The 55,158-nt window shown below is 70.9% G+C and carries 57 protein-coding genes and 3 tRNA genes (1 of these 60 cut by a window edge); 30 read left to right on the forward strand and 30 right to left on the reverse strand.

Translation table 11 applies throughout. The annotated features are described in order from the left end of the window. The 7 genes from ACFYZ4_RS15630 to ACFYZ4_RS15660 form a co-directional block, all read right to left on the reverse strand. Positions 1–840, reverse strand: partial view of a M28 family metallopeptidase gene (locus tag ACFYZ4_RS15630; protein WP_351290634.1) — the 5' portion only. Its footprint begins 477 nt before the window's first position; 840 of the gene's 1,317 nt are visible here — the first part of the coding sequence; its start codon is at positions 838–840; its stop codon lies off the left edge, out of view. 224 nt (positions 841–1,064) lie between these two features. Further along, positions 1,065–2,009, reverse strand: coding sequence for an EamA family transporter RarD (gene rarD / locus ACFYZ4_RS15635; protein WP_351290632.1), 945 nt, complete (start codon positions 2,007–2,009; stop codon positions 1,065–1,067). Positions 2,010–2,210: 201 nt separating this feature from the next. Then, a complete protein-coding gene (locus tag ACFYZ4_RS15640; RefSeq protein WP_384345928.1) occupies positions 2,211–3,287 on the reverse strand; it encodes a 2-oxoacid:ferredoxin oxidoreductase subunit beta in 1,077 nt (358 codons plus the stop codon). Next, positions 3,280–5,223, reverse strand: coding sequence for a 2-oxoacid:acceptor oxidoreductase subunit alpha (locus ACFYZ4_RS15645; protein WP_351290628.1), 1,944 nt, complete (start codon positions 5,221–5,223; stop codon positions 3,280–3,282). The genes ACFYZ4_RS15640 and ACFYZ4_RS15645 overlap by 8 nt, the downstream gene beginning before the upstream one ends. Positions 5,224–5,375: 152 nt before the next feature. After that, a complete protein-coding gene (locus ACFYZ4_RS15650; protein WP_351290710.1) occupies positions 5,376–6,035 on the reverse strand; it encodes a response regulator transcription factor in 660 nt (219 codons plus the stop codon). A gap of 325 nt (positions 6,036–6,360) precedes the next feature. Then, positions 6,361–7,671 carry a sensor domain-containing protein gene (locus tag ACFYZ4_RS15655; RefSeq protein WP_351290626.1) on the reverse strand — a complete coding sequence of 437 codons (1,311 nt, stop codon included), beginning with the start codon at positions 7,669–7,671 and terminating at the stop codon, positions 6,361–6,363. A 264-nt stretch (positions 7,672–7,935) separates the two neighbouring features. After that, the gene (locus ACFYZ4_RS15660) at positions 7,936–9,117 is read right to left on the reverse strand and encodes a sensor domain-containing protein (protein WP_351290624.1); all 1,182 of its coding nucleotides are present in this window, start codon (positions 9,115–9,117) and stop codon (positions 7,936–7,938) included. A 147-nt stretch (positions 9,118–9,264) separates the two neighbouring features. On the opposite strand from ACFYZ4_RS15660, the gene ACFYZ4_RS15665 reads away from it, so the two are divergent. From ACFYZ4_RS15665 to ACFYZ4_RS15725, 13 genes are all read left to right on the forward strand, one after another. Further along, positions 9,265–9,672 (forward strand): NADH-quinone oxidoreductase subunit A, encoded by a 408-nt coding sequence (locus tag ACFYZ4_RS15665; RefSeq protein WP_215011233.1) that lies wholly within the window; start codon positions 9,265–9,267, stop codon positions 9,670–9,672. After that, positions 9,663–10,250 carry an NADH-quinone oxidoreductase subunit B gene (locus ACFYZ4_RS15670; RefSeq protein WP_390784135.1) on the forward strand — a complete coding sequence of 196 codons (588 nt, stop codon included), beginning with the start codon at positions 9,663–9,665 and terminating at the stop codon, positions 10,248–10,250. The genes ACFYZ4_RS15665 and ACFYZ4_RS15670 overlap by 10 nt, the downstream gene beginning before the upstream one ends. Further along, positions 10,247–11,668 carry an NADH-quinone oxidoreductase subunit C gene (locus tag ACFYZ4_RS15675; RefSeq protein WP_390784136.1) on the forward strand — a complete coding sequence of 474 codons (1,422 nt, stop codon included), beginning with the start codon at positions 10,247–10,249 and terminating at the stop codon, positions 11,666–11,668. The genes ACFYZ4_RS15670 and ACFYZ4_RS15675 overlap by 4 nt, the downstream gene beginning before the upstream one ends. Then, a complete protein-coding gene (locus ACFYZ4_RS15680; protein ID WP_351290618.1) occupies positions 11,665–12,633 on the forward strand; it encodes a complex I subunit 1 family protein in 969 nt (322 codons plus the stop codon). Before ACFYZ4_RS15675 ends, ACFYZ4_RS15680 begins: the two co-directional genes overlap by 4 nt. Beyond that, complete coding sequence (locus ACFYZ4_RS15685; RefSeq protein ID WP_351589661.1) at positions 12,630–13,265, forward strand: NADH-quinone oxidoreductase subunit I; 636 nt, start codon at positions 12,630–12,632, stop codon at positions 13,263–13,265. The genes ACFYZ4_RS15680 and ACFYZ4_RS15685 overlap by 4 nt, the downstream gene beginning before the upstream one ends. Then, positions 13,262–13,864: an NADH-quinone oxidoreductase subunit J gene (locus tag ACFYZ4_RS15690; RefSeq protein WP_351589646.1), complete on the forward strand. Its 603-nt coding sequence runs from the start codon at positions 13,262–13,264 to the stop codon at positions 13,862–13,864. Before ACFYZ4_RS15685 ends, ACFYZ4_RS15690 begins: the two co-directional genes overlap by 4 nt. Further along, positions 13,864–14,229, forward strand: coding sequence for an NADH-quinone oxidoreductase subunit NuoK (nuoK, locus tag ACFYZ4_RS15695; protein ID WP_351290614.1), 366 nt, complete (start codon positions 13,864–13,866; stop codon positions 14,227–14,229). Before ACFYZ4_RS15690 ends, nuoK begins: the two co-directional genes overlap by 1 nt. Further along, positions 14,226–16,292 (forward strand): NADH-quinone oxidoreductase subunit L, encoded by a 2,067-nt coding sequence (locus ACFYZ4_RS15700; protein WP_390784137.1) that lies wholly within the window; start codon positions 14,226–14,228, stop codon positions 16,290–16,292. The genes nuoK and ACFYZ4_RS15700 overlap by 4 nt, the downstream gene beginning before the upstream one ends. Before the next feature lie 38 nt (positions 16,293–16,330). After that, complete coding sequence (locus tag ACFYZ4_RS15705) at positions 16,331–17,884, forward strand: NADH-quinone oxidoreductase subunit M (RefSeq protein WP_351290706.1); 1,554 nt, start codon at positions 16,331–16,333, stop codon at positions 17,882–17,884. Beyond that, a complete protein-coding gene (locus tag ACFYZ4_RS15710; protein ID WP_390784138.1) occupies positions 17,881–19,422 on the forward strand; it encodes an NADH-quinone oxidoreductase subunit N in 1,542 nt (513 codons plus the stop codon). Before ACFYZ4_RS15705 ends, ACFYZ4_RS15710 begins: the two co-directional genes overlap by 4 nt. A gap of 216 nt (positions 19,423–19,638) precedes the next feature. Further along, positions 19,639–20,502, forward strand: a complete 864-nt coding sequence (htpX, locus tag ACFYZ4_RS15715) for a zinc metalloprotease HtpX (protein WP_351290608.1) — start codon at positions 19,639–19,641, stop codon at positions 20,500–20,502. After that, the gene (locus tag ACFYZ4_RS15720; RefSeq protein ID WP_351290606.1) at positions 20,499–20,891 is read left to right on the forward strand and encodes a YccF domain-containing protein; all 393 of its coding nucleotides are present in this window, start codon (positions 20,499–20,501) and stop codon (positions 20,889–20,891) included. Before htpX ends, ACFYZ4_RS15720 begins: the two co-directional genes overlap by 4 nt. Positions 20,892–20,944: 53 nt before the next feature. Next, positions 20,945–21,469, forward strand: a complete 525-nt coding sequence (locus ACFYZ4_RS15725) for an SMI1/KNR4 family protein (RefSeq protein WP_351290604.1) — start codon at positions 20,945–20,947, stop codon at positions 21,467–21,469. Here the strand turns inward: ACFYZ4_RS15725 and ACFYZ4_RS15730 are convergent. The 3 genes from ACFYZ4_RS15730 to ACFYZ4_RS15740 all read right to left on the reverse strand — a co-directional run bounded on the left by ACFYZ4_RS15730 (position 21,453) and on the right by ACFYZ4_RS15740 (position 24,819). Beyond that, on the reverse strand, positions 21,453–22,685 hold the full coding sequence (locus tag ACFYZ4_RS15730; protein ID WP_390784139.1) for an APC family permease: 1,233 nt from the start codon (positions 22,683–22,685) through the stop codon (positions 21,453–21,455). The two genes, ACFYZ4_RS15725 and ACFYZ4_RS15730, sit on opposite strands and share 17 nt — an antisense overlap. A gap of 18 nt (positions 22,686–22,703) precedes the next feature. Then, positions 22,704–24,131: a SulP family inorganic anion transporter gene (locus ACFYZ4_RS15735; protein ID WP_390784140.1), complete on the reverse strand. Its 1,428-nt coding sequence runs from the start codon at positions 24,129–24,131 to the stop codon at positions 22,704–22,706. A gap of 199 nt (positions 24,132–24,330) precedes the next feature. Continuing rightward, a complete protein-coding gene (locus tag ACFYZ4_RS15740) occupies positions 24,331–24,819 on the reverse strand; it encodes a YajQ family cyclic di-GMP-binding protein (RefSeq protein WP_030009008.1) in 489 nt (162 codons plus the stop codon). A 199-nt stretch (positions 24,820–25,018) separates the two neighbouring features. Between ACFYZ4_RS15740 and ACFYZ4_RS15745 the strand changes: the two genes are divergently transcribed. Beyond that, positions 25,019–25,100 (forward strand) — tRNA-Tyr (locus ACFYZ4_RS15745). A gap of 174 nt (positions 25,101–25,274) precedes the next feature. On the opposite strand, the gene ACFYZ4_RS15750 is transcribed toward ACFYZ4_RS15745, so the two are convergent. The 14 genes from ACFYZ4_RS15750 to ACFYZ4_RS15815 all read right to left on the reverse strand — a co-directional run bounded on the left by ACFYZ4_RS15750 (position 25,275) and on the right by ACFYZ4_RS15815 (position 36,644). Further along, positions 25,275–26,609: a tyrosine-type recombinase/integrase gene (locus ACFYZ4_RS15750; protein ID WP_390784141.1), complete on the reverse strand. Its 1,335-nt coding sequence runs from the start codon at positions 26,607–26,609 to the stop codon at positions 25,275–25,277. A gap of 23 nt (positions 26,610–26,632) precedes the next feature. Continuing rightward, positions 26,633–27,010: a helix-turn-helix transcriptional regulator gene (locus tag ACFYZ4_RS15755; RefSeq protein WP_390784142.1), complete on the reverse strand. Its 378-nt coding sequence runs from the start codon at positions 27,008–27,010 to the stop codon at positions 26,633–26,635. Positions 27,011–27,026: 16 nt separating this feature from the next. After that, positions 27,027–28,262 carry a DUF3631 domain-containing protein gene (locus ACFYZ4_RS15760; protein ID WP_390784143.1) on the reverse strand — a complete coding sequence of 412 codons (1,236 nt, stop codon included), beginning with the start codon at positions 28,260–28,262 and terminating at the stop codon, positions 27,027–27,029. Positions 28,263–28,450: 188 nt separating this feature from the next. Further along, positions 28,451–29,410, reverse strand: coding sequence for a bifunctional DNA primase/polymerase (locus ACFYZ4_RS15765; protein ID WP_390784144.1), 960 nt, complete (start codon positions 29,408–29,410; stop codon positions 28,451–28,453). 71 nt (positions 29,411–29,481) lie between these two features. Further along, complete coding sequence (locus tag ACFYZ4_RS15770; protein ID WP_390784145.1) at positions 29,482–29,655, reverse strand: hypothetical protein; 174 nt, start codon at positions 29,653–29,655, stop codon at positions 29,482–29,484. 11 nt (positions 29,656–29,666) lie between these two features. After that, positions 29,667–30,164 carry a hypothetical protein gene (locus tag ACFYZ4_RS15775; RefSeq protein WP_390784146.1) on the reverse strand — a complete coding sequence of 166 codons (498 nt, stop codon included), beginning with the start codon at positions 30,162–30,164 and terminating at the stop codon, positions 29,667–29,669. 24 nt (positions 30,165–30,188) lie between these two features. Then, positions 30,189–30,377: a hypothetical protein gene (locus ACFYZ4_RS15780; RefSeq protein ID WP_390784147.1), complete on the reverse strand. Its 189-nt coding sequence runs from the start codon at positions 30,375–30,377 to the stop codon at positions 30,189–30,191. A 236-nt stretch (positions 30,378–30,613) separates the two neighbouring features. Then, on the reverse strand, positions 30,614–32,695 hold the full coding sequence (locus ACFYZ4_RS15785) for a hypothetical protein (RefSeq protein WP_390784148.1): 2,082 nt from the start codon (positions 32,693–32,695) through the stop codon (positions 30,614–30,616). Then, the gene (locus tag ACFYZ4_RS15790; RefSeq protein WP_390784149.1) at positions 32,695–34,314 is read right to left on the reverse strand and encodes a hypothetical protein; all 1,620 of its coding nucleotides are present in this window, start codon (positions 34,312–34,314) and stop codon (positions 32,695–32,697) included. The genes ACFYZ4_RS15785 and ACFYZ4_RS15790 overlap by 1 nt, the downstream gene beginning before the upstream one ends. Before the next feature lie 85 nt (positions 34,315–34,399). After that, a complete protein-coding gene (locus ACFYZ4_RS15795) occupies positions 34,400–34,642 on the reverse strand; it encodes a hypothetical protein (RefSeq protein WP_390784150.1) in 243 nt (80 codons plus the stop codon). Positions 34,643–34,667: 25 nt separating this feature from the next. Further along, positions 34,668–35,006 (reverse strand): RRQRL motif-containing zinc-binding protein, encoded by a 339-nt coding sequence (locus ACFYZ4_RS15800; protein ID WP_390784151.1) that lies wholly within the window; start codon positions 35,004–35,006, stop codon positions 34,668–34,670. Beyond that, entirely contained in the window at positions 35,006–36,031 is a 1,026-nt protein-coding gene (locus ACFYZ4_RS15805) for a DUF2637 domain-containing protein (protein ID WP_390784152.1), read from the reverse strand. The genes ACFYZ4_RS15800 and ACFYZ4_RS15805 overlap by 1 nt, the downstream gene beginning before the upstream one ends. Beyond that, positions 36,028–36,369: a hypothetical protein gene (locus tag ACFYZ4_RS15810; protein WP_390784153.1), complete on the reverse strand. Its 342-nt coding sequence runs from the start codon at positions 36,367–36,369 to the stop codon at positions 36,028–36,030. Before ACFYZ4_RS15810 ends, ACFYZ4_RS15805 begins: the two co-directional genes overlap by 4 nt. Further along, complete coding sequence (locus ACFYZ4_RS15815; RefSeq protein WP_390784154.1) at positions 36,366–36,644, reverse strand: DUF6284 family protein; 279 nt, start codon at positions 36,642–36,644, stop codon at positions 36,366–36,368. Before ACFYZ4_RS15815 ends, ACFYZ4_RS15810 begins: the two co-directional genes overlap by 4 nt. A 604-nt stretch (positions 36,645–37,248) precedes the next feature. Here ACFYZ4_RS15815 and ACFYZ4_RS15820 point away from each other — a divergent pair. Then, entirely contained in the window at positions 37,249–37,989 is a 741-nt protein-coding gene (locus tag ACFYZ4_RS15820) for an XRE family transcriptional regulator (protein WP_390784155.1), read from the forward strand. Between the two features lie 2 nt (positions 37,990–37,991). Further along, entirely contained in the window at positions 37,992–38,465 is a 474-nt protein-coding gene (locus ACFYZ4_RS15825) for an NUDIX domain-containing protein (RefSeq protein WP_390784156.1), read from the forward strand. Here the strand turns inward: ACFYZ4_RS15825 and ACFYZ4_RS15830 are convergent. Next, complete coding sequence (locus tag ACFYZ4_RS15830; RefSeq protein ID WP_390784157.1) at positions 38,458–39,021, reverse strand: HD domain-containing protein; 564 nt, start codon at positions 39,019–39,021, stop codon at positions 38,458–38,460. The two genes, ACFYZ4_RS15825 and ACFYZ4_RS15830, sit on opposite strands and share 8 nt — an antisense overlap. A gap of 25 nt (positions 39,022–39,046) precedes the next feature. Beyond that, on the reverse strand, positions 39,047–39,484 hold the full coding sequence (locus ACFYZ4_RS15835; RefSeq protein WP_390784158.1) for a GntR family transcriptional regulator: 438 nt from the start codon (positions 39,482–39,484) through the stop codon (positions 39,047–39,049). A gap of 319 nt (positions 39,485–39,803) precedes the next feature. On the opposite strand from ACFYZ4_RS15835, the gene ACFYZ4_RS15840 reads away from it, so the two are divergent. Further along, positions 39,804–40,535, forward strand: coding sequence for a hypothetical protein (locus ACFYZ4_RS15840; RefSeq protein WP_390784159.1), 732 nt, complete (start codon positions 39,804–39,806; stop codon positions 40,533–40,535). A 786-nt stretch (positions 40,536–41,321) separates the two neighbouring features. On the opposite strand, the gene ACFYZ4_RS15845 is transcribed toward ACFYZ4_RS15840, so the two are convergent. Beyond that, positions 41,322–42,482, reverse strand: a complete 1,161-nt coding sequence (locus tag ACFYZ4_RS15845) for a hypothetical protein (RefSeq protein ID WP_390784160.1) — start codon at positions 42,480–42,482, stop codon at positions 41,322–41,324. 512 nt (positions 42,483–42,994) lie between these two features. Here ACFYZ4_RS15845 and ACFYZ4_RS15850 point away from each other — a divergent pair. Continuing rightward, complete coding sequence (locus ACFYZ4_RS15850; RefSeq protein ID WP_390784161.1) at positions 42,995–43,972, forward strand: hypothetical protein; 978 nt, start codon at positions 42,995–42,997, stop codon at positions 43,970–43,972. Positions 43,973–44,149: 177 nt separating this feature from the next. Continuing rightward, complete coding sequence (locus tag ACFYZ4_RS15855) at positions 44,150–44,590, forward strand: DUF3574 domain-containing protein (protein ID WP_351303796.1); 441 nt, start codon at positions 44,150–44,152, stop codon at positions 44,588–44,590. 90 nt (positions 44,591–44,680) lie between these two features. Here the strand turns inward: ACFYZ4_RS15855 and ACFYZ4_RS15860 are convergent, their stop codons facing one another. After that, positions 44,681–45,337: an SDR family oxidoreductase gene (locus ACFYZ4_RS15860; RefSeq protein ID WP_351303793.1), complete on the reverse strand. Its 657-nt coding sequence runs from the start codon at positions 45,335–45,337 to the stop codon at positions 44,681–44,683. A 53-nt stretch (positions 45,338–45,390) separates the two neighbouring features. Next, a complete protein-coding gene (locus ACFYZ4_RS15865) occupies positions 45,391–46,671 on the reverse strand; it encodes an amidohydrolase family protein (RefSeq protein WP_384345888.1) in 1,281 nt (426 codons plus the stop codon). A gap of 428 nt (positions 46,672–47,099) precedes the next feature. On the opposite strand from ACFYZ4_RS15865, the gene ACFYZ4_RS15870 reads away from it, so the two are divergent. From ACFYZ4_RS15870 to ACFYZ4_RS15920, 11 genes are all read left to right on the forward strand, one after another. Continuing rightward, positions 47,100–47,172 (forward strand) — tRNA-Thr (locus tag ACFYZ4_RS15870). 48 nt (positions 47,173–47,220) lie between these two features. Further along, a tRNA-Met gene (locus tag ACFYZ4_RS15875) sits at positions 47,221–47,293 on the forward strand. An 88-nt stretch (positions 47,294–47,381) separates the two neighbouring features. After that, positions 47,382–47,546, forward strand: coding sequence for a 50S ribosomal protein L33 (rpmG, locus tag ACFYZ4_RS15880; RefSeq protein WP_003956487.1), 165 nt, complete (start codon positions 47,382–47,384; stop codon positions 47,544–47,546). 175 nt (positions 47,547–47,721) lie between these two features. After that, entirely contained in the window at positions 47,722–48,174 is a 453-nt protein-coding gene (locus tag ACFYZ4_RS15885) for a MaoC family dehydratase N-terminal domain-containing protein (RefSeq protein ID WP_351303787.1), read from the forward strand. Between the two features lies 1 nt (position 48,175). Next, positions 48,176–48,604 carry a MaoC family dehydratase gene (locus tag ACFYZ4_RS15890; RefSeq protein ID WP_351303785.1) on the forward strand — a complete coding sequence of 143 codons (429 nt, stop codon included), beginning with the start codon at positions 48,176–48,178 and terminating at the stop codon, positions 48,602–48,604. Positions 48,605–49,102: 498 nt separating this feature from the next. After that, positions 49,103–49,651, forward strand: a complete 549-nt coding sequence (locus tag ACFYZ4_RS15895; RefSeq protein ID WP_351295350.1) for a hypothetical protein — start codon at positions 49,103–49,105, stop codon at positions 49,649–49,651. A gap of 80 nt (positions 49,652–49,731) precedes the next feature. Beyond that, a complete protein-coding gene (locus tag ACFYZ4_RS15900; RefSeq protein ID WP_351295347.1) occupies positions 49,732–50,301 on the forward strand; it encodes a helix-turn-helix domain-containing protein in 570 nt (189 codons plus the stop codon). Between the two features lie 80 nt (positions 50,302–50,381). Continuing rightward, positions 50,382–51,818, forward strand: a complete 1,437-nt coding sequence (locus ACFYZ4_RS15905) for a DHA2 family efflux MFS transporter permease subunit (RefSeq protein WP_351295344.1) — start codon at positions 50,382–50,384, stop codon at positions 51,816–51,818. A 112-nt stretch (positions 51,819–51,930) separates the two neighbouring features. After that, positions 51,931–52,329 (forward strand): DUF3291 domain-containing protein, encoded by a 399-nt coding sequence (locus ACFYZ4_RS15910; RefSeq protein ID WP_351295341.1) that lies wholly within the window; start codon positions 51,931–51,933, stop codon positions 52,327–52,329. Continuing rightward, positions 52,326–53,468 (forward strand): UDP-N-acetylmuramate dehydrogenase, encoded by a 1,143-nt coding sequence (locus ACFYZ4_RS15915; protein WP_351295338.1) that lies wholly within the window; start codon positions 52,326–52,328, stop codon positions 53,466–53,468. Before ACFYZ4_RS15910 ends, ACFYZ4_RS15915 begins: the two co-directional genes overlap by 4 nt. A 16-nt stretch (positions 53,469–53,484) precedes the next feature. After that, positions 53,485–53,901, forward strand: a complete 417-nt coding sequence (locus tag ACFYZ4_RS15920) for a hypothetical protein (protein WP_351295335.1) — start codon at positions 53,485–53,487, stop codon at positions 53,899–53,901. Here the strand turns inward: ACFYZ4_RS15920 and ACFYZ4_RS15925 are convergent. Next, positions 53,891–54,910: an adenosine deaminase gene (locus ACFYZ4_RS15925; protein ID WP_351295332.1), complete on the reverse strand. Its 1,020-nt coding sequence runs from the start codon at positions 54,908–54,910 to the stop codon at positions 53,891–53,893. The two genes, ACFYZ4_RS15920 and ACFYZ4_RS15925, sit on opposite strands and share 11 nt — an antisense overlap. Positions 54,911–55,158: the final 248 nt, after the last annotated feature.

A 55,158-nucleotide genomic window follows, 5' to 3' on the forward strand; every position in this document is an offset into this window, starting at 1 on the left:
CTGACCGGAGGTGCCGCCCCACTTCTGCGCCTGGGCCGCCGTCTTGGTGTAGTCGGCGCCGGAGAACAGGCCGCCGACCGGGATGCCCGCGTTCTTGAACGGCGCGTGGTCGGAGCGGCCGTCGCCCTCGGTCTCGATCTCGGTCGGGATGCCGAGGCCCGCGTAGTAGTTCTTGAAGGTCTGCTCGATGGTCGGGTCGTCGTCGTAGACGAAGTAGCCCGGGTTCGGCGAGCCGATCATGTCGAAGTTCAGGTAGCCGGAGAGCTTCGCCTTCTCGGCGGCCGGCAGGTTGTTGACGTAGTACTTCGAGCCGATCAGGCCCAGCTCCTCCGCGCCCCACCAGCCGAAGCGCAGGTGCTTCGTCGGCTGCAGGCCCGCACGGGAGACGGCGAGCGCGGCCTCCAGGACGGCGGCGCTGCCGGAGCCGTTGTCGTTGATGCCGGCGCCCGAGGTCACCGAGTCCAGGTGCGAGCCGGACATCAGCACCGAGTTGGGGTCGCCGCCCGGCCAGTCGGCGATCAGGTTGTAGCCGGTGGCGCCGCTGGAGGTGAAGGTCTGCAGGGTGGTCGTGAAGCCGGCCGCGTCGAGCTTGCCCTTCACGTAGTCGATCGAGGCCTTGTAGCCGGCCCTGCCGTGGGCGCGGTTGCCGCCGTTGTTCGCGGCGATCGTGGAGAGCTGCGACAGGTGGGCCTTGACGTTGGCCAGCGGTATGTCGGGCGGGGTCGGCGCCGCGGTGACCGCCGTGGGGGCGGCGAGGGCGGCGGGTGCGGTGGAGGCGATCAGGCCCGCGACCGCGAAAGCGGTCACGGCAGCAAGGCGCCGGGAGACGGACAGGCTCATGTGGGGGCTCCGGGATTCCGCGGGGATTTGACGGAACGAGCGGGATAGAGCAGGTGAGCGTTAGTGCGTCAGTGCGAGCCTGATGTTCAGCGAGAGTGTGACTGTCCGTCAAGACCACAATTCGGTCAGGGCAGTTCGGAAAACGGACGATCCCCGGTACGGGTGGTCCGTGCCGGGGATCGTGAGGGTGGAGCGTTTGCCGGTGCGTACCCGCCGGCGGCCTGTTACGCGGGCTCGCGGGCCGGCGCTGCCACGACGGCGGGGGCTGCCGCGAGGGCCGCCCGGGAGCGCCGTGCCGTGCGCAGCGCGTCCCAGGTCAGGAGCGCGAGCGCGGCCCACACCAGGGAGAAGCCGGCCCAGCGCTCGGGCGGCATGGCCTCGTGGAAGTACAGGACGCCCAGCCCGAACTGGAAGACGGGGGCCATGTACTGGAGCAGCCCGAGGGTGGACAGCGGGACGCGGATGGCGGCCGCCCCGAAGAGCACCAGCGGGATCGCGGTGACCAGTCCGGTCGCGGCCAGCAGGAGCCCGTGGCCGACGCCCTGCGCGGCGAAGGTGGACCGGCCCTGCGCGGTCAGCCACAGCAGGTAGCCCAGGGCCGGCAGGAACAGCAGGGCCGTCTCGGCGGCCAGCGACTCCAGCCCGCCCATGTTGAGCTTCTTCTTGATCAGCCCGTACGTCGCGAAGGAGCAGGCCAGGACCAGCGAGATCCACGGCGGACGCCCGTAGCCGATGGCGAGCACGAGGACGGCGACGAAGCTGAGGCCGACCGCCACCCACTGCACGCGGCGCAGCCGCTCGCCCAGGACGAGCACGCCCATCGCGATGCTGACCAGCGGGTTGATGAAGTAGCCGAGGCTCGATTCGACGACGTGGCCGTTGTTGACCGACCAGATGTACAGGCCCCAGTTCACGCTGATCACCGATGCGGCCAGCGCGGTCAGGGCGAGCTTGCGCGGCTGGCGCAGCAGCTCCCGTATCCAGCCCCAGCGGCGCACCGCGAGCAGTGCCAGCCCGACCACGGCCAGGGACCACGTCATGCGGTGGGCGAGGATCTCGACGGCTCCCGCGGGCATCAGGAGTGGCCAGAAGAGGGGGACCAGCCCCCACATCCCGTATGCGCCGAATCCGTAGAGCAAACCCGTGCGCTGCTCGTTCTCCGCCTTCACGGGGGCCTCCTGTACGACTTCCAGCCAACTTCACGACCGTAGCGCCGCACGGCCCGGATGTCATGCCCGTAATCGCGAGATACTCATGACATCTCCAGGGGCTTGCGCGCCCGGGCGAGAGGGCGAACGTGCTGAAGCCCGGATCTCCTGCGAGATCCGGGCTTCGTGCGGCTCCGTACGGCCGTGTCCGTGGCGGGCGGGTCAGCCGACGACGGTCCAGGTGTCGTTGCCGGTCAGCAGCGCACCGAGGTCGCCCTTGCCGCTGCGGTCGATGGCCGTGTCGAGCTGGTCGGCCATGAGGGTGTCGTAGACGGGCCGTTCGACGCTGCGGAAGACCCCGATGGGGGTGTGGTGCAGGGTGTCGGGGTCGGCCAGGCGGGAGAGCGCGAACGCCGTCGTCGGGCTGGCGGTCTTCGCGTCGTGGACCAGGATCCGCGACTCGTTGGCCGGGGTGACGTCGACGACCTCCAGGTCGCCGGTGGCCTGGTTGCGTACGACGCCCTTCGCGCCGTCCGCGCCGAAACGGATCGGCCGGCCGTCCTCCAGCCGGATCACGGCCTCCAGCGCCTGGTCGTTGTCCTTGAGGACCTCGAAGGCGCCGTCGTTGAAGATGTTGCAGTTCTGGTAGATCTCGACGAGCGCCGTGCCCTGGTGGTCGGCCGCCGCACGGAGCACCTCGGTGAGGTGCTTGCGGTCGGAGTCGACGGTACGGGCGACGAAGGAGGCCTCGGCGCCGATCGCCAGCGACACCGGGTTGAACGGCGAGTCCAGCGAGCCCATCGGCGTGGACTTGGTGATCTTGCCGACCTCGGACGTGGGGGAGTACTGCCCCTTGGTCAGCCCGTAGATCCGGTTGTTGAACAGCAGGATCTTGAGGTTGACGTTGCGGCGCAGGGCGTGGATCAGGTGGTTGCCGCCGATGGAGAGCGCGTCGCCGTCACCCGTGACCACCCAGACGGACAGGTCGCGCCGGGAGGTGGCGAGGCCGGTGGCGATGGCGGGCGCGCGGCCGTGGATGGAGTGCATCCCGTACGTGTTCATGTAGTACGGGAAGCGGGAGGAGCAGCCGATGCCGGAGACGAAGACGATGTTCTCCTTCGCCAGCCCCAGTTCGGGCATGAAGCCCTGAACGGCGGCGAGCACGGCGTAGTCGCCGCAGCCGGGGCACCAGCGGACCTCCTGGTCCGACTTGAAGTCCTTCATCGACTGCTTGGACTCGGCCTTGGGCACCAGCGAAAGCAGTGTGCGGGACCCGTCGGTCACGGTCACCTCAGTCATTGATGGCCTCCTCGAGGACCTTTGCGAGCTGCTCGGCCTTGAACGGCATTCCATTGACCTGCGTGTACGACTGCGCGTCGACCAGGTATTTCGCCCGGACCAGGATGGCGAGCTGCCCGAGGTTCATCTCCGGCACCACTACCTTCTCGTAACGCTCCAGGACCTCGCCGAGATTCCTGGGGAAGGGGTTCAGGTGGCGCAGGTGGGCCTGCGCGACCGGGAGTCCGGCGTTCCGCAGCCGGCGCACGGCCGCGGTGATGGGGCCGTAGGTGGAACCCCAGCCCAGGACCAGGGTGGTTGCGCCGTCCGGGTCGTCGACGTCCAGGTCCGGCACCCGGATGCCGTCGATCTTCGCCTGACGGGTGCGGACCATGAGGTCGTGGTTGGCGGGGTCGTAGGAGATGTTGCCGGTGCCGTCCTGCTTCTCGATGCCGCCGATGCGGTGTTCGAGGCCGGGCGTGCCGGGAACGGCCCACGGCCGGGCGAGTGTCTCCGGGTCCCGCTTGTACGGCCAGAACACCTCGGTGCCGTCGGCGAGGGTGTGGTTCGCGCCGGTGGCGAACTTGACCTTCAGGTCGGGCAGGTCCGCGACCTCCGGGATCCGCCAGGGCTCGGACCCGTTGGCGAGGTAGCCGTCGGAGAGCAGGAAGACCGGAGTCCGGTAGGTCAGCGCGATCCGGGCCGCGTCCAGGGCGGCGTCGAAGCAGTCCGCGGGGGTCCGCGGGGCCACGATCGGGACGGGCGCCTCGCCGTTGCGGCCGAACATGGCCTGGAGGAGGTCCGCCTGCTCCGTCTTCGTCGGCAGACCGGTGGAGGGGCCGCCGCGCTGGATGTCCACGATGAGCAGCGGAAGCTCCAGCGACACCGCGAGACCGATGGTCTCCGACTTGAGCGCCACGCCGGGCCCGGAGGTGGTGGTCACCCCGAGGGCCCCGCCGAAGGCCGCGCCGAGCGCCGCGCCGATGCCGGCGATCTCGTCCTCGGCCTGGAAGGTCCGCACGCCGAAGTTCTTGTGCTTCGACAGCTCGTGCAGGATGTCCGAGGCCGGGGTGATCGGGTAGGAGCCCAGGTAGAGGGGCAGGTCGGCCTGCTGGCTCGCGGCGATGAGGCCGTAGGACAGGGCCAGGTTCCCGGAGATGTTCCGGTAGGTGCCGGTCGGGAAGGCGCGGGTGGCGGGCGCGACCTCGTAGGAGACCGCGAAGTCCTCCGTCGTCTCCCCGAAGTTCCAGCCGGCCCGGAAGGCGACGATGTTCGCCTCGGCGATCTCCGGCTTCTTCGCGAACTTCTGCCGCAGGAACTTCTCGGTGCCCTCGGTGGGCCGGTGGTACATCCACGACAGCAGGCCCAGCGCGAACATGTTCTTGCTGCGCTCGGCCTCCTTGCGGGAGAGCCCGAAGTCCTTCAGCGCCTCGACCGTCAGGGTGGTCAGCGGTACCGGGTGGAGGTTGTACGCGTCCAGGGAGCCGTCTTCCAGCGGCGAGACCTCGTAGCCGACCTTGGCCATCGGGCGCTTGGTGAACTCATCCGTGTTGATGATGATCTCCGCGCCGCGCGGCACGTCCGCGATGTTCGCCTTCAGCGCCGCCGGATTCATCGCCACCAGCACGTTCGGGGCGTCGCCCGGCGTGAGGATGTCGTGGTCGGCGAAGTGGAGCTGGAAGGAGGAGACGCCCGGGAGGGTTCCGGCAGGGGCGCGGATCTCGGCGGGGAAGTTCGGCAGCGTCGACAGGTCGTTTCCGAACGACGCCGTCTCCGAGGTGAACCGGTCACCGGTGAGCTGCATACCGTCACCGGAGTCACCCGCGAACCGGATGATCACACGATCGAGACGGCGTACTTCCTTGCTGCCCGGGCTCGCCGGGGTGCGTTGTCCACCGACAACCGCACCCCCAGCCCCGTCGGCCTGCTCGGCTGGGCTGCTGACCTGGCTGGTCACTGAACTGGACCTCCTTCGAGGCGTGAGCACCCCCAGAACCCACCCTACGTCCGTAGGGATCAGGCTCCCCGGAGGCGACCACATTCTGGACCGTAGGACCGCCCCTTGAGACGGCCCGACCGGTATGCCGTATCTGACAGAGTGTCAGTCGATCAAGATTTCAGATAGGTGAGAACGGCCAGTACACGCCGGTGATCCCCGTCACTCGGCGAGAGGCCCAGTTTCATGAAGATGTTGCTGACGTGCTTCTCCACCGCCCCGTCGCTCACGACCAGCTGCTTGGCCACGGCGGAATTCGTCCGTCCCTCGGCCATCAGCCCGAGCACCTCGCGCTCGCGCGGGGTCAGACCCGCCAGGACGTCCTGCTTGCGGCTGCGGCCGAGCAGCTGGGCGACGACCTCGGGGTCCAGGGCCGTACCGCCCCGGGCCACCCGGACCACCGCGTCCAGGAACTCCCGTACCTCGGCCACCCGGTCCTTGAGGAGGTACCCCACCCCGGTGCTCGAACCGGCCAGGAGTTCGGTGGCGTACTGCTCCTCCACGTACTGCGACAACACGAGCACGCCTATCCCGGGATGGTCCCGGCGCAGCCGTACGGCCGCCCGTACGCCCTCGTCGGTGTGTGTCGGCGGCATCCGTACGTCGGCCACCACCACATCCGGCAGCGCGTCCTCGGCCGCCAGCTCCGCGATCGTCTTGAGCAGGGCCTCAGCGTCCCCGACGCCCGCCACGACGTCATGCCCCCGGTCGGTCAGCAACCGGGTCAGGCCCTCACGCAGCAGCACTGAATCCTCGGCGATGACCACCCGCACCCTGTCTTCCACGACGTTGCAGCTCCCGCGTCCACTCGTTCCCGCACTACACGACTCAGCCAAGCATCCCAGCCTTAAGTCCTGGTGAAGGCAGAGCCGAGACAACACGTGGGCGCCCGGCGGCAGTTTTCCCCAACCGGAAGCCCACCTGCCGCCCCCAAGGGCGTGGCCGCGCCAAATCCAGCCCCGCCGGCGTTTGAGGCGCGGGGTCTGGGGCGGCGCCCCAGGAAACGCACCCGCACCCGCACCCGACACACGAACGGGACCCCCGCCCACCCCGCACGGGAGTCCCGCTCACCAGCAACAAAAAAGGGGGCCCGGGGGCTCAGCCCCGGTCACGCCACGGCAGCTCCGCCGTAACCGTCGTCCCGACCCCGTCGGGCGAGTCCACCACCAGCACCCCGTCCACCGCATCCAACCGCCCCGTCAACCCCGCCAACCCGCTCCCCCCGCCGGAGGCCCCCGCCCCACCCCGCCCGTCATCCGCCACCTGGATCAGCAGCCGCTCCCCGGACTTCCACACGTCCACCGAGGCCGACCGTGCCATCGCGTGCTTGCTCACGTTCTGCAGCAGCTCCGAGACCGTGAAGTACGCGATCCCCTCGATCGCCGCCACCGGCCGGGCCGGAAGATCCACGGCCACCCGCACCGGCACCGCACACCGCGCCGCCACCGACGACAGCGCCGCGTCCAGCCCCCGGTCCGTCAGCACGGCCGGATGGATCCCCCGCGCGAGGTCCCGCAGCTCCTGCAGGGCGATCTTCACCTCGCCGTGCGCCTCGTCCACCATGCGCGCCGCGGCCCGCGGATCCTCGGCGAGCTTCTCCTTCGCCAGCCCCAGATCCATCGCGAGCGACACCAGCCGCGCCTGCGCCCCGTCGTGCAGGTCCCGCTCGATGCGCCGCAGGTCGGCCGCCGCGGTGTCCACCACCACGCCCCGGTCCGACTCCAGCTCGGTGACGCGGCTCGCCAGCCGGGAGCCTCCGAGCAGCCCGCCGACCATGACCCGGTCGACGGTGGTCAGGGCCCGGATCAGCCAGGGGGTGGCGAGGGTGATCGCCAGTCCGACGAGGCAGGCGAAGGCGATCTCCAGGGGCGAATCGACGAAGAAGGAGTAGTCGCCGTTCTGGAAGAGCATCATCCCGGGCTGGTCGGTGTAGGTCGGGATGACCCAGAACCAGAACGGGTACAGCAGGAGCGTCCAACCCGTCGCCCAGAACGTCAGTGCCATGCAGAACCCGAACACCGCCCACGGGAAGTGGATCACTGAGTACAGCACGTGCCGCCAGGCGCTCCCGCTCTTGAGCAGCGCACCCATCGCGGCGAGCGGCCCGGCCTTCTTGGCCCGGATCGGCGCGGGGGCGGCGATGTCGGCCCCGAGCAGCACGCGCACCCGGGCCCGCTCCACCGCACCGAACCCGCGGCACATGGCCAGCACGCCGGCGAGGACCGGCACACCGAGGAAGGTGACGAGCAGTCCCGCGCCGAGGCTCACCCCGGTGATGGCGAGCGAGAAGTACAGCGTGCTCAGCGGCAGCCCGATCAGCAGGTACCCGAACTCCCGCCAGGTCCGCCCCTCAACAGGAGCCCGCAGCACCGCACCGACACCACCGCCCGTGCCCTTGCCGTCGTCCATGATCCCGACCCACCCTTCCGCTCCTCAGCTACACCCCCACCCTGCCGCCCCACCCCACCCCCGAACCATGCAGCGAGTGGGCCTCTAGACCCGGGGGTTAACCCCACCGCCGAAGCGGCCGCGCCCATTCCAGCCCCGCCGGCGTTTGAGGCGCGGGGTCTGGGGCGGCGCCCCAGGAAACGCACCCGCACCCGACACACGAACGGGACCCCCGCCCACCCGGGCAGGAGTCCCGCTCAACAAAAACAAAGGGGGCCCGGCGGCTCAGCCCCGGTCACGCCACGGCAGCTCCGCCGTAACCGTCGTCCCGACACCCGCGGGCGAGTCCACCACCAGCACCCCGTCCACCGCCCCCAACCGCTCCGCCAGCCCCGCCAACCCGCTCCCCCCGCCGGAGGCCCCCGCTCCGCCCCGCCCGTCATCCGCCACCCGTATCAGCAGCCGCGCCCCCGCCCGCCACACCTCCACGCTCGCGCCCCGCGCCCCCGGCCCCGCGTGCTTGCTCACGTTCTGCAGCAGCTCGGACACCACGAAGTACGCGATCCCCTCGATCGCCTCCGCCGGCCGCGCCTCCGGCAGGTCCACCGCCACCTTCACCGGCACCACGCACCGCGCGGCCACCGACGACAGCGCCGCGTCCAGCCCCCGGTCCGTCAGCACGGCCGGATGGATCCCGCGCGCGAGGTCCCGCAGCTCCTGGAGCGCCAGCTTCACCTCCCCGTGGGCCTCGTCGACCATCGCGGCCGCGCCCTCCGGGTCCTCCAGCAGCTTCTCCTTCGCCAGGCCCAGCCCCATCGCCAGCGCCACCAGCCGCGCCTGCGCCCCGTCGTGCAGGTCCCGCTCGATGCGCCGCAGGTCGGCCGCCGCGGTGTCGACGACCACGCCGCGGTCGGACTCCAGCTCCGCGATCCGCCGCTCCAGGTCGTCGGAGGGCGACAGCAGCCCCCGTACCATCGCCCGGTCCGCGTTCGCCAGCAGCCGCGCCACGTACGGCAGCACCGGCCACAGCACGAACAGGCCGGTCAGGGCTACCGTGAAGGTGAGCACCCCCCACGGCAGCCGGATCAGCTGGTACAGCACGGTCCGCCAGCCGACCGGGTCCTTGATGCTCGTCCACAACCAGGGGAAAAATCCGCCGGACCGTTTCGGGCCGGGGATCGGGGTCGGCTCGTCCACCCGTACGCCGAGCAGCACGCGGGCGCGTGCCCGGTCCAGCCGTCCCATTTGCCGAGACAGATAGAGACCGCATGCGAGCAGGGGAATTCCGATCGCGGTCACGGAAAGACCGCCCGTGACGGAAACCATGACAACCGCGTAAACGAATCCGACGATCGCCAACGGCAGATTGGTCAGCAGATAGGCGAGTTCCTTCCACGTCACGGCGCTGAAAGCGGCGCGCACGGGAGGAGGCCGATCGTTGTCGGGGATGGCATGGCTCGTGGTCATGGGCCACAGCCTGTCAAGAGCGGCCCGCCGATGCCATGGGGTGTCCGGGGTGCTGTGAACGGGGGATAACCCCACCCCGTGTGAGGCAGGCCCTAGACTCCCGTCCGTACCAGATCGTCGACAGTGACCGAGGAGCGAGGAACGGACGTGCCCGAACCAACGGTATCGACCGTAACCGTGCTCGCGGCGGACTACTTCCGGAGTTATTCGGTCGTCGGTCTGCTGGCCGCTCTCGGTGTGCTCTTCGTAGCCGTGGCCTTCGGCGCCGGCCGCCTGCTGCGGCCCGTGGTCCCGACCCGCGAGAAGCTGCTGACCTACGAATGCGGTGTGGACCCGGTCGGCGAGGGCTGGGCGCACACCCAGGTCCGCTACTACGTCTACGCGTTCCTCTACGTCATCTTCGCCGTCGACTCGATCTTCCTGTTCCCGTGGGCGACGGTGTTCGCCGCCGCCGGTTACGGCGCCACGACGCTGGTGGAGATGTTCATCTTCCTGGGCTTCCTGGCCGTCGGCCTGCTCTATGCGTACAAGAAGGGCGTCCTCGAATGGACGTGACACCTCAGCCGGAGCTGCTCCCGGAGCCCAAGCGCCTGGGAGTCCTCTCCCGCCTCGCCCCGGAACCCATGAAGGTGGTCCTGAACTGGGGCCGCCGGTACAGCCTGTGGGTCTTCAACTTCGGTCTGGCCTGCTGTGCGATCGAGTTCATCGCCGCCTCCATGGCCCGGCACGACTTCATCCGCCTCGGTGTGATCCCCTTCGCGCCCGGACCGCGCCAGGCCGACCTCATGATCGTCTCGGGCACCGTCACGGACAAGATGGCCCCGGCCGTGAAGCGGCTCTACGAGCAGATGCCGGAGCCGAAGTACGTCATCTCCTTCGGCGCCTGCTCCAACTGCGGCGGCCCGTACTGGGACTCGTACTCGGTGACGAAGGGCGTCGACCAGATCATCCCCGTCGACGTCTATGTCCCGGGCTGCCCGCCGCGCCCCGAGGCGCTCCTGCAGGGCATCCTCAAGCTCCAGGAGAAGATCGCCCGCGAGTCGCTGGCGGAGCGGTACGCGCCCGGGCCGTCCGTCTCCCAGCTCACCAGCGGCCTGGTCACGGCCCCGCCGGCCCCAGGGAGCGGTACGTGAACCTCTACGACTCCCTCCCCGACGCGGCGCCGACGGTCTTCGGAGCCGAGGCCGTCGCCGAGTTCTCGTACGACGTCCTCACCGTGGACGTGCCCGTCGGCAGCTGGATCTCCGCCCTCGAAATCGCCCGCGACAAACTGGGCTGCACCTACTTCGACTGGCTGAGCGCGGTCGACGAGCCCGGCACCGGCTTCCGGATCTGCGCGCACGTCGTCTCGCTGGAGAACCACCGCGTACGCCGCCTCCTGCTGCGCACGACCGTCCCGCACAGCGCCCCCTCCCTGCCGTCGGCGATCGCCGTCTACGCGGGAGCGGAATGGCACGAGCGGGAGACGTACGAGATGTTCGGGGTCGTCTTCACCGACCACCCGCACCTCGTCCACCTCCTCCTTCCGGAGAACTTCGAAGGGCACCCGCTGCGCAAGGACTTCGTCCTGGCCGCGCGCGTCGCCAAGGCCTGGCCCGGCGCCAAGGAGCCGGGCGAGGCCCACGACCCGAACGCGCCGAAGCGCCGTCAGATGCTTCCGCCGGGCGTCCCGGACCCCAACGACTGGGGCCCGATGAAGGGCCAGCTCCCGCCGGCCCCCGCCCGCCCGGCCCGCACCGCGCGCGCCGCCGGCGCGGCGGGCGCCGCCGCCCGTACCCCGCGCGAGGGCGCCCCGGTCCGCCGCACCCGCTCGGTCGCCGAAGGCTCGGCCACCCAGCCCCCGGCGACCCCGGACGCCGAAGCCCCGGCCCGCCCGGTCCGCCGCACCCGCTCGGTCGCCGAAGGCTCGGCCGGCCAGGCACCCGCGGAGCCGGGGGACACCCCGACGCCTGAAGCCCCCGACGCCCCCGAAGCCCGCCCGCCCCGCCGTACCCGCTCGGCATCGGAAGGCTCAGCCGGCCAGGCCGCCGCCGCGGCGACCCCGGACGCCGAAGCCCCGGCCCGCCCCACCCCCTCCGCACCGGAGGGCCCGTCGGGCCAGACCGCCCCGGCGACCCCGGACGCCGAAGCCCCCGTCCGCCCGCCGCGCCGTACCCGCAGCGCGAGCGACGGTTCCGCGAGCCAGGCCCCGACCGCCCCGGAACCGGGGGAGACACCGGCGGCCGAGGCCCCCGAGGCTCGCCCGCCGCGCCGTACCCGCTCGGCGACGGAAGGCTCCGCGAGCCAGACCCCGGACGCGCAGCAGCCCGCACCCGCGCCCCGCCGGGTCGCGCCCCGCAGCTCGGACGCCCCCTGGCACGACCCGAAGCCCGCCTTCGAGGAGCCGGCAGCCCCGACGAAGCCGAAGCCCGAGCCCGACCCGCCCGCACCGGAGGCAACCGGCCCGGAAGCCGCGGACCGGCAGCCCGAGACTCCGCTGCCCCCGGCGAAACCGGCGAAACCGGCGACCCCCGACCCCCACCCCACCACCGACAACGGAGGCGACGTGTGAACGATGTCCTCGACGTCGCCCTGCGGCTGATCGTCGTCTTCGCCGTCTTCCTCGTGCTCCCGCTCGTCGTCGGGCAGACCGAGCACAAGGTGATGGCCCACATGCAGGGCCGCCTCGGCCCCATGTACGCGGGCGGCTTCCACGGCTGGGCCCAGCTCGTCGCCGACGGCGTGAAGTTCGCGCAGAAGGAAGACATCGTCCCGGCCAACGCCGACCGCCGGATCTTCCAGCTGGCCCCCGCCGTCGCCCTGCTCCCGTACCTCCTCGTCCTCCTCGCCATCCCCATCGGCCCGGGCGAGGGCGCGGTCGGCCAGGTCATCGACGCGGGCCTGTTCTTCGTGCTCGCCGTCATGGGCGTCGGAGTCCTCGGCTCCCTCATGGCCGGCTGGGCCTCCGCGAACAAGTTCTCCCTGCTCGGCGGCCTGCGCACCGCCGCCCAGCTGCTCGCCTACGAGCTCCCCATGCTGCTCGCCGCCGCCTCCGTCGCGATGGCCGCCGGGACGGTCTCCCTCCCCGGCATCGTGGAGAGCTTCCAGTGGTGGTGGCTGCCCTGGCAGATCGTCGGCGCGCTCGTCTTCTTCACCGCCGGCCTCGCCGAACTGCAGCGGCCCCCCTTCGACATGCCCGTCGCCGACTCCGAGATCATCTTCGGCGCGTACACCGAGTACACCGGCCTGCGCTTCGCGCTGTTCCTCCTCGCCGAGTACGCCGGCATCGTCGTCCTCTGCGCCCTCACCACCGTCCTGTTCCTCGGCGGCTGGCAGGGCCCCTTCGGCGCCGACGGCCTCGGCTGGGTCTGGACCCTCCTCAAGACCGGCATCCTCGCCTTCGTCGTGATCTGGCTCCGCGTGAGCTACCCGCGCCTGCGCGAGGACCAGCTCCAGAAGCTCGCCTGGACCGTACTCATCCCGCTCGCGCTCGCCCAGATCGCGCTCACCGGCATCGTGAAGGTGGCGATGAACTGATGCCCATCCCCGGATCCGGCCTCGCCAAGGGCCTGGCCGTCACGCTGCGCACGATGACGAAGCGCTCGCACACGGCCCAGTACCCCGAGGTCCAGCCCGAACTCCCGCCCCGCTCCCGCGGGGTCATCGGCCTGTTCGAGGAGAACTGCACGGTCTGCATGCTGTGCGCCCGTGAGTGCCCCGACTGGTGCATCTACATCGACTCCCACAAGGAGACGGTCCCCGCCTCCACCCCCGGTGGCCGCGAGCGCAGCCGCAACGTCCTCGACCGCTTCGCCATCGACTTCTCCCTCTGCATGTACTGCGGCATCTGCATCGAGGTGTGCCCCTTCGACGCCCTCTTCTGGTCGCCGGAGTTCGAGTACGCGGAGACCGACATCCACGAGCTGACCCACGAGCGCGACAAGCTCCGCGAGTGGATGTGGACCGTCCCGGCCCCGCCCGCGCTCGACCCGGCCGCCGAGGAGCCCAAGGAGATCGCCGCCGCCCGCAAGGCAGTGGAGAAGGCCGAAGCGGCGGCGGCCGCCGCCGCGGCAGCCGAAGCGGCAGCCGCCGCCGAGGCCGCGGCCGCCACCGCCGCGGACGGCGGAACCGAACCCCCGACCACCCCGACCCCGGAGGGAGACGCGTGACCCCCGCCGCCACCCTGGCCGCAGCCCAGGCCGCCGCCACCGGGCCCGGTTTCCTCTCCCCGACCGGCGTCGAGATCGCCTTCGTCCTCGTCGGACTCGCCACCCTCGGCGCGGCCCTCGTCACGGTCACCACCAGGCAACTGGTGCACGCCGCCCTGTGGCTGGTCGTCGCACTCGGCGGCATCGCCGTCGAGTACCTGCTGCTGACCGCCGAGTTCATCGCCTGGGTCCAGGTCCTCATCTACCTCGGATCCGTGGTCGTCCTCCTCCTCTTCGGGCTGATGCTCACCAAGGCGCCCATCGGACGCTCCCCGGACGCGGACTCCGGCAACCGCTGGATCGCCCTCGGCGTCGCCGTCGTCGCCGCCGTTGCACTGGTCTGGGTGGTCGTCGATGCCTTCCGCACCACCTGGATCGACCTCGACGGACCGGTCCAGGGCTCGACGAAGGTCTCCGGCGAGATCCTCTTCCAGCACTGGGTGCTGCCCTTCGAGGCGCTCTCCGTCCTCCTCCTCGCGGCCCTGATCGGCGCCATCGTGCTGTCCCGCAGGACCGACCCCGCCGAAGACGCCGACGCCAGCGACAAGGGGCAGCGCTGATGCACCTCGCCTACCCCGCCGTCCTCGCGGCGCTCCTCTTCTGCACGGGCCTGTACGGAGTACTCGCCCGCCGCAACGCCATCCTGGTCCTGATGTCCGTCGAGCTGATGCTCAACGCCGTCAACCTCAACCTGGTGGCCTTCGACGTCTGGCTGCGCGACGCCCTCCACGCCGGCCAGGCCCTGACCCTCTTCACCATCGCCATCGCCGCCGCCGAGATCGGCATCGGCCTCGCGATCGTGCTGATGGTCTACCGCAACCGCGGCACCTCCGACGTCGACCGGCTGCGCGACACCGCCGAAGGCCACGAGCCCGCCCAGAACTCCCCGAGCACCCCGAGCACCCCGAGCGAGGTCACCGCGTGAGCACCACGACCCTCGCCGTCCTCGTCCCGCTCCTGCCCTTCCTGGGCGCGGTGGCGGGACTGCTCTTCGGCCGCACCGCCCCCGGGTTCGTCCGGCCGCTCGCGATCCTGCCGACGCTCGGCGCCGCCGTACTGGCCGTGATCGTCGCCGTCCGCCAGGGCGGCGGCCCCGCGATCAGCACGGCGACCGAGCTGACCCCCACCGGCTCGGTGCCGATCGACCTCTCGCTGTACCTGGACGGCTTCGCCGTGCTGGTCGCCGTCCTGGTCGGGCTCGTCGCCACCTGCGTACAGCTCTACTCGACGGCGTACCTCCGTGAAGACCCGCGCTACCCGTCGTATGCCGCTCTCGTCTCACTGTTCACCTCCGCGATGCTGCTCGTCGTCTACTCCGGCGACCTGATGGTGCTGCTGGTCGGCTGGGAGGTCATGGGCATCTGCTCGTACTTCCTGGTGGGCCACTACTGGGAGACCGAGGCGGCCCGCTCCGCCTCCCTGAAGGCCTTCCTCGTCACCAAGCTCGGTGACGTCCCCTTCCTGATCGGCCTGTTCGCGCTCGCCACCGACGCCGACTCCTTCCAGATCACGAAGATCCTGGGCACCGTCGCCGCCGGCGGACTCGACCACCCGACGCTGATCGCGCTGCTCCTGCTCGCCGGAGTCGCGGGCAAGTCCGCGCAGTTCCCGCTGCACACCTGGCTCCCCGACGCCATGGCGGGCCCCACCCCGGTCTCCGCGCTGATCCACGCCGCGACGATGGTCGCCGCCGGTGTCTACTTCGTCGCCCGTCTCCTCCCCGTGTTCGCGGCCTCCCGCGCCGCACTGGTGGTCATGGCCGTCATGGCGGCCGTCACGATGGTCGGATCCGCCCTCGCCGCCCTCGCCCAGGACGACATCAAGCGGGTGCTCGCCTACTCCACGATCGGCCAGCTCGGCTACATGACCGGCGCCCTGGCCGTCGGCGACCGTGGCGCCGCCGTCTTCCACCTCCTGTCCCACGGTGTCTTCAAGGCGCTCCTCTTCCTCGGTGCGGGCGTGATCATCCACGCCGCCGGTACGAACTCCCTGGCCGCCATGTCCCGGATGGACGGCCTGACCAAGCGCATCCCCGACGCCTTCTGGACGATGACGATCGCGCTGCTCGCGCTCGCCGCCATCCCGCCCTTCGCCGGCTTCTTCTCCAAGGAAGCCGTCCTCGTCGCCGCCGAGCAGACCGCCACCGGCCACTCGGACCTCGCCCCCAGCAGCGCCGGCTGGCTGGTGCTCGTCGCCGGCGTGCTGACCGCCCTCCTCACCGCCGCCTACGCCACCCGGCTGTGGCTGATGGCCTTCCGCGGCCGGGGCGCAGCGGCCCCCGACCACGGCAAGGAGCCCGTCGCCATGACCGGCGTGCTGTGGCTGCTCGCGATCCCGTCGGTCGGCTTCGGCCTCGCGGCGGGCCCCATCGCCGACTGGTTCGACGGCGAACAGCTCACCCCGACCCTGGTCACCTCGGTCCTCGGCACGGGCGCCGCGGTCATCGGCGTGATGCTCACCTACGCCCTCTGGCAGCGCGCCGTGGCCCGTACGGCCACGACCCCCGCCACGGCCGGAGCCGTCCCCGGAGCCGTCCCCGGCACCGGAGCGGGCGCCCCGCAGCCCGCCGCCGTGGCCGCCGCCGCATCCGCGGCCACCGCCGCCGCCGAGTCCGCGGCCGAGACCCCCGAGGTCGCCGAGGTCACCCACGACCACCCCGCCGTCCCGGCCGGACCCGCCCCCGACCCCGGACGAGCCCTCCTCGGCCCGCTGCACCGTCACGCCGCCGACGGCTTCCACCTCGACGCCGTCTACGACAGGCTCTTCGTCCGCCCCGTCCGGGCGGCGGCAAGCCTCGTCCGCTTCCTCGACCGCGAGGTCGTGGACACGTACGTCCGCGGCGCGGGCGCCGGCCCCCGGCTGCTCGGCAGCCTCGTACGCCGCGCCCAGACCGGCAACGTGCAGAGCTACCTGAGCGCCCTGCTCGCCGGCGCCGTGGTCCTGGCGATCGCCACCGCCGTCCTCGCCAACGTCAACGCCGGATCGTGAGCCGTGAGTCAGCCGTGATTGATATCAGCCCGTCCGTGATGCAGTTCCTTCTGGCGTTCATCGTGGCCGCACCGCTCCTCGGCGCCGTCGCCGCGCTCCTGCCGGCCCCGCCCGGCCTCAAGGGCCGCAGCCCCGAACAGGCGGTGCTCCGCCACGGCGTGACCGTGACCGGCGTGATCCTCGCCGCGGCGATCGCCCTCGCCCTGGGCTTCGACCACGACGCCCCGTCCCGCTTCCAGGCGACGACGGACATCAGCTGGATCCCGGCGCTCGACGTCAGGATCCACCTCGGTGTCGACGGCATTTCGCTCCCCCTCCTCCTGATGACCGCGCTGCTGTTCTTCCTCTGCGCGCTCTACAGCTACTTCAAGCTCCCCGCAGGCCCCTCCCCGAAGGGCTTCGTCGCGCTGCTCCTCGTCCTCGAGTCCGGCACCCTCGCGACCTTCGCCGTCCTCGACCTGCTGCTCTTCTTCCTCGCCTTCGAGATGGTCCTCATCCCGATGTACTTCCTCATCGCCCGCTGGGGCGGTGCTCAGCGGCAGGCCGCCGCCTGGAAGTTCATCCTCTACACCCTCCTCGGCTCCGTGGTCATGCTGCTCGGTCTGCTGCTGATCGGACTCGACAGCGGCACTTTCGACATGGTGACACTGGCCTCTGACAACGGCCGCGAACTGTCCCACACCACCCAGCTCCTGGCCGTCCTCTCCATCGGTCTCGGCCTTGCCGTGAAGACCCCGATGTGGCCGCTGCACAGCTGGCTGCCGGACGCGCACACCGCCGCGCCCACCGTCGGATCCGTCCTGCTGGCCGGCGTCCTGCTCAAGATGGGCACGTACGGGTTCGTCCGCATCCTGCTCCCCGTCACCCCCGACGGCATGGCCACCTTCGCCCCCTACCTGGGCGCCTTCGCCGCCGTCGGCATCGTCTACGGATCGCTCGCCTGCCTCGCGCTGGCCCGCAAGGGCAACAAGGGCGACCTCAAGCGCCTCATCGCGTACTCCTCCGTCGGCCACATGGGCTTCGTCCTCCTCGGCATCGCGTCCATGACCCCCACCGGAGTCAACGGCGCCCTCTTCGCCAACATCGCCCACGGCCTGATCACAGGCCTCCTCTTCTTCCTGGTCGGCGCCCTCAAGGACCGCTACGGCACCGCCGACCTCGACACCCTCGCCGGGGCCACCGGCGCCGCCCTCTACGGCCGCGCCCCCCGCATGGGCGCCTTCCTCGCCTTCGCCGCCGTCGCCTCCCTCGGCCTGCCGGGCCTGGCCGGCTTCTGGGGCGAGATGCTGGCCCTCTTCGGCGCCTTCGACCCCGCCGAGGGCCTCTCCCGCCCCGCCTTCCTCACCTACACGGCCATCGGGGCGTTCGGCACCCTGCTCACCGCCGCCTACCTGCTGATCGTCGTACGACGCGTCTGCATGGGAGACCCCAAGGCCGGCCCCGAGCGCACCGTCGCGGACATCCAGCACTACGAGTTCGCCGCCTGGACCCCCCTCGTCGCCCTCACCGTCCTCGCCGGCCTGTGGCCCGCGGTCCTCCTCGGCCTCACCGACCCGGCCGTCCAGAAGCTCCTCGCAGGAGGCAACTCATGACGGCCCTGACGGTCCTCGCCGCCGAGACCCCCAGCCTGGTCCAGTCCGTCGACTGGCTCGCCATCGCACCCGTGGTGATCACCGCCGCCGTCGGCCTGCTCGTCCTCGTCGCCGACCTCTTCGTGCCCGAGCACCGCAAGCCGGTCCTCGGCTGGATCTCGGTCGCCGGCCTGGCCGCCGCGACCGCCTCCCTGCTGCCGCTGCGCGCCGGCGACCGCACCACCTTCTGCCTCACCGGCGACCCGGCGGCCTGCAGCTACGTCGCCGACCACTTCACGCTGGTCATCCAGTTCCTGGTGCTGGCCGGAGCCCTCCTCACCGCGCTGCTGTCGGTCACCGCCGTCCGCGACCTCCGCATGCCCGCCGGCGAGTACTGGTTCCTGCTGCTCTCCTCCGCCGCCGGCGCGGCCCTGCTCCCGGCCTCCCGCGACCTCGCCACCCTGATCGTCGCCCTGGAAGTCGCCTCGCTGCCCGCCTTCGCCCTCGTCGGCATGCGCCGCGGTGACCGGCTCTCCTCCGAGGCCGCCCTCAAGTTCTTCCTCTCCTCCGTCACCGCCACCGCCGTGTCGCTGATGGGCGTCAGCTTCGTCTACGCCGCCACCGGCTCCCTGCACCTCACCCAGGTCGCCGACCGCCTCGAAGACGTCCCCGGGCAGCTCGACACCCTCGCCATGGCCGGCGTCGCGCTCACCCTCGTCGGCTTCGCCTTCAAGACCGCCGCCGTCCCCTTCCACTTCTGGGTCCCCGACACCTACGTCGGCGCCCCCCTGCCCATCGCCGGCTACCTCTCGGTGATCGGCAAGGCCGTCGGCTTCACCGGCCTCATCCTCGTCACCGTGATCGCCTTCCCGGCGTACTCCGACATCTGGGGCCCGGCCCTCGCCGTCCTCGCCGCGCTCACCATGACCGTGGGCAACGCCGGCGCGCTGCGCCAGTCCGCCGACCGCCCGAACAGCGCCGTACGGCTGCTCGCCTGGTCCTCGGTCGGCCAGGCCGGCTACCTGCTGGTCCCGATCGCCGCGGCCGCGTACTCCGGCCGCGACCAGATCGGCTCCACCGTCGCCTACGCCCTCATGTACGCCGCCGTGAACCTCGGCGCCTTCGCCGTGGCCGCCCTCGTCGCCCGGACGAAGCCGCTCCACCGGATCAGCGACTACCGGGGCCTGTACGCCGAGCGCCCGATGGCCGCCCTCTCGCTGGCCTTCTTCCTGCTCTGCCTGGCGGGCCTGCCGCCGGGCATCATCGGGCTCTTCGCCAAGGTCACCGTCTTCCGGTCCGCGGTCGACGCGGGCCTGGGCTGGCTCGCCGTGGTCATGGCGGTCAACGTCGTCATCGCCCTCTACTACTACCTGCGGTGGACCGCGCTGCTCTTCCGCGGGCCGGAGGGCGCCGAGGCCGCCGAGGGCACGCGGATCCGTACGAAGGCCCCCTGGCCGGTGACGGCGGCCATCGTCGTCACCGCGATCACCGCGATCGTCCTCTCGGGCGCCCCGCAGCTGGTCCTGCGCTTCGCGTCGGGCAACCTCTTCGCGCAGTAGTCCGTACGCCGCCGGACCCGCCCTCACCCGTTCGGAGCAAGGCCCGCCGAGGTCCCGCCGCCCCTTCCCGAGGGGCGGCGGCGGGCGGCCGCCCCCGTGCGCCCTGGGAACCAGACGCCCTCACCTCGCGTTGACCAGGAAGGGAGGGTCCACTGGACCGTAGACCCTCAGACCCATGACGGGGCTCCCCCTGCCGCACCACTTGGAGGGCGTACCGTGCACCGCCGGCACAACGGGCTCAAGACCGCCGTACTCCTCGGCGGGCTGTCCGCACTCATCATCCTCATCGGAAGCTTCTTCGGACGGACCGGCTTGATCGTCGCCGTCGTCATCGCCCTGGGGACGAACGCCTACGCGTACTGGAACAGCGACAAGCTGGCTCTACGCGCGATGCGCGCCCGCCCTGTCAGCGAGTTCGAGGCCCCCCAGCTCTACCGCATGGTGCGCGAGCTCTCCACGTCCGCGCGCCAGCCCATGCCACGCCTCTACATCTCACCCACCGAGGCCCCCAACGCCTTCGCCACCGGCCGCAACCCGCGCAACGCCGCCGTCTGCTGCACCGAGGGCATCCTGCGCATCCTCGACGAACGCGAGCTGCGCGGGGTCATCGGCCACGAGCTCAGCCACGTCTACAACCGCGACATCCTGATCTCGTCGGTCGCCGGCGCCCTCGCCTCGGTGATCATGTTCCTGGTGAACTTCGCCTGGCTGATTCCCATCGGCCGGTCCAACGACGACGAGGGCCCCGGCCTCCTCGGCATGCTGCTGATCATGATCCTGGGCCCGCTGGCCGCCTCCGTGATCCAGCTGGCCATCAGCCGCTCGCGCGAGTACGAGGCCGACGCCTCCGGCGCGCAGCTCACGGGGGACCCGCTCGCCCTGGCCAGCGCCCTGCGCAAGCTGGACGCGGGCACCAAGCAGCTCCCGCTGCCGGCGGAGCCCCGGCTGGAGACGGCGAGCCACATGATGATCGCCAACCCGTTCCGTCCAGGTGAGGGCCTTTCTAAGATGTTCTCCACACACCCTCCGATGGCCGAGCGCATCGCCCGGCTCGAACAGATGGCAGGCCGCCGCCAATGAAGACAATCCTGAACGTCATCTGGCTCATCCTGAGCGGCATCTGGCTGTTCCTGGGATACCTCCTCGCGGGCGTGCTGCTCTGCATCACCATCATCGGCATCCCCTTCGGCATCGCCGCCTTCCGCATCGCCGTCTACGCCCTCTGGCCCTTCGGCTACACCACCGTCGAGCGCCACGACGCCGGCGCCGGCTCCTGCATCGGCAACGTCCTGTGGCTGGTCCTGGCGGGCTGGTGGCTGGCCCTGAGCCACATCGTCACGGGCATCGCCCTCTGCATCACGCTCATCGGCATCCCCTTCGGCATCGCCAACTTCAAGATGGTCCCGCTCGCCCTGCTCCCCCTGGGCCGCGAAATCGTCCCGACGGACGCCCCGTTCGCCTCCCGCTGACGGGTTGTCCACAGGCTCGGCGGACTGTCGGTGGGGTGCGTCACCATGAACGCATGAACGAGACCGAGCAGTTGCTGGAGCAAGTCACGGACCGTGCGCACAACTCCGCGCACGGGCACGGAAGGCCCCTGCCCGCACCGCTGGGCAGCGGGGAGATCACCCGGGCCGAGGGGATACTCGGCTTCGCCCTGCCGCCACTGCTCACCGCGCTGTACACCCGCGTCGGCGACGGCGGATTCGGCCCCGAATGCGGGCTGCTGTCGCTGAGCGAGACCCTCCGGAGCTACGAGGCGCACCGGGCGTCCGGCTGGCGCTGGCCCGAGGGCGTGCTGCCCATAGCCGACTTCGGCTGCACCATGTACGCCTGCGTGGACTGCCGCTCCGAAACCGCCCAGGTACTGCTGTTCGACCCGAGCCTCGGGGAGCCGGACCTCGCCTGGTCCGTCGACACCCCGAGCCTGGCCGGCTGGCTTCGCGGCTGGCTCGACGGCACCGCCTGGTTCTGCGAGGAGTCCGGCCTGGGGGAGGAGTGCGACCTGGAGCTGGAGCCCTGGGCCGATTTCAGATCGCGGATCTGAGCCGGCTGCGCACCCCGTAGGCCAGCGCGCCGAGCGCCAGCACCGCCGCCCCCGCCACCGCCGAAGCGAAGGGCAGCGCGCACGCCAGCACCACACAGCCGGACAGCCCGACCGCTGCCACGGCCCGCCCCTTGACACCTGAATCGAGAGTCCACGCGGAGGCGTTCGCGATCGCGTAGTAGACGAGCACCCCGAAGGAGGAGAAACCGATCGCGCCCCGCAGATCGGCGGTGGCCGCGAGCACCGCCACGACCGCACCCACTGCAAGCTCGGCATGGTGCGGCACCTGATGCCGGGGATGTACGGCGGCCAGCGCGCGCGGGAGATGACCGTCCCGGGCCATCGCCAGCGCGGTCCGCGAAACCCCGAGCACGAGGGCCAGCAGCGAGCCCAGCGCGGCCAGGGCCGCGCCCACCCGGACGACAGGGGCCAGTTCGGGCCGGCCGGCCGCCCGGACCGCGTCGACGAGCGGGGCCGCCGACCGAGCCAGCCCGTCGGCACCGAGCACCGACAGCGCCGCCACCGCCACCGCGGCGTACACCAGCAGCGCGATCCCCAGCGCGAGCGGCACCGCCCGCGGGATCGTCCGTTCCGGGTCGCGCACCTCCTCGCCCAGGGTGGTGATCCGGGCGTAGCCCGCGAAGGCGAAGAACAGCAGACCGGCCCCCTGCAACAGCCCGGCGGCGCCCCAGTCCGAGCCGCTCAGCCGCCCCGCCCCGGCCGCACCGGAGGTCAGGCACACCACGACCACCCCGGCCAGCACCGCCAGCACCACCGCCACGATCAGCCGGGCGATCCGGGTGGACTTCTGCACACCTCCGTAGCTCGCGGCGGTCAGCGCCACCACCGCCGCGACGGCCACGGCATGCTGCCGCCCCGGCCACACGTACGCGCCCACCGTGAGAGCCATCGCCGCGCAGGACGCGGTCTTGCCGACCACGAACCCCCAGCCGGCCAGATGACCCCAGAAGGGCCCGAGCCGCTCGCGCCCGTAGACGTACGTGCCGCCCGAAGCCGGGTAGCGGGCGGCCAGCCGCGCCGAGGAATGCGCGTTGCAGTAGGCCACGAGGGCCGCCACGGCGAGCGCGGCGAGCAGCGCACCGCCCGCCGCCCGCGCCGCGGGGGCGAGGGCCGCGAAAATACCGGCGCCGACCATCGCGCCGAGCCCGACGACGACGGCGTCGGAGACGCCCAGAGTGCGCTTCAGCTGGTCCACGGGCGGAGGGTAACCCGGCTAGATGACGCCCTCCCGGCCGGGCAGCGGCGTCCGCATCCGCTCCCAGCCCTCCAGCGCGGTCAGACAGGCGTGGTCGAGGTGGCGCAGCCCGCTCAGGTCGAGCCGCACCGGCTGCCCGTGCGGCAACGCGTCCAGTGCGTCGAGCAGTTTGGGCAGCCGCAGGAAGCTGGCGTTCCCCACGATCCGCACGCACAGCGCCTCGTCCTCCCACACCTCCTCGATGTGTACGTGGGAGGTCTCCCAGGCCGCCTTGGCGACGGCCAGCCCCAGCCCGACGAGCACCCCCTCGAAGAGGTTGGTGACCACGATCGCGGAGGCCGTGGCCACCAGCACCACCGCCTCGCCCCGGTGCGTACGCCACAGCGCGGCCACCGCCTTCGCCGGCAGCAGCTTCCACCCCGCGTGCAGCAGCACCCCGGCCAGCGCGGCGAGCGGCACGATCTCCAGCACCTGCGGGAACGCCACGGCGAAGAGCAGCAGCCAGCCGCCGTGCATCACCCTGGCCGCCCGCGTGCGCGCGCCGGCCTCCACATTGGCGGCGCTGCGCACGATCACGGCGGTCATCGGCAGCGCCCCGAGCAGCCCGCACACGCTGTTGCCGACGCCCTGGGCGATGAGCTCCCGGTCGTACTCGGTCCTCGGCCCGTCGTGCATGCGGTCCACGGCGGCGGCGCTGAACAGCGTCTCGGCGGAAGCGATCAGCGCCAGCGCGATCACGGTCCCGGCCGCCCCGAAGGAAACCAGCACCTGGAAGTCGCCCCAGGCGGGCGGGGACACGGCCGCGAGCACTCCCGTCACCCGCACCTTCTCGACGGGCAGCCGCAGCAGGGCGGCCGCGGCGGTGGCGGCGGCCACCCCGACGAGCGCCCCGGGCACGAGCCGCAGCCGGGCGGGCATCCGGCGCCAGGCGACCATGGCGGCGATCGTCCCGACCCCGAGCAGTACGGCGGCCCAGTCGGCCTGCGCCCCGAGCTCGTGCACCCCGGCCAGCTTCGCCAGGGTGTGTCCCGGAGCCTCCACGCCGCCCAGGGCGTACAACTGCCCGGAGATCAGGACCAGCCCGATCCCCGCCAGCATCCCGTGGACGACGGCCACCGAGATCGCCCGGAACCACCGCCCGAGCCGCAGCACCCCCATGCCCAGCTGCACCACCCCTGCGGCCAGCACCAGCACCCCGAGCGCGGGCAGCCCGTGGGTCTGCACCGCCTCGTAGACGAGCACGGTGAGCCCGGCAGCGGGCCCGCTCACCTGGAGCGAGCTCCCGCGGAACCACCCCGTGACCAGGCCGCCGATCACACCGGTGACGATCCCCAGCTCGGCCGGCACCCCGGAGGCGACCGCCACCCCCACGCACAGCGGCAACGCGACCAGCGCGACGACGACGGACGCCCCGAAGTCTTCGCGAAACGTGCCGGCCCCAGACATGCGAGAACCCCCTGCCGCGAGGTGATGAGATGCCCTCACCCTGGTGGGCGCACCCACCGCCGCCCAAGTACCCACAGAAGCCCACGGTGGCGCGTGCGCCGCACACGCCCCGCACACACCTCCGCACCCCCGCACACGCCGCGGCCCGGCGGTCGGTGAGGACCGCCGGGCCGGCGTGGTGGCAGGTCTCGGACCTGGGTCAGCGGTAGTTCACGAACTGGATCGCGAAGTCCAGGTCCTTGCCCTTGAGCAGCGCCTGGACCTCCTGCAGGTCGTCACGGCTCTTGGAGCTGACGCGCAGCTCCTCGCCCTGGACCTGGGCCTTGACGCCCTTGGGACCCTCGTCCCGGATGATCTTCGCGACCTTCTTGGCGTTCTCCTGGGAGATGCCTTCCTCGATCGTGGCGAAGATCTTGTACTCCTTGCCGGACAGCTGGGGCTCGCCGGCGTCCAGCGCCTTGAGCGAGATCCCGCGCTTGACCAGCTTGGTCTCGAAGACGTCGAGGACGGCCTTCACGCGCTCCTCGGAGTTCGCCTCCATCAGGATCTTCTCGCCGGACCAGGCGATCGTGGCGCCGGTGCCCTTGAAGTCGTAGCGCTGCGAGAGCTCCTTGGCGGCCTGGTTGAGGGCGTTGTCGACCTCCTGCCGCTCGACCTTCGAGACGATGTCGAAACTGGAGTCGGCCATGTGCTGTGGCTCCTTGAAATCGGTGTGATCACCCCGGAGGGCGAGGCCGGACGTCCCCGGCCCGCTCGGCAAAGCCTAGCCACCGCACCCACCCGCATCGCTGATCAATCCGGTGGCGAAGCACCCCCGGTCATCAGGTATCGTTTACGTCGTTGCCAGGGAGCGCCGCCGCGAGGCGGAAAAAATGGCAGCGTCTCTTGGCGGTGTGCCCGAGTGGCCAAAGGGAGCAGACTGTAAATCTGCCGGCTCAGCCTACCCAGGTTCGAACCCTGGCGCCGCCACGCGAGTGGAACCCCCGTTCATCTGCGGAAACGCAGTGAGCGGGGGTTCTTTCGTTTTCGAACACGGACAGTCGACTGTCTCGCTCTGCCTCGTTGACGCACGCTCTCTACCAGCCTCTGTGGACGGAGCGTGGACGGGAATCCGGGATCTGACCTGCGGTTTGGCCGTGGTCGCTACCGGCGGTCCAAACGCGCGGAGATCTTGGCATTCGCTGCCTCCTCCCCGTCCTTCAGGAATTTCGCGTACACGCGGAAGAGCACCGCCAGACTGTGGCCGGCCCGCTCGGCGACGATCTGCGGCTCCACCCCCGCACTCAGCCAGGTTGACACCGCCGTGTGGCGAAGGTCATAGGGCCGTTTCGCCAGCTTGGAGGCCTGATCCTGCGGGCTGAGAACCTTGGCCCTGGCCTCCGCCCACACCTCCCCGTACCCGCTCTCCTGCACCATGCCGCCGCGGGCCGTTCGGAAGAGCCGCCCGTCCGCCGCGACGCCGTGGACCGTGATGTGCCACCGCAGCAGTGACACGAGCTGCGGCGGGATCGGGACCTGCCGTACGGCGCTGCGCGGCCGGTGCTTGAGCCCCTTCCGATCGTGGGCCTCGCCGGAGTCCGTCCAGGACCGGCCGGCGCGCGGTCGGCTTTCCCGCAGCCACACCGTCCCCCAACCTCGCCGGGGCAGTTGGAAGTCCGTGGCCCGCAACCCGACCGTCTCTCCTGGGCGTGCGGCGGAGTAGAGGATGCAGGCGAAGAAGGCCTCCAGGTGTCTCCCCCGCGCCCCCTGCGATCGAACCCCGGCCAGCAGCTGCCCGGCGAGCTCTGGACCGGGCACGCACGCGCGGTCCAGTTCTTCTTCGACCTTCTCGGGAGCCGACCACTGGAGGGAATGGAGAGGGTTCTCCGCGAGCAGATCCGCGTCCACGGCGTACCCGAGCGCCTGGTGAAAGATGGCCCGCTTCCGGGTGATGACGGAACCTGCGGACGTCTTTCCGTCCAGCCTCTTGGTACAGGCGTTCAAGGCCTTCCGCGCGAGCATCCGCTCTGAAAGGGCCGACACCGGAACTGACTTCCGCTCGAACCATGCCAGCACCGCCTTCACTTCGTCCGGCTGCTCCTTGTCCCACTGGTGCACGTTGAACGCCCAGCTGTAGAGCACCCGCCGGGCTAGGGCCGGTTCGGCCATGCCCTTGGTGTCCTTCACCAGGGCCATGGTCACCGTTGCCATGGCCTCGGCCAGTGTCTTTCGCGTGCTGGCGGGGGAGTGGTCCCACTTCAGCTCGATGTAGTTCCGAGCGTGCTGGTACCAGGGGATGTCCTTCTCCCGCTGGATCAGCGACCGCGGGAGTCCACTGTCGACGTCGAAGGGCTCCCCGGCCCGCGCGGCGGTGATGAGCTGCGCGCGCCGGCTATCAGCGAGCCCTTGCGTCAGAAACGACTCGGCGTGGGGCTGGATCCCCACCTGCCAACGGAGTTGGTAGGGCTTCCGGTAGGGCCGCTTGCGGATGGCCCACATCTTGACCGTGTAGCTCCACTCGGTCACGCAGCCTCCAGCTCGTTGTTGAAGGCGTCCAGCGCGCTGCGTCGAACCCTGATGTGGCCGTTGGGCAGCCGATGCGCCTTAGGGCCGTACCCGCGGTTCCGCCACCGGTACCAAGTGGCCCGGGTGATGTCGAGTTCCTCAAGCACCTCTGTGAGAGGCAGCCATTCGTCTACCGGCGTGCGCCGGCGTCGGGAGGTAGCCAAGGCTCTGTCTCCTTTGGAAGCCTGTGGGTGGGGCGAGCCGTGCCCGGTTTCTTCGCCCTGGGGATCCGCAACAGCCGCCACGCCGCAACAGTGCTGGTCAGCGACGTAGATCTGTGGCGGATCGGGATTCTGTGGCGGATCGGTGCCGCCACACGCGGGGTGTGGCGGCATCGGGTGGTCGCGGGGGCTATCCGGCGACGGGGAAGAGCGGTGTGGCGGTTTCCGCGTGCGTGTGGCGGATGCCGGGGAGGGCTTCCGCCACAGATTCACCCCCGCTGACCTGCGGTGTGGCGGCTGTGGCGGCTGTTGCGGACTTCTGGGGGTGAGGGGGGCAGTAGCGGGCCCAGGCGTCGGCGAGGTCTTCGGAGTAGTAGCCCTTGGGGGTGGCGGAGCCGACGCGGATCCCGCGGGGCTTGATGGGCTTGTTGGCCGCGGTGACGTACTGGCCGAGCATCTGCGACAGGACGCGTGAAGTGATCGGCTTGCCGTCCATGTCGGCCCAGGGGGCGTCGTCCATGCGCAGGAGGCATTCAAGGATGGCCGCGGTCGGCATCCGCTCCTCGCCGCGGAAAACGTGGTCACGCAGGTCGGTCAGCAGGCGGATACCGAGGGAGGAGGCGTCGTTCTCCTTGGCAGCGGTGACCAGCTCCAGGCAGGCATCGCGGGCCCGCTCGGGCCAGTCACCGCCCGCGGCCTCGGCGACGGAGAGAAGGGGTTCCCACACGTCCGCCGGCCGGTCCGTGACCCCGTCGGGCATGGCGGGCCAGGACCCGGTGACCTGCTCCCGGATCGAGTTGGCCCAGGTGGCGAGTCGTTCGCGCAGGGCGTGTCCCTGCTTCTTGTGGATGCGCTCCCGCCAGGGCTCGCACTTCTCGTTGGGGGCCTTCTTGCGCATCCGGACGATGACGGAGCGGTCGAAGACGGTGTCGGGCAGGGAGCCGAGCCCGGCGAGGGCGACGGCGCAGTAGGCGGGGAAGCCCTCCACGCTCTGGTTGGCGCCGTCCCCGACGCACCGGTACATCTTCCGGCCCCGGGTGTGACCGGCATTGAGGAACTTGCGCAGGTTCTCATCACCCGCGGCCTTGGGGCCGAAGATCGTGTCAATCTCGTCGAAGAGGATCGTGGGCCGTTCCCCCTCGACTCCGGCGACGGACCGGAACAGCGCAGACTGCGAGGCGTCCACCGCAGGCATGGAGTTGGGCACCAGGGTCTCGATCACGTCCAGGGCACGGCTCTTGCCGGACCCGGGCTCCGGGGAGAGGAACGCGATCCTGGGGGTGGCGTCGAAGGCGTCGAGCAGGTGCGCGTGCGCGTCCCACAGCGTCACCGCGACGTAGGCGGCCTCCCTGGGGAAGATGTTGAACCGGCGGTGGAAGGCCTCCACCTCGTCGAGCAGGGCGGCGCCGTCGATGGGCTCGGGCATGCGTGTTTCCCTCCGGGCGGGAACGGACGGGGTGCTGGACATGTCGGCCGGGTGCAGGTCAGAGCCAGAAAGGACGCCTTCGGCGACGCCCTCCGGGGCGCCCACCACCGGCTGTGGCGACGGCTGCTCGGCGTCCTCGGCGGCTCGGTGGTTGAGAGGGCTCTTAGAGGCAGCGGGGAGGTGTGCGTTCATGCCGCGCTCCGGCCGCCGGCGGGGTTGTTGGCGATCGACCAGTCCAAGCCCCGGGCGATGACGTCGTCGTAGTAGCGCTCCGACTCGGTGGCGTTGCCCGCCACCGCGCTACTAAGAGCCCGCTCAACCTCCACGCGGGTCAGGTCGCCCGACGCGACGAACCGACCCAGAGCCCTCGCGGCCCTGAGAAGCGTGTCGTTGCGGGTCCCGTCTCCGGCATGGGCGACGTTCCGTACTTCGTTGTCCAGGGCTGCTGTCGCGTACCGGGACCCCTTCACTGTCAGGGGCGCCGGTACGTCCCTGACCGGCTTGGGCCGGGCCGTCAGCGCGTCGATGAGCCATCCGGGCAGTGGGATGGGGCTGATGCTGTCCACCACCGTGTAGGCGCCGTCCGGGGTGCTGCTGCCGGGGGCGACGACGTACCCGCCCCAGCCCCGGGTGTCGATGTGCTTCCCGAGACGTCCAGCGGTGTTGCCGAGCCGGACCCCGGCGGGTTGGGTGAAGTACAGGTGCTGCCCGCCGCGCGCGGTCCGGACCCGGTAGGTGGTGGGGACGGCGTGTCCGGCGCGCTCACAGAGCGCCTCAAAGGTGGTCACGCCGTCAGGCGTTCCTTCTTCGTCTGTCGCCTTGAGCATGTCGAGGTCGACGACGAGCAGCCCGGAGGGGCCAGTCGCGATCCCGATGTTGTATGAAGCGTGAGTCCACGCGGCCGCGAGCAGGTCCGGGTCCGTGGTTGCGCGCTGTTCCGGGGTGCGGTGGCCGTTCGCGCACCGGCCGGTGTGGGGGCAGCGGGCCTGGGCGTGGCCGGCGGGCCGCTTGTCATGGGGGCGGAGCGGGAAGACGTGCCAACCACGCTCGGCCGCCGCGACAGCATGGGCGAGCAGGTCCAGGCCCGGAAGGTTGATGCTGGGCAGGTCGTCGTTGTGGTCTCGTCGGATGTCGGTGGTGTGGGTCATGCTGGATTCCTCCAGTTCGAGCTGGAAGAGGGCGGCCCAGGCTTTGGCGAGACGGGGCCGCCCTCGTCGTGTCAGTGGCGGGTGTGATCCGTGGCGACGTCGGTCAGGCGCTTGGCCTCGTCGGGGGTGACGTGGCGGTAGCGGACGCTGACGGCGCAGCCGGAGTAGGGGCAGCGGACCGTGCGGGTGCCGCGGAGCACGGCGAGGGCGTCGGAGATCCGTTCCGACAAGAGGTTCCGGTTCATGGGCGGGCCTTTCAGCGCTGGTGGATGCTGCCGGTGGCGCGGCCGAACATTCCGGACGCGGTGATGTTCTGGGTGACGTGCTGCACCGGCGTGGTGCCCCGGCCTGGTCCGCGTCCGGCGCGGAGGAGGAGCGGGGTGAGGGCGCCGGCGGCGATGAGGGCGACGGCGGCCCACAGGGCTTCGGCCATGGCGAGGACTCCGGGGGCGGCGTAGGAGATTCCGAACCCGGCCGCGGCGATCCCGCCGCCAACGGTCGGGGCGAGGAGCGCGGTGGTCTTGGCCCACGTCGGGATCGGTTGCACGGCCGCGACGGGTGCGGGTGCGGGGGAGGCGGGCTGGGGGTGGGTGTAGGCGAGGGTGCGGTAGCCGCCGGGGAGGGTGACCATCTCGACGCCGGGTGGGAGTGCGGCGGGCCATACCTGCGGGTCCTGGATCGCGGTGGGGTGGTAGAGCGGGTCGCCGTAGCGGGCGGGCGGGGTGGTGCTCGTGCGGGTGGGCTCATAGGGCACAGCGGTCTCCTTCACGGAGGCTGGTCAGAGGCCGGATATGGAGCCGACGAGGGCGGCCACGAAGGTGTGGATGGCGTCGGAGGCTCCGGTGTCGGCGAGGAAGAACCCGAACCCGGCAGCGACGGCGGCGGTGCCGGGGCCGAGGTGTCGGGTGCGGAGCAGGATCGCGAGGACGACGCCGAACAGGACGACGAGCGAGAGCGTGACGGCCACGGGGGTCCCCGTTTCAGGGCGGGCCGGCGGCGCCGGTAGCGGTGCCGCCGGCGGGCGGATGGTGGCTGTACGTGAGCGGGTTACTGCCTACCGCCTACTGCCTAGTGGCTACTGCCTACTGCCCAACCCGCTGATGAGAGTGGGTGTGTGGGCGGTAGGTGGGCAGTAGGAGGGTCTTCTACTGCCCACCGGGGGTGGGCGGTAGGCAGTAGGCGGTAGCGGTGTGTGAGGGCGTTTCAGGCGTGGTCGGGGTGGACGTAGACGGAGTGCGGGCCCCTGTCGCGGTAGACGAGTTCGCCGCGTTCGGCGGCGGCCTTGAGGGCCTTGCGGACGGACTCGCGGCCCCGGCTGACCGCGTCCGCGATGGCGGCGGGCTTCATGCCGTCGGACCCGGCCGCGTAGAGGGCGGTCATCGCGGCGGGCAGCCAGTCCGGCCCGCTTCCGTCATCGTTGCGGTGAGCGGAGAGGTCCAGCCCCTCCCGCGCGGGCTTCTCCTCTGCCGTCTCGGTGCCGGGTTCGGGAGTGGTGGCGAACTGGGCGTCGATCTGCCGCCGGAACTCCGCAGCCAGCACGTCCTCATCGGCGGCCGGCGTGTTGTTGCGGTGGGCGGAGAGATTCAGGCCCCCACCCGCCGCGGCCGTCCCGGCCGACGTGGGTGCCGGGGCCTGGGCGGGGTCGGTGTAATGGTGTTCGGTGATCCAGGCGGTGCGGGCGGAGTCCCAGCGGCGGGCGTAGTCGGGACCTGCGGCCTTCGCCGAGATGTCGTCGAGGTAGGGGTGCCGCCCTGAGGTGGCGTGGACCACGTCGCGGATCTGGTGGGGCTTGATCCGCCAGGCCTTGAACAGGGCAGGCGGGGACTCGGGACTGCCGAGGAACCCGGATCCCTTGTAGGGGGCCTGCTCGACGCGCAGGCCGCGGGTGCCGGGGAACAGTTTGGCCAGGTCCATGCCTTCCTTCTCGCCGCCGGTCAGGGCCACGCGGACCTTCGCCTCGCGGCGGATCATCAGGTTGCCGAGGACGGAGCCGGTGGCGCCGAGGGCGGTCAGGACGGTTCGCAGGCCCATCGCGCGGGAGATCCGGATGACCTCCAGGATCTTCGCGGCCAGTTCCTTCATGGTCTTGTCGCCGCTGGCGAGGATCTCCGCACCCTCGTCCACGACGATCATGATTTGCGGGATGTCGCGGCTGATGGGGAGCAGGTCGGTGTTCGCGTCGGCCATGAGCTGCTGGTAGGCGACTTTCCGTCGGTGCGCGACCGCGATGGCGGCATCCAGCATGCGGTGGGCCTCGGCGGGTGTGGAGGCGAGCCAGTCGATCCCGGGCCGCACCACCGTGCCGGTGCTGTTGTCCATGGCGGGCCGTACCCAGGGCAGGCCGGCGGATCCGGCGTTGAGGTCGATCACCCACGACAGGACGTCCGTGGCGAGGGCGAACACGGCCAGCACGGTGTGGACCCAGTTCGTCTTCCCCGATCCTGTCGGCCCGGCCGCGAGCGCGCACTGCTCACGCAGGTAGACGTTGACGGGGGTGCCGTCGGTCCGTACGCCCCACGGCAGGCCGGTGTGGATGGACAGCGGCCCGTAGTCGGTGGGGAAGGAGATGTCCTCGGCCAGGACGTTCACGGTGGTGACGTCGATCAGCACGCGACCCTGGTCGATCCCGGGGGAGGCGGCGGCGGTGCAGCCGTGCGGCAGCCGGGCATCCGCGGACAGGCGGCTGTTCTCGCGGGCGATGCGGTCGTAGGTCGTGCCGCCCGGGGGGAGTTCGGCGTCGATCGTGAACCCGGTGTTCGTGGGCCAGATCTCCACCGCCAGCACCCGCACCGTGATCCCGCAGACGCGCTGGATGCGGTCCACCCACTCCGCGGCGATCGCCCGACGCCCCGCCGAGAGCTCGCGGGCGACCTGCCGTTCGGCCGCGGCGATGGCCTCCAGCTCGCGGGCCTCTTCGTAGAGGCCGACGGAGCGGGCGGCGGCGCCCATGCCGACGCCGATGACGGCGAGGGAGCCCAGCGCGGTCCAGGTGAGGGGGTTGGTGGCGAGGGCCCAGGTGGTCCAGCCGGAGCCGAGGAGCCAGGACGCGGCCCGCGCGCTGATGGTGCGCGCGGCGAGCTTCTGGCGCAGGCCGGTGGCGGTGTGGCCGATCGCACCGACTGTGCCGATCGCGAGGGCCCAGGTGGGGGGCATGTGGGCGAGGGTGCCGACGGTGGCGACGGCGTAGGCGCCGGTGGTGGCGGAGAGGGCGCCGGTGATGGGGCCGTGGCCGGCGGCCCAGTCCAGGGCGAGCCCGTTGTGGGTGACGGTCTTGGTGGCGGTCATCAGACGTTCCAGCCCTTCTCGGCCTCGTGGCCGTTGCGGGGGTCCTCGTGGCGGGCGATGTCCGCCTCGTGGGCCTGGCGGAAGGTGGGGCCCAGCTCCTCGGAGAAGTCCACGGAGTTGGCGAACACCCCGTAGAGGTCGGAGAGCATGTCGGCGACGACCTTCTCCAGCGGGAACTCGCTGTCGGAGCGCTCGGCGAGGATCTTCAGGATGTTCGCGATGGCCTGCAGGGCCTCGGGGAGCCCTTCGAGCATGGCGAGGATCTCCATGCAGTTCTCCGGCTCGTAGGACTTGGCGGCCTGCTCCATCTCGGCCGCCAGCTCCTCGAACCTGAACCCGGAAACGTTGCTCACGACTGCTCCTTCGGGGGTGGGCGGTACGGGAACGTGCGTGGTGGGACGGGCGACCTGGTCCCCGACCTCGTCGGTGTCCTGCTCCTCGGCGTCGACCTGGGCCTCGGCGGATTCCTCGTCGGCGTCGAGCTGGGCGCGAATCTCGGCATCGCGGGTCTCGCGCTCAGCCCGGGCCCGCCCGACGAGGAACCCGTAGAGGCGGCGGCCGGGATTCATCAGCCACGCCCAGCCGAGCTTTCGCCCGAGGGAGGTGGTGATGAGCCCGGCCAGTCCGGCGGCGCCGCCGAGGACGGCGGCGAGGGCCCGGCGGGCGTGGAAGCGGGCCGCCGAGCGGAGCAGGGCCTTGCGGGCCGCCTTCTGCGCGGGCGCTTTGGCGGCGGCCAATCGTGCGCGGAGGGCGCCCTGCTGAACCTGCTCGCGGTTCCTGCCCACCGTCCGGCCGGTGCTGCTGTCTCGCGCGGCGCGGGCGGCGGCGACGGCCTTGTCGCGGACGGCGGCGGCCTTGCCCAGGCCCTTCGCGAGGGTCCGGGCTGCGGCACCCCGCGGCTTGCCCTTCACACCACCGGCGCCGCTGCGGCCGGTGCGTTCGGCGGCGTTGGCGGCGCGGCGGGTGTCGGCGACCTGACGCCGGGCCTGGGCGGTGGCCGTGCGGGCGGCGGCCCGGGTCGGGGACTGCGTGCGGGCTTGGGATCGGAGGGCCTGCACCTGTCCGGCCCGGCCACCGGCCAGACCGGCAGCCGCGCGGGCGGCCCGCTGGCGGGCCGAGGACGAACGCGTCTTCCCTGCCGTCGAACCGGCGCGGCCACCGGCGGATGCCGCGGCACCGTGCCGGGCCTGCCCACCGGACGTCTTCCGGGATCCGGCCCCTGCTCGGGTGCCCCCGGTGGTCTTGCCGGTGCGGGGCTGCGAAGGGATCCGGCCCAAGAGACCACGGCCCCCCGATCCGCCCGAGGTTCGGGCGGAGGACGGGACCGGCTTCCCGGCCGGAGTCTTGCGGGCCTCGGAGCGGCGGTGAGCGGCGGCGGTGCCCAGGACGGCGGCACCGGTCATCGCCACCGCCAGCGCGGCCGGACCGCCGGCCAGTGCTGCGGTGGCCAGGAGTCCGGCGGTCGCGTTCGTCCCCGACAGGGACAGCGGGACCACCGGAAAGCCCCCGGCGATGTGATCGACGGTCTTGCCCGGAGCAGTCGTGCTCGTGTCCGGGGTCGCCGGGGTGGGGGTGGACTCTTCGGGCGGGGCCTGCGGTTCGGTGAGGATCTCGGTCATGCTGTACGAGCCCCCTTCAGGGGAGAGAAAGGGCCCGGCCGTCCGCCTCCTACAGCAACGGCCGGGCCCTGCCTGTTCGTGCAGGTCAGAGCTGGTTGGGCTCCAGGGCGAAGAACATGGTGGTCGCGCGTTCCATCTCCGGGTGGCCGGCGGTGACGTGCTGCCGAATGGCCTGGTAGGCGTCGTAGCGGGTCGCACCGACGGGCGGCGTGTAGGTGCTGCTCTGCGTCATCGCCGCCCGCCCGGGCAGCTCCAACGTCAGCACCCAGAAGTGCGAACCCTGAGCGGCCGGGGTGGGGGTGGTGGTCTGTGCGTTCTGCGTGGTCACGTGAGACTCCGATCAGGTCGGGTGGTCAGGCGGCGCGCTGTTCGGGGAAGTCGTGGCAGGCCACGCACATGCCGAGCGCGGCCGGGATGACGTATCCGGCGTCGCGCCGGCAGGTTGGGCAGTTCCGGCGGGCGGCATTCGCCTTGGCAAGCGCCGCCCGCCGAGCTGCGGTCATCGGCCGGACCGGCTTGGCGAGGTCGAGCCGGTACAGAAACGCGACCAGCGGGCCCCGTCGCCGGCGGGGACGCTCCAGCTGGGCGACGACGTCCTGGCCGCCGGGCCGAAGCCCGGCGGCACGCAGCTGACGACGGGTGGCCAGCCCGTCGGGGGCGAGCCGCCAGCGGTAGACCGGGATGGTGGCCATCAGCCGACAGCAGAGGCGGCGTTGGTGTCGCGGAGTTCCTGGTAGCGGGCGGAGGCCCAGCCGACGGACCAGCCGGTCAGCTCGGCGGCCACCCGCACGGCCAGCCCGGCGTCGAACGCGGCCCGGACCACCGTGCGGGCGCGGTCCTCGGGAAGCTTCTCCGGGGGCGGTCCGGCGGACAGCAGCGCGGCGCGTTCACGCTCCAGGCGTTCCTGTTCACGGAGGTGTTCAAGGCGTTCACGCTCGGCCTGCTCGGCACGGACTTGACGCTCCCGCTCAGCCTTCTGCCGGGCCTCCAGCTCTCGCTGCTGCGCGGCCTGGCGTTCAAGGCGTTCACGCTCGGCCTGCTGCTGTTCACGCATCTGTTCACGGCGTTCACGGGCCTCCCGCTCAGCAGCTGCGGCAGCCTCGGCGCGCTCTCGTTCCTCACGCCGGATCCGTTCCTGCCGCTCGGCCTCCTCGCGGACCAACCGGGTCTCGTGTTCATGCTGTTCACGGGCCAAAGCCGCCTCGTGCTCGCGGCGTTCACGCACCCGCTGCTGACGGGCTTCCTCCCGGGTCTCGGCCGCCTGCTCGCGGGCCTGGCGTTCTGCGCGGTCTCGCTCTTCGAGGCCACGTACGGCGGCGGTGATGGCCCGCCGGTAGGCGAGTCCGGCCTCGGCTGTGACGATCAGGAGGAGCGGTGCCACGGAGTGGATTGCGACCCCGACCAGGTCCCCGGCCAGCGCGGATGCGCCGATGTTCAGGGCGAGGGTCATGGCGCCGGTCATCCAGCGCAGCGCCACCGGCCATGCGCCGCCGTGCCCGCCGAGGCGGGCCAGGACGGAGTCGAGGCGGACCACGATGACGACCGCGGCGTCCACGACGAGGGGCAGGATCGGGGCCGTCCACCGCCATGCGGCGGGGGTGTGGTCGGCCATGAGTGGGGTGACGGTGAGGACGGAGTAGAGCATCGCCCCGCCGACGATCAGCCACGTTCCGACCGACAGGGCCCGCTCGGATGAACGGATCTGAACATCCTTCACGGCGTGACCTCCGCCGGTGAACGCTCCTCGTCGGCGGTGGGGATCCTGGCGTAGCCGATCAGCCGCACGAGCCCGCCGGAGTAGGGGGTCTCGGCCTTCAGGACGCGGGTATGGCCACCACCCTGAACACCGTGAGACACGCTCTGGGAGGGGATCCCCAGAGCCTCACGCCACGTCTCGAACCCGTCGAGGTCGTCGTGGAAGGCGAGCTCCAGAAGGTCCGGGTAGACCGTGGACACCGACACGCACGGCGCCGGCAGGTGCCGGTACTGGTCGGCGAAGATGCGCAGCGCCATCAGCGGAGCGCCCAGGGCGGAGAGGGGGATCGGTGTGGTCATGCGGCACCGCCCGGCATGCTCGCGGCGGCCGCCGCGGCGGCCTGGTTCAGCAGCAGCCGACGGACGGCCAGCTGCCTGCGGCGGGCCCGGCGGATCCGCCGCTCGTCCAGCTCCGACGGCGCCCGGTCCAGAACCGCGATCTCCGCGTCGAGCAGGTCGACGTCCGCCATGATCAGCGGCATCTCCCACTCGATCGCGTCCAGCTCCGCAGCAGACGGCTCCAAGCCGTCCGACCACGGGGTAACAACGTCGTGAAGTGCAGCGATGGACTTCATGGGTCTTGCTCCTTCGAGAGAGGAACGGGACTCAGCAGCCCTCGGCGCGGGAACGCCGAGGGCTGCACTGCGTTGGGGGTGGAGCGGATTTACTCGGCTCCCTGCGACCCCACCCGTACACCGCAGAGACTGTGGACGGGCGGAGGAGGCAACCGGCCGCAACGCGATGCTGCGGATGGTCGAGTGCGCGAACCGTGGCCGCGCTGGCCGCCTTTTGAGTAGGAGGCGGCTACCTCGCACTGTTGAGTTCTCAAGGAAATGCCGGTGGCTCTCCGACGGGCGCGGTAGCCCCGAAGGGCTCCCGTATGAACGGGACACGTCGAACGCCATGTAGGTGCTGCGTGCGTAGCTCGGGACAGATATCCATGCAGGTCAGCGCTAAGTAGCTGCGCTCACCGCATGAGATACATGCTTGAGCATGTATCTCACATTGGCGGTTCCGAGTGAGGCTGTCAAGCTCTTCGCCTCAGCCGGTCCGTCCTGTGGTGTGACATCAGAGTGCCGCTGGAGGGCAGGACGAAGTCACCGCGTCCCTGGACGACTTGGGACGTCCTCGATAGCGTTCTGAGGGGCGACTACGTCCCTGGACGTCCCTGGGGGTGGGATGGCGAACGAGCGGTTAAGGTCCGCGATGCTGACGCGAGGCGTCGCCGTGGATGCCTTGGCGGAGCACCTTGGGGTCGACCCCAAGACGGTCGAGCGCTGGATCACCAAGGGTCGGGCGCCGTACCGGCGGCACCGGCTCGCCATCTCGGCCTTCCTGCGGGAGGACGAGGGCTATCTATGGCCGGACGGCCTGCCGGAGGGGCAGCGTAAGGACGCTGCTGATGCTGAGGTTTTGAAGGTCTACCCGCACCGTTCCTACGTGCCGGCTGAGCTATGGCTCCAGCTGTTCGGGCGGGCGGAACGGGAGATCGGCCTGCTGGTGCACGCGGGTGTCTTCCTCGCCGAGAATCCGCGCTGGCCGCAGCTGCTCAGACTGAAAGCGGCCGGCGGTGTTCGGGCCCGCATCCTGCTTGGTGACCCGGAGAGCCAGGAGATCCGGCGCCGAGGGGACGAAGAGGAAATCGGCGAGGGCGTTGCCTACAAGGTTCGCGAGGTGATGAAGCTCTACCGTCCCCTCTACTCGGTACCCGGGATCGAGTTCCGGATGCATCGGTCGACTCTGCACAACTCGCTCTATCGGGCGGACGACGAGTGGCTGGTGAACACGCAGGTTTACGGGGTGAGCGCACCCCTGACCCCGGTCCTTCACCTGCGCAAGGTCGCAGGTGCTGAGCTGGTCTCCACGTATCAGCAGAGCTTTGAAAAGGTCTGGTCCGAAGCAGTCCCCATTGAAGGATGAGCATGAGCCGCCGCACTGACTATTTCGACGACTCCAATGCGCCGAAGGCCAACAGGATCGTCCCCGCCGTAACGGCGTTCGTCGTCAACGAAGAGGGCGATGTGTTGATGGAGCGGCGATCGGACAACGGCCGTTGGGGCATGCCGGGGGGCGTCCAGGACATCGGGGAGAACATCGCGGGAACGGTGGTCCGTGAGGTCCTGGAGGAGACCGGAATCCTCGTTGAGGTCGTCGGCCTGGTGGGCATCTTCACTGACCCTGGACATGTCATCGCGTTCGCGGATGGCGAGGTGCGGCAGGAGTTTTCGCTCTGCTTCCGAGCCCGGCCAGTCAGCGGCGAGATCAAGGTGAGTTCGGAATCCCTGGAGGTGCGGTGGATTCCCCAGACGGAGATCGAATCCCTCGACGTGTCGCCCACCACCCGTCGGCGGCTGACGGAAGGCTTCCTTGACTCGCCGGTTCCCCGAATCAGCTGAGCTTGGACCCCTCTGCCTCAAAGCTGCGCTGACGCACCCGGGAGACCCGGGCCAGAAGCTCTGGTCGAGCCGCGGATACGGCCCGGAACACGACGTGTTCCGGGCCGTATCGGTCGAGCACTTCGGTCAACCGCTCTGCTGGGTCAACGAGCGCGCCCACGGGGCTGCTGGTCAGGTCGCAGTAGGTGATCGCGTCTACGAGCTCGGCTTCTGGGGGGCCGAAATCCGCCAGCATCTCGCTCAGCCCCAGCTCTGAGGCTTCCCAGGGGGATGACGTGTGGAAGGCCACGACACTGCACAGCCGGGGGTCGGCGCCCACCACGTCGCGCAGATACCGTGCTCCGTCGATCATGTGCTGCCCCGTGTCCACGGCCGCCCGCGCGTACCCGACGTCATGCGCGATGGCCGCAGCAGCGAGTAGTTCCGCGTCCTCTCCGAGCGCTGGGGCGAGTGTCAGGGCCTGGGAGTAGACGCGTTGGGAATGAGCCCACCGGTCCGGCAGGCTTTCGGCAAGCAGGGACTCTGCAAGGTCATGAGCCCACTTGGCCAACTGCATGTGATTTCCCCCAAAGCTGTCGGAATCAGGAGGCCGGGCCTACGAATCGCCCGACTCCGTGCTGAGCATGGATGTGCCCTGCGCCTTCGAGTTCCTGCACGGCACGACGGACGGTTCCTCGCGCGACCCCGTAGGTCTCGGAGAGTTCTGCCTCGCTGGGGAGCTGAGCGCCGGGGGGCAGCTCGCCCGTCCGAATGCGGTCCAGCAGGTCCGCCATGATCCGTCGGTACGGCGCCACCTGTGCCCCGCTGCCGACCTGGCGGCCGACTCCGGCGACGGTGGTCACGTCGCCGGTCTCCTCCAGCGCGCGAAGAGCGCGGCGGACGGTAGTGCGGGCCACGCCAAACTCCCGACCGATCTCCGCTTCGGACGGAAGACCATCGGGGTAGGCGCCCTCGGCGATCCTTGCCCGCAGAGCCTCCGAGATCGTCAAGTACGTCCCGCGCGGGCTGGGGTTCGTCACACGTTCCTCCTTCTTCCGCCGTGCGTGGGCGCTTGGCTTGTAGCGCCTGCGCGGTCCAGCTTCGCATGTACCGGCCTGGGGGTAAGTAGGCGAAGGGCGCTGGGGGATGTAGCGGTTGGGAGGGTGCCTGAGCGGCCTACAGCGCCATCGCGAACCGTCACGATACGCGCGGGAGGAGCCCGGTCTGGGCTGGGTAGTCAGTGGCTTGCTCAACTCCTAGACCGTGACATTGTCAGAGTCTTGTCCGTTGCCTGCACCGAGTCCGCCTTTTTGCGCAATAGCCCCTCCCGCGAGGCGAGTCGTCTACATAATGGTGTGCATGACCCTGCCATCCCAGCAAACCGAGATGCGACTCCTCTTCTACCGATGCAGGATCGGTCGAAGTGACCTGGACAGAATCTTTGGCGTAGCTTCCGAGAGTATTCCTGCCGCATCGGTTGAATTTTCGACGCAGATGGCCAGCACTCGATACCGCCAACAAACGCTGGCCGATTTGGTTGATGCCATTCAAATCGCGAACCCTGCGCCAATCTCGACAGCTTGGGGCAATCTCCGGCTGGAGGCTTCAGATGACTCCCTGAGGCGCCAGGTGGCGGTTCTCATCGAGGAGGATCGGGTGAGTGTCGAACTCTCCGGGGGTGACGCGACGTGGGTGTACGGGCAGGCGGCAAGGCTGAGAGAGATACTCGGCGACCTAGGCGGTTCTGAGGATTCGCGACCTAGCGGAATGAAGGGTGCTATCGCGAAGGGGGCGGTTGTAGCTATCTTTCTTTTCGGCTACTGGATTCAGATTGCCCGAACTCCGCGTAGTGAAATAAAGCTACTGGATATGCCTCTGGCTGTCATTGCTAGCGTGGTGGCGATTTCTGTTGTTTGCAATTCGCTGGTGCAGAATTGGATGGATCGGGCTGTTTTGGATGTGGTGGACGAGGTGCGGCGTGGATTTTGGTGGACGCGTCTTACCGCTGCTCTGAAAGTCTCTGTCGCTACCGCGGCGGCTGGAGTTGTTGCCGCCTTAGCGGCGATTGTGTCGGCCTTACCTGATCACTAGCCCAGACGGCCCCCGGGGCAGTGCTGGCTCTGGGCTGCCTGATCGAGCGGAGGAAACCGACGACTCGCGGGAGGAGCCCTGGGCCGCCTGGGCCGTCGTGGGGTGGCCTCAACGGCCAACTGCCGTCGCTTTCGCCGCTGCACCCAGGTGTCCAGCCGCACCCGGTTTTGTCAGGAATCCATCGAGATGGTTCGGCCCGTGTAGATCGGTCAGAAGTCTGCGAAGTACCTCACCCCTGGGGTGTGCCTCTGTCCGCCTCGTCTGCGCCTCCCGCGTAGCCGGGCAGAGCGGGACTATGCCGAGGTCCACATGACTAGCACACATGATCGGCGGTGACGCGATGGCCGGCCCCAAATGCGGGTGGCTCACAGAGAAGAACCGACCATGCATCCGGGACGTGATGGGTCGCACGTCCCGTTGTTGGCAGCACCAGGGCAAGTGGTCTGCCCGTGAGGCGGAGAGGCGTCGTAAGAAGGCTGCTGAAGAGAAGCTCAAGAAGCTCCGACAGCGGTAGGGGTTGCGCCTCGTGCAAGATCAGGACGAGGTGCGGACGGCAGGGCTATCGCCGAGTCAGATGGTTACTTCCGCCGCAGGTCAGAGGAGGTCCGAGCGGCGCCAAAGCGGAAGTCTGTAAATCTGCCGGCTCAGCCTACCCAGGTTCGAACCCTGGCGCCGCCACGCGAAAGAAGCCCCTCTGATCTGCGGAAACGCAGACCAGAGGGGCTTCCTCGTTAACGTCGGGACCACGGGGCTACGGCCGGGTCGGCCTCAGCGCCGTGCTGGGGTTCAGGAGCAGCCTGCGACCGTGCCGGCGCAGTTCGCGGGCAGGTTCTTGATGATCTTGCTCTCCTTGAGGGTCACCACCGCGCCGGCCTGGTTGTTGATGCCGCCGCCCACGCCGGCGGCGCGGTTCTCCGCCACCGTCGAGTGCTCCAGGGTCAGCTGGGTGGCGACGCCGCCCGCCTCCTCCGCGTTGTTGATGCCGCCGCCGTCGTGCCCGGCCGAGTTCGACTCGACCTTCGTCTTCTTCAGCGTCGCGGTGCCCGCGTTGTTGACGGCGCCGCCGTCGTTGCCCGCCTTGTTGTTGGCGAGGGTGGACTGCTGGATCTCCAGGGTCCCGCCCGCGGCGTTGTTGATGCCCCCGCCGTTGAGGCCGGCCCAGTTCTCGATGATCTTGGTGTGCTTGATCTTCGCGGAGCCCAGGTTGTTGACGGCGCCGCCGTTGCCGTCGCGAGCCTCGTTGTTCGTGAGGAGGCCGTGCTCGACGGTCAGCGTGCCCTCGTTCTGGATGCCGCCGCCGTCCTCGTCGGCGGAGTTGCCCGCGACGGTGCTCTTGTGGAGCTTGAGGGTGCCCGTCGCGCTGTTGCTGAGGCCGCCGCCGTCACCGGCGTCGTCCGTGGCGGACGTGGCCACATTGGTCAGGATCTCGGTGTCGACGAGGGTGACGTCCCCGCCCTCGTTGGAGATGCCTCCGCCGACCCCGCCCGTCTGGTTGCCGGCGACCTTGCTGTCCTCCAGGCGCAGGGTGCCCGCGTTGGCGATGCCGGCGCCGTTCCCGTCGGTGCGGCCACCGGTCACGGTGATGCCCTTGAGGGTGAGGGTGCCTCCCTCGTCCACCGAGAGCAGGCGGAAGAGCGGGCTGCCGCCGCTCACGGAGCGGATCAGGGTCGAGTTGTGGCCGACGATCGCCACGTTCCCGGTGATGGCCGGCAGGGCATTGCCCGAACTGGAGCCGTAGTCGATGTCGAAGCGGTAGGCACAATCCTTGGCCAGGTTGATCGTGCCGCCGTTCGTATTCGCCTGCTCCACGGCGGTGATGAGTGCGGCTACATCGCCACAGGCGATGGTCACCTTGGTCGGCGCCTGCGCCATGGCCGGCGAGGCCGCCATGCACATGCCCACGCTCGCCACCACGGCACATCCAGCGAGTACGAGACGATTCTTCATCGATGCCCTTCCTCTCGGTTACAAGCCGGGCAGCCTTCCCGCTCCTCTCCCTGCACGTGGAGAGGAGGAGGAACCTGATCATGGAGCCCGGCAAGACGGTACGAGTGGTATCGCTCGCGCCGGGTCATCTCCCGCACCCGGGTGCGGACGCTCTGAGATTGCATTCGAATGGCGGTCGCCCGTTCGCCCCCGGCTCCGCGCAGCAAAGCCCCGCCCGCGTCGATTCCGCGGGCGGGATGCCGAAGAAGCCGACACGGACGCCGGCGTACACGTCATCCCTGTCGGCACCGGAAGCGGTGGAAACGATTCCCACCCTCGAATTGCTCCGGTCAGATGAACTACTCACCTGCCTGGGTCACAGCCTCGGCCCTGCCAGCGCCACGGCAGCGTCGGCGACGGGTCGGATGGGCGGCGCGTGAAGAACTCACAGGGCCACAGGGCGACACCCATGGCCCACGCACCCTCCCATCGCACTCCCGCGGCAGCCCTCGGCGTCGGCGGGTAAGGAAGCCATGAACCTGAAGCATCAGACGGCGACGATTCAACGGCCCCGGGGGCGTTCCCGGGTTCTGCTCGCCTCCATCGCCGCAGCGGCGGCCTTGACCGGCCAGCTGATCGCGGTGGCACCGGCCGCGTCCGCGGACGAGCCCAAGCCGGCGGACCAGCACAATGGCAAGGTGGCCGAGACCAAGAAGCACGGCCACGAAGACCTCAAGAAGCTCCCCGAGGTCCTCCACGGTCTGCAGCAGTTCACCTCCGACAACACCTTCACGGCCCCGCCGGGCGTCACCTCGGTGTTCGTCCAGGCGTGGGGCGCCGGCGGTGGCGGCGGTGGCGGTGGCGGCTCCGCCCGCAACAACGGCAACAACCCCAACGGCAACAACCCGAACGGCAACAACCCGAACGGCAACAACCCCAACGGCGGTAACCCCGGCGGCGGCCCGGCCGTGGACGGCGACGGCGCCGCGGCCGAAGCCCCGCGCAACAACACCGGCGGCACCGGTGGTGGCGGTGGTGGCGGCGGCTTCACCTGGTGCGTCATCCCGGTCACTCCCGGAACGAACTACGGGGTGGACATCGGCACCGGCGGCGCCAACGGCCTCGGCGGCGCACCGGGCGTGAACGGCACCGCGGGCGGCGCGGGCACCACCACCTCCCTGACCGTGGCCTCCACCGCCACCGCGCTCCTCACCGCCACCGGCGGCACCGGGGGCGGAGGCGGCGGCGCCGCGGACCGCGGTCCCGGCGACCCCGGCACGCCGGGCCAGGGCGGCAGCGGTTGGTGCTCCGCGGGCGGCGTCAACGTGTCCGGCGACCCGGGCAGCAGCGACGGCACCGGCGGCGGCACCGCCGACGGCATCGTCGAGCTCCCGGCAGGCGCGGCGGTCGGCGGCGACGGCGGCCGAGGCGGCGGCGCCACCCGCGCCATCGGCCACTCCGGCTCGCGCGGCAAGGACGGCGGCGACGGGTACGCGGTCATCTACTGGTAGCCCTCGATGGCTCCAAGTAGCTCCAGGTAGCTTCAAGTAGCCCACTCGCTCATCGCCCCACCGGCCAGAAGCCCGTCCCGCGCCCGACGACCAGGGCCGGGCGGGCTTCTCGCCGTCGCCCGCATCACCGCCCGTACCATCCCCGCATCGTCGCGGGCTCCTGTTCGTTCACCGGGGGTGAAATGGACATCTGACACACGGGGGAAGGTCGGCGGCGGGGTGCTCGTCGCCCTGCTCGGCGCGGGGATTCCGGCTCTGATGGGAGCGGCTCTGCACACGGACGTGGGGGAGCCGTACCAGGAGACCCGGCTGTACTTCGGCACCGAACGCCCCGACGGCCGCGGGCCCATCGAGGAGCGGGAGTTCATGCGGTTCCTGGACCGGGAGATCACCCCCGCCTTCCCCGAGGGCCTGACCCTCCACGACGGGTACGGCCAGTGGCGCGGCAAGGACGGCAAGGTCGTCCGCGAGACCTCGTACGAAGTGGTCCTGCTGTACCCCGAGAAGGAAGCCGACGAGCGCAGCACGCGCATCGAGCGGATCCGGCAGGCCTACGAGGACCGGTACCAGCAGGACTCGGTGGGGCGGTCCGACGACAAGGTCAACGCCGGGTTCTGAGTCGTCGCCTGAGCACGGCCTGCCGCGCCGTCCAGGTGGCCGTCACCGTCCCGTCCGGTGGCCGTCCGGAGCGGCCGGCCGGAGCCGCCGTCAGTTGCCTGCCACGTCCTTGACGGCCACCTGGACCGGGACCGAACCCGAGACCAGCTCCAGCGTCAGGCCCGCCGTCGCCGGGGTCTCGACCAGCTCGGCCAGGACCGCCGCCACGTCGTCGCGCGGGACGGCCCCACGGCCCGTCTCCGCCTCCAGCCGGACCAGCCCCGTCCCGGCGTCGTCGATCAGCGAGCCGGGGCGCAGGATCGTCCACTCCAGGCCCAGCCGGGTCCGTACGTGGTCGTCGGCCTCGCCCTTGGCCCGGAGGTAGGCGTCGAAGACCTCGTCACCCCCGTGGTACGTGTCCGCGCCCATCGAAGACACCATCAGGAAGCGGCGCACACGGGCCCGTTCGGCGGCGTCGGAGAACAGCACCGCCGCGCCCCGGTCCACGGTGTCCTTGCGCCCGATGCCGCTGCCGGGCCCCGCACCGGCGGCGAACACCGCAACGTCCGCGCCCTGCAGGATCCCCGCCACGTGCTCCACCGAGGCCGACTCCAGGTCGCAGAGCACCGGCTCGGCGCCCGCCTCCCTGAGGTCGTCGCCCTGTGCCGGATCGCGGATGATGCCCGCGACCTCGTACCCGCGCGCGGCGAGCAGGCGCTCCAGCCGCAGCGCGATCTGACCGTGTCCACCCGCGATGACGATGCGCATGCCCCGACCGTACGACGAGCCGGGCGCCCACGCCCGCGAACGCACGGCGAAGTTCAGGGACCGGGCTCCGTACGGCCCTGCCGGGGCAGGTCCAGGGCCACGGCGACGGCGGAGTCGCAGTACTCGCGTACGGCACTCGTACGGGCTACCACCCGCCCGCGGTGGATCACGATCCGGCTGTAGGCGAGGGACAGCACGCCCGCGATCCGGTCCCCGCGCACGGCGAGCAGCTCCGCCGGGAAGCCGGCCTCGACCCGCACCTCCGGCAGGCCCATCGCCTCGCGGGCGGCCGCACTGATCGCGTCGTAGGCCTCCATGGGCCGCAACCCGCCCTGGGAGGCCAGCAGGTACGCGGCCTCCAGCGGGTCGCCGCGGCCGACCGGGTTCCCGGCGTCCCGCAGGGCTCCGCTGCCGGCGGCGACCCGCACCCCGGCCGTGCGCAGGAGCCGTACGGGGGCGGTGCGCAGGCCGCGGCGCTCCAGGGCCGCGCAGTCGCCCTGGGGCAGGCAGGTCACCCGTACGCCGGCCGCCGCCAGCTGGTCGGCGGCGCGGGCCGCCGCGTCCAGCGGGAGCCGGGACAGACCGCCGCACGGCCCGATGGTTACCCCGGGGCGCAGCCCGCCCGCCATCGCGGCGAGCCGGGAGAGGCGGCCGGGATCGTCACCGTCCGTGTGCAGGTCGACGGGGCAGCCGTGCTCGGCGGCGAGTTCCAGGACGGCTTCGAGGAAGCCCGTCGGGTCCGGGTCCAGGTCCGGGCAGCCGCCGATCACGGAGGCGCCCATCTTGACCGCGTCCCGCAGTATGGCGAGCCCGTCCGCGCCGGCCACCCCGGTCAGCAGCCTGGGCACGGCCACGGCGGTGAGGTCGGTGAGCCCGCGCAGGGAGCGGCGGGCCTGGAGGACGGCCTCCATGGGGCCGAGGCCGTGCACGTCGCCGATGCGGACGTGGGAGCGCACGGCGGTGGCGCCGTGGCCGAGTTGGAGCAGGGCGGCTTCGGTGGCCCGGCGCTGGACCTCGTCGGGCGTGTACGAGACGGGCCCCTCGCCGTCGGCGGTCAGCGCGGTGTCCCCGTGGGCGTGGGGCTCGGCGGGGGCGGGGAGCAGCAGGTACCCGTTCAGGTCGACCCGGGAGAGCGCGGGGGCGGGGAGGCTGCCCGCGGTGCCGACGGCCTGGATCCGGCCGCCGCTGAGGCGGACGTCGACGGTCCGGCCGTCGGTGAGGCGGGCTCCGGCGAGCAGCAGGGTTGTGGCCTCGGCTGCGGCCGCGTTGCCGTCGGCGTTGCCGTTGCCAGGGCGAGGGGCTTGGAACGGCTGCTGCGGCTGGCTGTCGGACATCGCGCTCCTGCGGTGGCTCGGGCGGTTCCTGGGCCCTGGCCGCGGCCCACGGCCCAAGATCACGCAGCGTGCTCAGAGCCTAGGGCGCGGCGCAGCCTGCTTCATGGAAGAGCGCAATAGTCGTACTGGTGTGGTGCCTGCTGGTGTGGTGGCTGGGGCTGTGCCCGTCCCGTGTGGTGGCTGTGGCTGTGGCTGTGCCGTCCAGTCCCGTTCCGTGCCCGTCCCGTGCGGTGCCCGTGCCCGCCCCGCCGGCTGGACTGGGCCCGTTCGGAGCTCGTGTGGGTGTGAGCCCGCACACATTCCGGCTGAAAAGTGAGGTGGGAGGGGTCGGTGGGTTGATCGAGAACGGCCGCGCGACCCCCTCGGAGCCCGGTCCCCGCAAAGGATTTGGGCGATCGGCGGGCAACCGTGTAATGTCTTCATCGCTCGCCCCAATAGCTCAGTCGGTAGAGCGTCTCCATGGTAAGGAGAAGGTCTGCGGTTCGATTCCGCATTGGGGCTCTGGTGAGAGAGGTTCCCCGCCCTCGGGTGGGGAGCTGATCACATCAAAGCGGCGTAGCTCAGTCGGTAGAGCAAGCGGCTCATAATCGCTGTGTCACCGGTTCAAGTCCGGTCGCCGCTACACACAGTAGCCGATTGCGGGGTCGGTCTCCCGGTCGGCTACTCTTGTATGCGTTCATCCGTCCCAATTTCCGTCAAGGAGCACTCACGTGGCTGCCACCGACGTCCGCCCGAAGATCACGCTGGCCTGCGTGGAGTGCAAGGAGCGGAACTACATCACCAAGAAGAACCGGCGTAACAACCCGGACCGACTTGAGATGAAGAAGCACTGCCCGCGCTGCAACTCGCACACCGCGCACCGCGAGACCCGCTGACCCCAGCGAAGTCTCAAATAACAGGCACCGTCACGAGGTCGTCCCCTTCATTGGGGGGCGGCCTTGTGTCGTTTCCGTGCCCGCTCAGCTCTGTCTTGTCTTTCTTCGCGTTCGCGTTCGTGTTTTTGTTCTTGTTCTTGTGCCTTTCGTGTCCCTTCAACAGGAGGTAGTGAGCATGGCTCTCGACCAGTCCTTCGTGGGGCGGAGCTACCCGCCCACCGATCCGTACGAGGTCGGCCGGGAGAAGATCCGCGAATTCGCGGTTGCGGTGGGTGACGCCAATCCCGTCTACACCGACCCCGAAGCTGCCAAGTCCTACGGCTACTCCGATGTGATCGCACCGCCGACCTTTGTGTTTGCCATCACATTCAAGGCGGCCGGCCAGGTCGTCGAGGACCCGCAGCTGGGGCTGGACTACAGCCGCGTCGTGCACGGCGACCAGAAGTTCGCGTACTCCCGCCCGGTGCGCGCGGGTGACCGGCTCTCCGTCACCTCCACCATCGAGGCCGTGAGGTCGATGGCGGGCAACGACATCATCGACATCCGCGGTGAGGTCCACGACGAGACCGGCGAGCACGTGGTGACGGCGTGGACGAAGCTCGTCTCCCGCGCCCCCGAGGAGGCCTGACATGGCAGCGCAGATCCAGTACGCCGACGTCGAGGTCGGCACCGAGCTGCCGGCGGCGTCCTTCCCCGTGACGCGCGCCACGCTCGTCCAGTACGCCGGTGCCTCGGGCGACTTCAACCCGATCCACTGGAACGAGAAGTTCGCCAAGGAGGTCGGACTGCCGGACGTGATCGCGCACGGCATGTTCACCATGGCCGAGGCGATCCGCGTGGTCACCGACTGGGTGGGTGACCCGGGCGCGGTCGTCGAGTACGGCGTGCGCTTCACCAAGCCCGTCGTGGTCCCGAACGACGACAAGGGCGGCCTGATCGAGGTCACCGCCAAGGTCGCGGCGAAGCTGGACGACAACCGCGTCCGCGTCGACCTGACGGCCATGAGCGAGGGTCAGAAGGTCCTGGGCATGTCCCGCGCGGTGGTCGAACTGGCCTGAGGTGGGGGCCTGGGGTGGGGGCTGGGCGGGTCGGGGCCTGGGGTGCGGGCCTGGGGCGGAGCCTGGGGTTTCCCGTCGGTCTCATCGTCCTTCCGTGGCGGGCCGGTCCCTCAAGGGCGCTCCTTCGTCGCGTCGCTACGCGATGGCCTGCGGCCACCCTTGACCGACCGGCCCGCCACGGAAAACCGAAGACAGCCGAGAAACCCCCAAAGGGACGGGCCGGGCGATCGGAGCAGGGGCGGGCGCGTCGGTGGCCTCCGGGCGGGGTTCCGGGTGCGCATCACATCGCTACGCGGTCCCCACCTCCAAGCGGCTGCCGGGCGTCTTGGGCTGGGCATAAGCCGCCGCCGATCGCTACGCGCTTCCCCTCGTCTCAGCGGCTGCCGGGCGTCTTGGGCTGGGCATAAGCCGCCGCCGATCGCTACGCGCTGCGCACGGCCTGGCGTCTGCCGGCCGTCCTGAGCTGCCGGGCAAGGGGCGTGGCTAGCATCGGCCTTCATGACCACCGTAGTTGTGACCATCGCCCTGGCGTTCGTCGGATACGCAGCCACCTACTTCAACGGCCTGCGGCTGGCGCAGCGCCAGGAGCGGCTGGCCCGTTTGAACCGCCAACTGAGTGACTTCTACGGGCCGCTCTTCGCGCTCACCGAGGCGAACAGCCGCATCTTCGACGCGTTCATGGAGCGCAATGCCCGTCCTGACGGCAAGTCGCCCTTCGCGCACGAGAGGCCGCCGTCCGAGGAGGAGCTCGCCGAGTGGCGTTTGTGGGTGAGGACCGTGTTCCTCCCGAACATCCGGGCCATGCGTGACCTCGTCATCAGGCGCGCAGACCTCCTGAGCGAGTCGGAGATGCCGCCCATCCTGCTTCAGCTGTGCGCTCACGTGTCCGGGTACGAGATCACGGCGGCCCGTTGGGACCAGGGGAGCTACGAGGAGCACCTCTCCATCGTGGCCTTCCCCAGTGAGGAGATAGCCGCGTACGCGCGGCGCGGGTTCGCCGGGCTGAAGCAGGAGCAGAGTCGGCTGCTGGGGCGGCGGGCTCGCTGAGTGCGTGCCGTGCGCGCCCCTTCCGGAGACCCCGCGCGGGGCTCTTGACTTGGTTAGTGATTGAGCACTAACTTTGGGGCATGGCAAGGATGAGTGCAGATGAGCGGCGGGAGAGCGTGATTCGTGCGGCGATGCACGAGTTCGCGCGTGGGGGGTACTACGGGACCTCCACCGAGGCGATCGCCAAGCGGGTGGGCGTCTCGCAGCCGTATCTCTTCCGGCTCTTCCCGAACAAGCCCGCCATCTTCCTCGCCGCGGCCGAGCGCTGCCTGAGGGATACGCGGGCGGTCTTCGCCGAGGCGGCCGAAGGGCTGCACGGCGAGGAGGCCACCCATGCCATGGCGAACGCCTACGCCCGGCTGATCGCCGAGGATCCCGACAAGCTCCAGATGCAGCTCCAGATGTACGTCACCGTCGCCGCCGCCGAGGCGGCCGGGGACCACGAGCTCGGCGAGGTCGTGCGCAAGGGGTGGATGGAGCTCTGGGACACGGTCCACGTGCCCTTCGCCGGGGACGTCGGTGAGACCACGACCTTCATGGCGTACGGGATGTTGATCAACACCCTCGCCGCCATGGGGTTCCCGCCCGAGCACCGGGTCTGGGCGGGGCTCAACCCGTCGGCCCGCGCCGAGGGGCGCCCGGAGGAGTGAGGGCGCGCGAGATCCGCTCGCGCGCATTTTCATGGCCACTGAAGTTAGTCAGCAATAACTAACAAGCTGCAGGGGGAATCGTGAACACGCAGGACACCAAGCTCCGGGCGCCCGCCGTCTGGGCCCTCATCCTCACCGGCGTGGCCAGCTTCATGGCCGCACTCGACAACCTGGTCGTCACCACCGCCCTCCCCGCCATCCGCGAGGACCTCGGCGGCCGGCTGGAGGACCTGGAGTGGACGGTGAACGCGTACACGCTCACCTTCGCCGTCCTCCTGATGTTCGGCGCGGCGCTGGGGGACCGGTTCGGGCGCCGGCGGCTGTTCATCGCCGGGCTCGCGGTGTTCACCGGCGCCTCCGCCGCGGCCGCGCTCTCGCCCGGCATCGACGCGCTCATCGCCGCCCGCGCCGTCCAGGGCGTCGGCGCCGCGGTCATGATGCCGCTCACCCTCACCCTGCTCACCGCCGCCGTCCCAGCCGCCCGGCGCGGCATGGCCCTCGGCATCTACGGAGCCGTCACCGGCCTCGCCGTCGCCAGCGGGCCCCTGATCGGCGGCAGCCTCACCGAGCACATCTCCTGGCAGTGGATCTTCTGGCTGAACGTCCCGATCGGGCTGGCGCTGATACCGCTCGCCCGCCTGCGGCTCGCCGAGTCCACCGCCCCCGGCGCCCGGCTCGACATCCCCGGCACCCTGCTCATCAGCGGCGGCCTCTTCGGCATCGTCTACGCCCTGGTCAACGCCAACTCCGAGGGCTGGACCAGCGCCCCCGTCCTCACCGGCCTGATCGTCGGCGCCGCGCTCGTCGGCGGCTTCATCCACCACGGCTTCAACAGCGCCAACCCCATGCTCCCCATGCGGCTCTTCCAGAACCGCGGCTTCCTCGGAATCAACGTCGCCAGCCTGCTGATGTTCCTGGGCATGTTCGGCTCGATCTTCCTGCTCAGCCAGTTCCTCCAGGGCGTCGCCGGCTACTCGCCCACCGAGGCCGGCCTGCGCATGCTCCCCTGGACCGGCATGCCGATGATCGTCGCCCCGCTGGCCGGCATCCTCTCCGACCGCATCGGCGGCCGCCCCGTCGTCGCCGCCGGCCTCGCCTTCCAGGCCCTCGGCCTCGGCTGGTTCGCGGCGGTCCTGAGCACGGACGTCTCGTACGCCGCCCAGCTGCCGCCGCTGATCCTCAGCGGGATCGGCATGGCCCTCTACTTCGCCCCCTCCGCCAACGTCCTGATGTCCACCGTGGCCCCCGCCGACCAGGGCAGGGCCTCCGGCACCAACAGCGCCCTGCGCGAGGTCGGCGGAGCCCTCGGTGTCGCCGTCCTGGCCTCGGTCTTCTCCGCCCAGGGCGGCTACGAATCCCCGCAGGCCTTCACCGACGGCACCGTCCCCGCCCTGTGGATCGGCGCCGGTGCGGTCGCCCTGGCCGCCGCCTTCGCCCTGCTCCTGCCGGGCCGGCCGAAGCCCGCCCCGGTCCCCGCCGCCGTCGACGAGGCCGCGAAGGTGCCCGCCGCCCGCTGACCGGGCCCCGACCCCGCTCGCCGGCCGGGGCCCGCGCCGGGGGTGGCCGGGAGAACCGCAGCGCCGCCCGCGCACGAAGATCCGTACGACTCATCGTGAAGGAGAGCCCGCCATGCCCGACATCCCCTGGTCCACCCCGACCCAGGCGGCCCCCGACGCCGAGGTCTACGTCATGGCCTCCCGCTTCGAGACCGCCGGCCTTGTCGGTGCCTTCAGGTTCTTCCTCAAGGCACCCGGCATCATCCTCCAGATCCGCAAGGCTCCCGGCGCCCACGGGGTCGCCCTGCGGGCCCGGGTCTTCCGGCGGACCTTCCTGACCCTCTCCGCCTGGGAGGACCGGGACGCGCTCTACCGGTTCGCGCGGAGCGAGCCGCACCGGTCCGGCTCCCGCGCGGCCGCCGCGTTCATGAAGGAATCGGCCTTCACCTTCTGGACCGTCCGCGCCGACGAGCTGCCCATCGGCTGGGAGGAGGCCGAACGCCGGCTGGCCGAACAGAAGGCCGCCTCGTGAGTCACGGTCCGTGGCCCCGCAGGGATGCGAGGGGCACGGACCGTACTCTTGTCCACGTGCAGGAACTCCACGACGCCCCCCTCGCCCCGCTGACCACCTTCCGTCTCGGTGGCCCCGCTGCCCGCCTGGTCACCGCGACCACCGACGCCGAGGTCGTCGCCGCCGTGCGCGCCGCGGACGGGTGGGGGTCCCCCCGGACGGAGTCTGGGGGAGGCACTCCGCTCCTGGTCATCGGCGGCGGCAGCAACCTCGTCATCGGAGACAAGGGCTTCGACGGCACCGCCCTGCGCATCGCCACCACCGGCTTCCTCCTGGACGGCACCACCCTGGAGCTCGCGGCCGGCGAGAACTGGAGCGACGCCGTCGCCCGCACCGTCGAGGCCGGCCTCGCCGGCATCGAGTGCCTCGCCGGAATCCCCGGCTCGGCCGGTGCCACGCCCATCCAGAACGTCGGGGCGTACGGCCAGGAGGTCTGCGACACGATCACCGAGGTCGTCGCCTACGACCGCACCAGCGGCGAGACGGTCACGCTGAGCGCCGCCGAGTGCGCCTTCCGGTACCGCAACAGCACCTTCAAGGACCAGCCCGAGCGCTACGTCGTCCTGCGCGTGCGCTTCGCCCTGGAGGACGCCGGCGGCCTCTCCGCGCCGATCAAGTACCCCGAGACCGCCCGCGCCCTCGGCGTCGAGGCGGGCGACCGGGTCCCGGCCGCCACCGCCCGCGAGACCGTGCTGCGCCTGCGCGCCGGGAAGGGCATGGTCCTCGACCCCGCCGACCACGACACCTGGTCGGCCGGCTCCTTCTTCCACAACCCGATCCTGACCGACGAGGCGTACGCCGCCTTCCTCGCCCGCGCCCAGGACCGCCTCGGCCCCGACACCGCCCCGCCCGCCTACCCCGCCGGCGACGGCCGTACGAAGACCAGCGCGGCCTGGCTGATCGACAAGGCCGGCTTCACCAAGGGCTACGGCACCGGCCCCGCGCGCATCTCCACCAAGCACACCCTCGCCCTCACCAACCGCGGCGAGGCCACCACCGAGGACCTCCTCGCCCTGGCCCGCGAGGTCGTCGCGGGCGTCCACGCGGCCTTCGGCGTCACCCTGGTCAACGAGCCGGTGACGGTCGGCGTCAGCATCTGAGGAGCCCCGGCCGCCCATGCTCTGTCCCCTGCACGGGGCCGGTACGGACCCCACCCGCCTCGTGGGCCGCACGCTCAGCAGAGTCGTCGCGTCCTGGCACATCAGCGACGGGGAACGCTCCGAGGCGCCCCTCGACGTCTGGCTGATCGACAGCGTCGGCGACTCGATCCGGATCACCACCGGGTCCGACCAGTGCCTCATCGTCGAGTCCGCCTCGCCCCACGAGCCGTACGACATGGGGGAGTGGGGCCGCATCGAGGTCGGCGAGGACCTCGGCGACCACCCCTTCCTGCGCCACCTGGGCGAGACCGTCGCCTCGGTCGCCGAGTTCGCGCTGCCCGAGCAGGGCCGCACCCACCTGGAGATCGGCTTCCAGGACGGGCACCGGGTGCGGGCCGACTGCTACGAGGGGGACCTGCGGCTCACCCGGTGAGCCAGTGGTCGATCCCGGCCAGCAGCTTCTCCTGTACGTCGGCGGGCGCGGCCGAACCGCGGACGGACTGACGGGCCAGCTCGGCGAGCTCGTGGTCCGTGAAACCGTGGTGGCGGCGGGCGATCTCGTACTGGGCGGCGAGCCGGGACCCGAACAGCAGCGGGTCGTCCGCGCCCAGCGCCATCGGCACCCCGGCCTCGAAGAGGGTGCGCAGCGGGACGTCCTCCGGCCGCTCGTACACCCCGAGGGCGACGTTGGAGGCCGGGCAGACCTCGCAGGTGATCTGCCGGTCGGCGAGCCGCTTCAGCAGCCGGGGATCCTCGGCGGCCCGTACGCCGTGGCCGATGCGGGCCGCGTGCAGATCGTCGAGGCAGTCGCGGACCGAGGACGGGCCGGTGAGCTCGCCGCCGTGCGGGGCGGCGAGGAGGCCGCCCTCGCGGGCGATGGCGAAGGCCCGGTCGAAGTCGCGGGCCATGCCGCGGCGTTCGTCGTTGGAGAGCCCGAAGCCGACGACGCCGCGGTCGGCGTAGCGGACGGCGAGGCGGGCGAGGGTGCGGGCGTCGAGGGGGTGCTTCATGCGGTTCGCGGCGATGAGGACCCGCATGCCGAGGCCGGTCTCGCGGGAGGCCGCGTCGACGGCGTCGAGGATGATCTCGACGGCCGGGATCATGCCGCCGAGCAGGGGGGCGTAGGAGGTGGGATCCACCTGGATCTCCAGCCAGCCGCTTCCGTCCCGTACGTCCTCCTCCGCGGCCTCGCGGACCAGGCGGCGGATGTCGTCGGGCTCGCGGAGGCAGGAGCGGGCGGCGTCGTAGAGCCGCTGGAAGCGGAACCAGCCGCGCTCGTCGGTGGCGCGGAGCTTCGGGGGCTCGCCGGCGGTGAGGGCGTCCGGGAGCCGCACGCCGTACTTGTCGGCGAGCTCCAGGAGGGTCGATGGTCGCATCGACCCGGTGAAGTGCAGGTGGAGGTGGGCTTTCGGCAGAAGCGTGAGATCGCGTGCGTGCTCCATTTGTTGATCCTGCCGTACCGCTGCGCTTGGCGGGAGGGGGTTTTACCTTTTGGGGGCTTGCCCGAACGCGAGAGCGGGCGTCGGGGGTGGGGGTGCCGGGCGCTGCACGCACCCGCGCCTCAAACGCCGGCGGGGCTTGAAGACCGGGGCTCCGCCCCGGACCCCGCGCCTCAATCGCCGGCGGGGCTGGATGTGGCTGAGCGGCGCCGCCCCGTACAGGGGAGACGCCGCTCGGGTTCGGGCTGCGG

Source organism: Streptomyces sp. NPDC001513 (assembly GCF_042894695.1).
Lineage (GTDB): Bacteria > Actinomycetota > Actinomycetes > Streptomycetales > Streptomycetaceae > Streptomyces.

Bases quoted from the DNA above. Each gene is read 5' to 3' on its own strand.
- ACFYZ4_RS15640 (WP_384345928.1), bottom strand. From the start codon at position 3,287: ATGACTGAGGTGACCGTGACCGACGGGTCCCGCACACTGCTTTCGCTG.
- ACFYZ4_RS15655 (WP_351290626.1), bottom strand. From the start codon at position 7,671: ATGGACGACGGCAAGGGCACGGGCGGTGGTGTCGGTGCGGTGCTGCGG.
- ACFYZ4_RS15660 (WP_351290624.1), bottom strand. From the start codon at position 9,117: ATGACCACGAGCCATGCCATCCCCGACAACGATCGGCCTCCTCCCGTG.
- ACFYZ4_RS15670 (WP_390784135.1), top strand. From the start codon at position 9,663: ATGGACGTGACACCTCAGCCGGAGCTGCTCCCGGAGCCCAAGCGCCTG.
- nuoK (WP_351290614.1), top strand. From the start codon at position 13,864: ATGCACCTCGCCTACCCCGCCGTCCTCGCGGCGCTCCTCTTCTGCACG.
- ACFYZ4_RS15705 (WP_351290706.1), top strand. From the start codon at position 16,331: ATGCAGTTCCTTCTGGCGTTCATCGTGGCCGCACCGCTCCTCGGCGCC.
- ACFYZ4_RS15710 (WP_390784138.1), top strand. From the start codon at position 17,881: ATGACGGCCCTGACGGTCCTCGCCGCCGAGACCCCCAGCCTGGTCCAG.
- ACFYZ4_RS15720 (WP_351290606.1), top strand. From the start codon at position 20,499: ATGAAGACAATCCTGAACGTCATCTGGCTCATCCTGAGCGGCATCTGG.
- ACFYZ4_RS15725 (WP_351290604.1), top strand. From the start codon at position 20,945: ATGAACGAGACCGAGCAGTTGCTGGAGCAAGTCACGGACCGTGCGCAC.
- ACFYZ4_RS15735 (WP_390784140.1), bottom strand. From the start codon at position 24,131: ATGTCTGGGGCCGGCACGTTTCGCGAAGACTTCGGGGCGTCCGTCGTC.
- ACFYZ4_RS15740 (WP_030009008.1), bottom strand. From the start codon at position 24,819: ATGGCCGACTCCAGTTTCGACATCGTCTCGAAGGTCGAGCGGCAGGAG.
- ACFYZ4_RS15750 (WP_390784141.1), bottom strand. From the start codon at position 26,609: ATGTGGGCCATCCGCAAGCGGCCCTACCGGAAGCCCTACCAACTCCGT.
- ACFYZ4_RS15755 (WP_390784142.1), bottom strand. From the start codon at position 27,010: ATGCCGCCACACCCCGCGTGTGGCGGCACCGATCCGCCACAGAATCCC.
- ACFYZ4_RS15760 (WP_390784143.1), bottom strand. From the start codon at position 28,262: ATGCCCGAGCCCATCGACGGCGCCGCCCTGCTCGACGAGGTGGAGGCC.
- ACFYZ4_RS15765 (WP_390784144.1), bottom strand. From the start codon at position 29,410: ATGACCCACACCACCGACATCCGACGAGACCACAACGACGACCTGCCC.
- ACFYZ4_RS15770 (WP_390784145.1), bottom strand. From the start codon at position 29,655: ATGAACCGGAACCTCTTGTCGGAACGGATCTCCGACGCCCTCGCCGTG.
- ACFYZ4_RS15785 (WP_390784148.1), bottom strand. From the start codon at position 32,695: ATGACCGCCACCAAGACCGTCACCCACAACGGGCTCGCCCTGGACTGG.
- ACFYZ4_RS15790 (WP_390784149.1), bottom strand. From the start codon at position 34,314: ATGACCGAGATCCTCACCGAACCGCAGGCCCCGCCCGAAGAGTCCACC.
- ACFYZ4_RS15800 (WP_390784151.1), bottom strand. From the start codon at position 35,006: ATGGCCACCATCCCGGTCTACCGCTGGCGGCTCGCCCCCGACGGGCTG.
- ACFYZ4_RS15810 (WP_390784153.1), bottom strand. From the start codon at position 36,369: ATGACCACACCGATCCCCCTCTCCGCCCTGGGCGCTCCGCTGATGGCG.
- ACFYZ4_RS15815 (WP_390784154.1), bottom strand. From the start codon at position 36,644: ATGAAGTCCATCGCTGCACTTCACGACGTTGTTACCCCGTGGTCGGAC.
- ACFYZ4_RS15820 (WP_390784155.1), top strand. From the start codon at position 37,249: ATGGCGAACGAGCGGTTAAGGTCCGCGATGCTGACGCGAGGCGTCGCC.
- ACFYZ4_RS15825 (WP_390784156.1), top strand. From the start codon at position 37,992: ATGAGCCGCCGCACTGACTATTTCGACGACTCCAATGCGCCGAAGGCC.
- ACFYZ4_RS15830 (WP_390784157.1), bottom strand. From the start codon at position 39,021: ATGCAGTTGGCCAAGTGGGCTCATGACCTTGCAGAGTCCCTGCTTGCC.
- ACFYZ4_RS15840 (WP_390784159.1), top strand. From the start codon at position 39,804: ATGACCCTGCCATCCCAGCAAACCGAGATGCGACTCCTCTTCTACCGA.
- ACFYZ4_RS15845 (WP_390784160.1), bottom strand. From the start codon at position 42,482: ATGAAGAATCGTCTCGTACTCGCTGGATGTGCCGTGGTGGCGAGCGTG.
- ACFYZ4_RS15850 (WP_390784161.1), top strand. From the start codon at position 42,995: ATGAACCTGAAGCATCAGACGGCGACGATTCAACGGCCCCGGGGGCGT.
- ACFYZ4_RS15860 (WP_351303793.1), bottom strand. From the start codon at position 45,337: ATGCGCATCGTCATCGCGGGTGGACACGGTCAGATCGCGCTGCGGCTG.
- ACFYZ4_RS15865 (WP_384345888.1), bottom strand. From the start codon at position 46,671: ATGTCCGACAGCCAGCCGCAGCAGCCGTTCCAAGCCCCTCGCCCTGGC.
- ACFYZ4_RS15885 (WP_351303787.1), top strand. From the start codon at position 47,722: ATGGCTCTCGACCAGTCCTTCGTGGGGCGGAGCTACCCGCCCACCGAT.
- ACFYZ4_RS15890 (WP_351303785.1), top strand. From the start codon at position 48,176: ATGGCAGCGCAGATCCAGTACGCCGACGTCGAGGTCGGCACCGAGCTG.
- ACFYZ4_RS15895 (WP_351295350.1), top strand. From the start codon at position 49,103: ATGACCACCGTAGTTGTGACCATCGCCCTGGCGTTCGTCGGATACGCA.
- ACFYZ4_RS15900 (WP_351295347.1), top strand. From the start codon at position 49,732: ATGGCAAGGATGAGTGCAGATGAGCGGCGGGAGAGCGTGATTCGTGCG.
- ACFYZ4_RS15910 (WP_351295341.1), top strand. From the start codon at position 51,931: ATGCCCGACATCCCCTGGTCCACCCCGACCCAGGCGGCCCCCGACGCC.
- ACFYZ4_RS15920 (WP_351295335.1), top strand. From the start codon at position 53,485: ATGCTCTGTCCCCTGCACGGGGCCGGTACGGACCCCACCCGCCTCGTG.
- ACFYZ4_RS15925 (WP_351295332.1), bottom strand. From the start codon at position 54,910: ATGGAGCACGCACGCGATCTCACGCTTCTGCCGAAAGCCCACCTCCAC.